The following is a 55,395-nucleotide window of genomic DNA, read 5'->3' as shown; positions in this document are numbered from 1 at the left end:
GGTCGCGGGCGACCGCCACCTGGAGCTGACCGACGAGGGGCGCAAGCTCGCGACGCGCGTGATGCGCAAGCACCGGCTCGCCGAGTGCCTGCTCGTCGACGTGATCGGCCTGGAGTGGGAGCAGGTCCACGCGGAGGCCTGCCGCTGGGAGCACGTGATGAGCGAGGCGGTCGAGCGCCGCGTCCTGGAGCTCCTGCGCCACCCGACCGAGTCTCCGTACGGAAACCCGATCCCGGGCCTCGAGGAGCTGGGCGAGAAGGCCGAGGCGGACGCGTTCCTGGAGGACGGCATCATCAGCCTGGGCGAGCTCGACCCGGGTCCCGAGGGCAAGACGGTGATCGTGCGCCGGATCGGCGAGCCGATCCAGACCGACGCCCAGCTGATGTACACGCTGCGGCGGGCGGGCGTGCAGCCCGGCTCCGTGGTCAGCGTGACGCAGTCGCCCGGCGGGGTCCTGGTGGGCAGCAGCGGTGAGGCCGCCGAGCTCGGTGCGGACGTCGCCTCGCACGTCTTCGTCGCCAAGCGCTGACCGGGTGCTGGGCAGGGCGCGCTGACCCGGGCGTGCCGAGCAGGACCGGATGCGGAGTGCGGAAGCGGCGGTGACGCAACGTCATCGCCCTTCCCCCGGCCGCCCGTTGGGGCCACTTCGTGAAGGCTGCGGGAAGCTTGCGGGGAAGGCCGGTTTCCGGGTGGAATGGCAGCGGCCGGGCGGATCGCGTGCGAGGCTGTGCCTTGAGGCATATGACCGCAGAGGCGTGCGGCAGGGGAGGGGGCGGCAGCATGATGCCGTTCGGACCACTTGCACCACCTTCGGCACCCCGGCCTGCCTGGGCGTCCGTGCCCGTACACCCGCTTCGGGAAGACCAGGGCCCCGGCGCCCCGGGGCGCCGGGGCCTGTCCTCCCCGGTGTCGACCCGGAGCCCCGAGCTCCCAGGGTCGACCCCCGCAGACCGTCTTCCCCGAGCGGCCCGCCTCCCGGAGAAGATCTCCCCTCGGCACGTTCCGTCAATCCTTGAGTGTGGTCACTCGAACGAGGGGTGTTGCGCGAGAGACGCGAGTTTTCGAATAGGGGTTCGATACTCTGCGGGGAACTGACCACTCGGGGGCTGAAGGGGGTGCCAGGGCACATGGTGCGGCGCATCGATGTGACGGGGACCGGCGGGGTTCGTCTCGCCGCCTGGGAGTTCGCGGAGCAGCCCAAGGCCCGCGCGGAGAGCGAGCGCGCTCCTGGGGTCTTACTGCTCCACGGGCTGATGGGCCGGGCCTCGCACTGGGCCTCCACGGCCCGCTGGCTCGCCGAGAAACACCGGGCGGTCGCCATCGACCAGCGCGGCCACGGCCGCAGCGACAAGCCCGCCGACGGCCCCTTCACCCGCGAGGTCTACGTGGCCGACGCCGAGGCCGCCGTCGAACAGCTGGGCCTCGCCCCCGTCACCCTGATTGGCCACTCCATGGGCGCCCTCACCGCCTGGCAGCTCGCCGCCAAGCGCCCCGACCTGGTCCGCGCCCTGGTCATCTGCGACATGCGGGCCTCGGCGCTCGGCGCCGCCTCGCAGCGCGAGTGGGAGGACTGGTTCAAGTCCTGGCCGGTGCCCTTCGCCACGCTCGCCGACGTACGCAAGTGGTTCGGCGAGGACGATCCCTGGGTCGAGCGGCCCAGCCCCGCCCGGGGCGAGTTCTTCGCCGAGGTCATGGCCGAGCGGGCCGACGGCTGGCGCCCGGTCTTCTCCCGCCGCCAGATGCTGACCTCCCGCGAGACCTGGGTGTACGACGCCCACTGGGAGGAGCTCGCCCAGGTCGACTGCCCGGCGCTCGTGGTGCGGGGTCTTGACGGGGAGCTGGGCCGCGCGGAGGCCCAGGAGATGGTCCGGGTTCTGCCGCGCGGCCAGTACGCCGAGGTTTCCGATGCGGGCCACCTCGTCCACTACGACCAGCCCGAGGGCTGGCGCACCGCGATCGAGCCCTTCCTCGACGGGGTGCTCACCCCGTAATCCCGCTTGCGCAGTTCCCCGCGCCCCTGGCGGGACCGGTGCCGGGCCGGGTCGGCATCGGGGCTCAGCCCGTGCTGACCGCCGTCAGGATTTCCGGCAGGCGGTTCGCCGTGCGGGGGGCCGCCACCTTCAGGCCCGCCCAGGCGATCACTGCTCCGTACACCGCGCCCAGTGGCAGCAGCAGCCACAGGGAGCCCTGGTGGCCGGACACGTGCAGCCAGATCGCGAGGGCGATCATCGGCGCGCACAGGACCGCGCTCACCACCATCCCGCCCAGGATCGACAGGAACGCGATGCCGCCCTGCCCGGGTGCCACGTTCTTGCGGCTGTCCTGCGGGATCGAGTACGCCAGCGTCGCCGACGCCACCGAACCCGTCGCCAGCATCGCCCCGAGCAGGGCGAGCGCGAGCCCGACGACCTCGGGCAGCTTCGTCCAGTCGCCGAGCATCCCGGCCGTCACCGCGGTCACGAGCAGCGTGTACGGAAGCGTCACGAGCAGCAGCGCGAACGCCCGGGCGCGCAGCTCCAGATAGGCGTCCCGGGTCGAGGAGATGCTCAGGAGCACCATCCAGAACGCCGAGGTGTCCTGCCCGAACTGGTTGTACATCTGCATGCCGAGCATGCCCGTCGCGAAGCACGCGAAGTAGACGGTGCCGCTGCCCTGGGCGGCGTTGAAGACGGGCACGATCAGGCCGATCGCGAGCGAGGTGATCCACGCCGCCTTGGTCTTGGGGTCCCGCCAGGCGTAGCGCAGCGTCCGCAGCATGACGGTGCCGGTGCGGCCCTCGGGGAGCAGCGAGGTGAGGCCCCTGCCGCCGGACTCCTTGCGGGAGGCGTCGGACGCGGCGAGCGTCGAGCCGTCCGGCGTGGTCATCAGCTTCACCAGCGAGCGCTGCCAGGCGTACAGGAGAAGCCCCAACGCCCCTACGGAGATGAGGAGTTGGATTACCGCCCGGCCGTACGAGCCCTCGCCCGCGGAGTCGACCGCGCCGATCGCGGAGGCCGGCGGAAGCCAGCGCACCACGTCGGCGACCGGGTCGAGCGCGGAGAGGCCGCCCGACCTGCCGAGCCGCTGCGCGCCGAAGTTCACGAACTGGAAGCCCACCGCGATGACCAGGCCGCTCAGCACCGCGAGGTCGCGGCCCTTGCGCGAGGTCAGCAGCCGGGTGTTGGCGGCGGCGACGGCCCGGGCGAGCGCGATGCACACGAGCAGCGCGAGCGGCACGGCGAGGACGGCGACCACGACGGCGCCCGCCCCGTGCGCCACGGCGATCGCCGAGCCGAGGATCAGGCAGAGCGTGAACAGCGGCCCGATGCCCACAAGCGAGGCCGCGAGCAGTGCGCCGACCAGGGGCTGGGGCCGCAGCGGCAGCATGACGAGCCGGGTCGGGTCCAGGGTTTCGTCGCCGCTGGGGAAGAACAGCGGCATCACGGTCCAGCCGACGGCCATCAGCGCCACGAGCAGCAGGGTCACGGTGCCCGCGTGCTCCGTGCCGCGCAGCGCGATCAGGCCGAGCAGCTGGAGCGCCGCGAAGAGCAGGGCGAGGACGGCGGAGGTGATGTAGGCGGCCCGGCGGCCACCGGACTGCCGCAGCCCGTTCTTGATCAGCGACAGCTTCAGTCGTACGAAGACGGGGGCCAGGGCGGAGGCGTTCTGGGAGGACACGGTCACCGGGTACCGCCGCCGAGCCAGTCGAGGGAGTCGCCGGCGTTGCGGCCGTTCGCTCCGACGAGTTCGAGGAAGGCGTTCTGCAGCGAGGTGGCGTCGCCGCGTACCTCGGCCAGGGTCCCCTGGGCGCGGATGCGGCCCGCGGCCATCACGGCGACCCAGTCGCACAGCGACTCGACGAGCTCCATGACGTGGCTGGAGAACACGACGGTGGCGCCGGAGGCGGTGTAGCGCTCCAGGACGCCGCGGATGGTCTGGGCGGACACCGGGTCGACGCCCTCGAACGGCTCGTCCAGGAACAGCACTTCGGGATTGTGCAGCAGAGCGGCCGCGAGCCCGATCTTCTTGCGCATGCCGGTCGAGTAGTCGACGACGAGCTTGTGCTGCGCGCCCGCCAGGTCCAGTACGTCCAGAAGCTGGGCGGCCCGCTTGTCGACCTCGGCGCCGGGCAGTCCGCGCAGCCGGCCCGAGTAGCCGAGGAGCTCGCGCCCCGAGAGCCGCTCGAACAGGCGCAGTCCCTCGGGCAGTACGCCGATGCGGGACTTCACGGCGACCGGGTCGCGCCACACGTCGTGCCCGCCGACCTCGACCCTGCCCTGGTCGGGCCTGAGCAGCCCGGTCACCATGGACAGGGTGGTGGTCTTGCCCGCGCCGTTCGGGCCGACCAGGCCGATGAACTTGCCCGCGGGCAGCTCCAGGTCGATCCCCGCGACCGCGATCTGCTCCCCGAAGCGCTTCCACAGCCCCTGGACGCGGACGGCGGGCGGCGCCGTACGCGCTCCGCCCGCCGTGTCCGCCGCTTTCTCGAATGCCTGGTCCGGCATGGTGGTGCCTTTCGTCCCCGTGATGGTGCCTACCTGGACACCATAGGAGCCGAATGCCCCGGTTGCGCTAGGGGCGTCGGGCCCTTGCGTCGGCGGCTTCGCGGCCGCAGGCGTAGGCGAGGGGGCTGATCAGCTCCTCGGCATCCGGCAGCCATCGGTTCGCGGGGGTGGGGCGCCGTGCCCACTGCACCGCGCCCGAGCCGCCGATGCGGGTCGGCGGCGCCGCCACGTAGTCGCCCTCGCCGCGCGTGATGAGGTCGACCGAGGCGGGCGTCCACCCCAACTTCCGTACCAGGTCGGGGACTTTGGCGCCCGCGCCCGGCAGGACGAAGAACAGCATCCGGCGGTCCGGGGTGCAGGTGACCGGGCCGAGCGTGAGCTCCATCCGCTCCATGCGGGCCAGCGCGAGGAACCCGGCCGACTCCGGTACGTCGATGGCGTCGAAGGTGCGCCCGGTGGGAAGCAGGATCGAGGACCGGGGGCTCTTGGACCACAGGCGGCGGGCGGCGACCGCGCTGCCGGTGGCCTGCGTCGCCCAGTCCGGCCGGGCCGGGTGCGCACCCGGTTTCGGGCACGCCGTGTCACCGCACGAGCAGCGCTCGACGCCCTCGTCGGCCTCCAGGGAGGTGCCGGGGAAGACGTCCCAGTGCCGCTCCTCCGCGTACCGTACGGCGCTGTCGAGGAGCTGTTCGCCGCGCTGCTTGGGGATCTGTGCGGATTCCGTATCCGTGCCCGTGCCTGTGATGGTTTCTTCCACGACGGGCTCAACTCCGGCCGCCACCCAGGGTTACGGGCTCGGCGACCGTGGGATCAGCGGGATCGGTCCTGCAAATGGGGCGCATGGGTGCATGGGTGGGGGCGCGCGTGGGGCTGCGTGTCGGCGACAGGGTAGCCATATGCGGGGGAAGCAGACGGGAATTCTGGCAATGAAGCCATATTCCCGATTCCCCTCGTTTCTCTGCATATTCGCAGGGCAGTGATCACTGTGCTGATCACTGCCGCTCCAGGGGGTTCACATGGCAGCCAGGCCTCTCGTCGCCCGCCAGCCCAACGAACGGCTGCAGGCGCTCATCCAGGAAGCCGGATGTTCCAACGCCGGCCTAGCCCGTCGCGTGAACATGGTCGGCGCGGAGCGGGGTCTCGACCTGCGCTACGACAAGACGTCCGTGGCGCGCTGGCTGCGCGGACAGCAGCCGAGGGGGCGGGCGCCGGGCATCATCGCGGAGGCGCTCGGCCGCAAGCTGGGCCGTACGGTCACGATCGACGAGATCGGCATGGCCAACGGCAAGAACCTCGCCTCGGGGGTGGGGCTCCAGTTCTCGCCCACCGTCCTCGGCGCGATCGAGCAGGTCTGCGAGCTGTGGCGCAGCGACGTGGGGCGCCGCGACTTCCTGTCCGGCTCCACCGTCGCGGCATCGGCGCTCGTCGAGCCGAGCCGGGACTGGCTGATCACCGGGGCGGACGCGCAGGTCGCGCGCACTGCGGGGCAGCGGGTCGGCGCCGCCGACGTCGAGGCCGTCAAGGCGATGACGGACGCCCTGGTGCAGCTGGACCACCGGTTCGGGGCGGGCCATGTGCGGCCGGTCGTCGTGCACTACCTCAACAGCGTCGTGTCCGGGCTGCTCGCCGGGTCCTACCGGGAGTCCGTGGGGCGGCAGTTGTTCGCGGCGGTGGCCAGGCTCACCGAACTCGCCGGGTACATGGCCGTCGACACCGGCCAGCCGGGCCTCGCCCAGCGCTACTACATCCAGGCGCTGCGTCTCGCCCAGGCCGCCGACGACCGGGGGTACGGGGGCTATGTCCTGGCCGCCTCCATGAGCCACCTCGCCGCCCAGCTCGGCAATCCGCGCGAGATCGCCCAACTGGCGCGGGCCGCGCAGGAGGGCGCGCGCGGCCGGGTCACGCCGCGCGCCGAGGCCATGTTCTACGCGGCCGAGGCGCGCGGGCACGCGCTGCTCGGCGACGCCCGCACGTGCCAGGTGGTGGCGGGCCGGGCGCTGTCCGCGCTGGAGGCGGCGGACCCCGAATCCGGCGACGACCCGAGCTGGATCGCGCACTTCGACCACGCCTATCTCGCGGACGAACTCGCGCACTGCCACCGGGACTTGGGCCAGCCGGAGGCGGCGGCCAGGCGGGCCGAGGAGTCACTGGCCGGGCACCCCGAGTCGCGGGCCAGGCGGCGCGCCATCGGGCTCATCCTGCTCGCCACCGCGCAGGTCCAGCAGCGCGAGGTCGAGGAGGCGTGCGCGACGGGCACGCGGGCGGTGGAGCTCCTGTCCACGCTGCGTTCCAACCGGGGCGCGGACTACCTGGAGGACCTCCAGGTGCGTCTGGAGCCGTACGGAGACGACCCGGCGGTGCGGGAGTTCGGCGAGCGCCTGGAGGTCCAGGCGGCCTGAGCGAGGGGCGTTCTGAGGCCCGTGCGGGCCCGAGTGGCCGGGGTTGAGGGAGGGCTTGGCAAGGGCGTGGGGGGACCCGGTAGCGTGAACCGACGATTCCGTAGGTCCACGTACAGGAGTTCCGGTGACGCAGAGCCGACAGGGTGACGAGCCGCAGCTTCCGGCTGTGCGGCCCGCGCACGAGGGTGTCGTGCTGCCCGCCGACGGAAGCGGCCCCCGAGCCGGGGAGCCGCTGCCGGCGCCTCCTGGAGCCCAGCCCTGGGGTCAGCCCTGGGGCCCGCAGGGCCAGGCCTCCCAGCCGCCTCCCGTCGCGCCCCCGCAGGGACCGGCGACCTTCGGGCAGCCGCTGCCGCCCGAGAACGGCGGCGGGGACGCGGAGGCGACCCAGTACATAGCGCACATGCCGGGCAACCCGGGCAACTCCGGCGGTGAGGCCACGCAGTTCCTCGCGCCGGTGCCGGCCGGGAACGGGGACGCGGAAGCCACGCAGTACATAGCCCCCGTGCCGGGGAACTCCGCCGGCGACGCGACGCAGTATCTGGCTCCCGTGCCGGGCGGCCCCGGCAGCTCCGGCGGTGAGGCGACGCAGTACCTGGCCCCCGTGCAGGGGAGCTCCGGCAGCGAGGCCACGCAGTACATCGCCCCGGTGGGGGGCGGGCCCGGCGCGCTGCCGCCGGAGCACTCCGGTGACGCGGCCCGCTTCCCCGGAGCGCAGGCTCCCGGCGCCGACCCGACGCAGGTCCTGCCGCCGGTGCCGCCGGCCCCGCAGGACGCCCCGTACGGGATACGGCCGGGGGCGCCGGGCGACCGGCAGCCGCCCGCCGAGTTCGACAGCCTCTTCCGGGCCGACGGGCCGCCCCAACAGGGCGACGCATCCGCGCAGTTGCCCCGCTTCCAGCCCTCCGTTCCGCTGAATCGGCCCCAGCAGCAGGGCTACCAGCCGCCGCAGGCCCCGTCCTCGCAGTTCCAGCAGCAGCCGCAGTTCGCGGCCCAGCCCCCGTACCAGGAACCCGCCGGGCAGCATTCCGGGTACGAGCCCGAGGCGCCCCGGCGCAAGTCGCCGGTCGGCATCATCGCCGCGGTCGTCGTCGGCTGCGCGGCCATCGGGCTCGGCGCGGGCGCGCTCCTGAGCGGCGGCGGGGACGACAAGAAGGACGACAAGCAGCCCGCGGCCGTCAGCTCGCCCGCCACCGGCGACGGCGGCGGCACCAAGGCCGCCGACGACCCCGCCAAGGCGCAGGCCGAGGCGCTCGACAAGCTGCTCGCCGACAGTGGCAGCAGCCGGGACGCGGTGATCGGCGCGGTCGCCGACATCCGCAAGTGCGACAAGCTCGACCAGGCGTCCGCCTCGCTGCGTTCTGCCGCGCAGCAGCGCGCCGACCTGGTGACGCGGCTGGGCCGGCTCTCCGTCGACAAGCTGCCCGACCACGACAAGCTCTCCGCCGCGCTCACCAAGGCCTGGCAGTCCTCCGCGTCCGCGGACAACCACTACGCGGCGTGGTCCGACGCGGTGGCGGGGGACAAGGGGAAGGGCTGCAAGGACGGGCACGCGAAGCGGACGAAGGACGCCGGTCAGGGGGACAAGGCGTCGGGGGAGGCGACCAAGTCCAAGCAGGAGGCTGCGGGGTTGTGGAACGCCATTGCCACCAAGTGGAACTTGACCAAGCGGGGGGCTACCCAGCTTTGAGGCGCTGGGGACGCCGGGCGCTTCCCCGCGTTCGTGGTCGGGTGCGGGCCGTCCGTGGCTTGTCGCGCAGTTCCCCGCGCCCCTGAACCCGCCTTCGGACTCGGGCCGTGCGTGATTGCTCGCGCAGTTCCCCGCGCCCCTGACGGCATGCCCCCTCGCAGAACTCGTATGTTCAGCCGTTCGCCGCCGAGTTCTCCAGGGTTGAACTCACGTCTGTGAAGCCCCCCTTCAGTGACACCAGGCGGCCGTTCTTCACCACCTGGAACGTCACCTGGCGGTTCACGATCCTCGGGAAGTCCGGGGCCGCCAGCATGTCTTCGAAGCGCCAGCGCAGGTCGGGGGTGAGGCCGCCCGTGCTCACGCTGACGCCCTTGTTGAGCGCGCGCACCACGTCCACCGCGCGCACCGAGTCCTGGCCGAGGGACTCGACGATCTTCTTCAGGACCGTGTACGCGATCCACGTGGTCTGCACCCCCGCGTCCGCCGCGTCGATCGCGTCGTCCCCGAAGGCCTGTTCGCGGACGACCTTCTTCATCGGGTCCCAGCGCGGGTCGTCGGCCTCCGGGTACCAGCCGGTGACGTACGCGCCCTCGAAGGGGCCGTCCTTGCCGCCGGTGCGGTCGACGAGGGGCTGGCCGATCGAGCCGATGACCGAGGCGACGCGCACCTTCTGGTCGTCGCTCTCCACCCGCCGGAAGGAGTCGAAAAACGTCTCCGTGCGGTCGCCGAGCACGGCCGTCACGCAGCCCTTCCTCGCCTTCTGCTCGGCCGCCTTCCTGCCGATCCGGCCCACGAGCGCCGGGTCCGCCCCGGCCTGTGCGAGCGCGCGCTGGGCCTCGGCGGTGTAGTCGCCGGCGTCCTCGGTCGTACGGATGTCGGTGGCGGCCCTGCGATGCCCGGCGAGGAGCCCCGCGTCGAGCAGGGTCGGCAGGAGGTCGCCGGCGATGGTGTCGGGGCGTACCAGCGAGACCTGGTCGCAGTCCGGGGCCAGCTGCCGGCCGCTGCCCGCGATGAGGGCGGCCTGGCCGCCGTTGACGGGGTAGGAGAGCGCGCTGGTGAACTCCTGGTCGGATATGCCGTATCCGCCGAGGTAGGGGATGCCGGCCACCTCCAGCGGGGGCATGAAGGCGCTGCCGTACTGGCTGTAGGAGCCCACGACGGCGACCGCCTTCTCCTTCACCGCGCGGCGTGCGCAGTCCGAGGCGCCGGTCGCGGTGTTGTGCTCGTTGCAGGTGATGACGTTCAGCTCGTGGCCGTCGATGCCGCCGCCTGCGTTGACCCAGCGGGCGAACGCCTTGGCCATGGCGGGCATGCCGGGGGTGTTGGTCGCGGAGGTGCCGTCGGGTGCCCAGGTCATCACGGTGATGGGCTCCCTGGAGCCCCCCGCGACTCCAGGGAGCACACCGCAGCCGGTCAACAGGGAGGCGCCGACCGCCGAACACGCGGCGAACACGGTGGCCGTCGTGCTGATCGAACTGATCGAGCGACGGGGCCTGGTCGAGCCCCGGGGACGCTGCCATCCGTAACCGGTCATGTGCCCACACACTTCCGCCCCATGGGTAACGGCAAAGTGAGCATGCTTCAACGCTGGGTGACGTAAAGGTGAATTGCGGGGGGTGATCGGGCCGCGATTGTGGGGAACGTACGATCGAAAACGTGCAGCAAGGTTCAGCAAGCCCTTCCCGTCGCGGCCGTCGCTCCTCCACCATGGGCGGCATGCCGTTGAATGACATGCCGTGGTGGCGCTGGCGTACGAACGTACGGTCCGCGCTGCACATGCTCTCCGACCCCGTCTTCCACGAGGAGACCTGGCTGGCCGGGCGCGAAGGGTTCGGGGACGTCACCGACGCCGTGTACCGCCTGGTCGAGGACACCTGGCTGGACAACTGGTCCGCCGAGAAGTACGTCGGTACGATCTTCCGGGACTCGGGCGAGGCGGCCCTCGTCGACGTCGCCGTCCTGCGGGTGCTGCGCATCATGCACCAGGTCGGCGCCGACGCGCCCGTCTCCGCCTACCTCGCCCACCACGCCTGGCCCGAGGCCGTGCGGGCGGCGCGTGAGGCGCATGTGCGGCTCGCGGAGAGTGACGGTGAGGACCCCGACGCGCCGCCGCGCTCCCTCGAAGTCCTGAGGATCCTGACCCGCTCGGCCTGAGGTCCGGATCCTGGTCCGCGCACGGCGGGGGTGTCCGGTTGTGGCATCCTGCCTGGATGACTGACCAGTACGTCCTCACGCTCTCCTGTCCGGACAAACAGGGCATCGTGCATGCCGTGTCGAGCTATCTGTTCATCACCGGCTGCAACATCGAGGACAGTCAGCAGTTCGGAGACCGCGACACGGGTCTCTTCTTCATGCGGGTCCACTTCTCGGCCGAGTCCCCGGTGACCGTGGACAAGCTGCGCGCCAGCTTCGCGGCCGTCGGCGACTCCTTCCAGATGGACTGGCAGATCCACCGCCCCGAGGAGCGGATGCGGATCATCCTCATGGTGTCGAAGTTCGGGCACTGCCTGAACGACCTGCTGTTCCGCTCCCAGTCCGGCGCGCTGCCGGTGGAGATCGCGGCGGTCGTCTCCAACCACACCGACTTCGCCGAGCTCGTCGCCTCTTACGACGTGCCCTTCCACCACATTCCGGTCACCAAGGACACCAAGGCCGCGGCCGAGGCGCAGCTGGTGGAGCTGGTGCGCGAGGAGCGGGTCGAGCTGGTCGTGCTCGCGCGGTACATGCAGGTGCTCTCGGACGACCTGTGCAAGCAGCTCAGCGGGCGGATCATCAACATCCACCACTCGTTCCTGCCGAGCTTCAAGGGTGCCAAGCCCTACCACCAGGCGCACGCGCGCGGCGTGAAGCTGATCGGCGCGACCGCCCACTACGTGACGGCCGACCTCGACGAGGGGCCGATCATCGAGCAGGAGGTGGAGCGCGTCGGGCACGAGGTCACTCCGGCCCAGCTCGTCGCGATCGGCCGGGACGTCGAGTGCCAGGCGCTGGCGCGGGCGGTCAAGTGGCACGCCGAGCACCGCATTCTGCTGAACGGGCGCCGTACGGTCGTCTTCACGTGACCCCGTGGCCGGACAGCCCCTGAGGGTTACAGCCGGCTCAGCGACGCGGCCGCGAACAGCACGTCCCTGATGGCCTCGCGGTCGCCGCGCTGGCCCACCGCCGCGTCCTGCGGCTGCACATGGCCCGCGGCCAGCCTGCAGAACTCCACGCCGTCCAGGGCCACATGGGCCACCTCGTGCTCCGGCGAGGCGACGGCCGCCGGGGAGTCCAGCGGGATGTGCCAGTCGCCGCCGCCCACGCCCTCGATCTCCAGGCGCAGCGAACGGCCGGGCGAGCCCGCCGTGACCAGGCCGCGCGCGGGCGCCGCGAGGCCCGCCCGGCGGCGGCCGGCCAGCGTGATGGGCAGGACGCGGGCCGCCAGGTCGATCATGCGGTGCAGATGCGCCCCGGACGGCGGGTCGTACGGATAGTCCACCGCGTCCGCGATGTCACCCGCGTGGATCCAGCACTCGAAGGCCCGGTCGAGCATCGCGTCCTGCAGCGGGAGCGCGAACTCCCCGTAGGGGACGGCCAGTTCGGCCACGCCGCGCCCCGCGAACGACACCGTGCGGATCAGCGTGTGGGACTGCTCGCGCCAGGGCTCGCGGACCGTGCGGGTCAGCGGGTACTGCCCGGCCCGCCACAGCGCCTCGGTGCGCGCGGTCGGCCCGGCCGCCGCGGCCTCGGGGTCCATCGGCACCGGCTCGTCGAGACCGAGCGCGGTCGCCACCAGCGCGTCGACGGCCATCAGGTGTCCGATGACGCCCGCGACCGTCGTCCGGCGGGTCACCCGCCGCTCCTGCTCGAACCACTTCAGCCGCACCGGAGCGTGCCATTCGGCATCCCCGAAGTCGTTGAGCAGCGCGTCGAGCCGGGCGGTCTCCGCGTCGTACGGGGCCGCCCACCCGGGCACCGGGATGCGGGCCGGGCGCCGGCCAGGCAGTTCTCCAGAACACGGGAGCGCAGCAGCGGGTCCAGGTCGAGGCTGCGCTCGGTGTGCAGCAGCCCCACCGCGTCCCGCAGCCGCAGCGCCTCGTCGGCGCAGGGCGCGCACTCGGTGAGGTGCGCCTCGACGGCGTCGGTCTCCTCGGCGGAGCACGCGGCGAGAGCCCACGCACCGAGCAGCGACTTCAGGACGGTGTGCGAGGGCGGGTCGGCGTGGGCTTCGTGCGGGGCGGGTTCGTGCACCGTGGCTTCCGGCTCGGGGACGGCTTGGGGCTCGGGATCCGGCTCCGGTGCGGAGTGCGGCTCCGGGTCCATCGAAGCGTGCGGCTCCGGCTCCGGCGGGGTGAAACGGTTACCCTCGCGCGGCCCGGGCAAGAACGTGCCGGATCCGCCCCGCCCGCCGCCGGTCAGGTCGTCGCCCGCCGCCCGCGGTGACGGTATGCGCGGCGTGTTCTCGTCGTCGGGCGTGGGCTCGCCCTGCTCCATCGGGCCCGTCACAGCGCCCGTCCGTATCCGGGCGGTGCGGCTCCTTCCGGCGGCCGGGAGTTGGCCGAGGAGAGCAGTTGCAGGCCGAGCCGCAGGCGCCGGCGCGCCTCGTCCTCGGTGATGCTGAGGTCGGCGGCGGCCTGCCGGTAGTCGCGGCGCTGGAAGTAGGCGAGCTCCAGGGCGGCACGCAGCGGGGCGGGCATGGAGGTGACGATGTAGTCGGCGCGGGCCGCGGCCGAGGCCCGCCGCACCTTCTGCTCCAGCTCCTCGGTCGAGCATCCGCCGTTCTCCGCGTACGTGGACGCCTCGGACTGGCGCAGGCGCTGCACGGCCTGGCGCTGGGTGAGCTTGGCGACCCAGGAGCGCATCGAGCCCAGCTTGGGGTCGTAGGCGTCCGGGTTCTCCCACACGTAGCCGAAGACCTCGCGGGTGATCTGGTCCGCCGCGTCGTCGTCGCTGAGCACGCGGTGGGCGAGGCTGTGCACCAGGGAAGCGAAGCGGTCGTACAGCTCGCCGAGCGCCGCCGCCTCGCCGCGCGCGAGGCGCTGCTGCATCCGGCGGTCCCACCGAGGTGGTGCGTCCTTCGGCATAGGCTCCCCAACCCTGTTGTTCCCCGCGTGTGCCCCTGTGCGCCCGTCCCTGTGTATCTACGAATGTAATGCGACGGGCTGACAATGCACGGAGGTTTGCACCAAGTACTCCCTCGCAAAGGCATCCGGTGGTAATGGCGTGTTTCACGGGAGCGGGCCGGGGCAGCCGCGCAAGGAGGGGGCAGAGTACAGAGAGGGGCCGGCGACGTGGCGCTGAGAGTGGACGAGTCCGAGCAGGGCACGTGGACGGTGCTGCGGGTGAGCGGTGAGCTGGATCTGGTCACCTCGCCGAGACTGCGCAGGCAGGTGCACGACGCGGTCGCCGAGGGCCGCCGCGATCTGGTCCTGGACCTGTCGGGCGTGCAGTTCTGCGATTCGAGCGGCGTGGGCGTGCTGATAGCGGCCCGCCGCCTGATGCGCTCCTGCCAGGGCCGGCTGCGCCTGATCCTGCCCGCGCGCGGTGCCCTGGACGGCAGCCATGTGAACAAGGTGCTCGCCGCGCTCGGGGTGCGACGCCTCTTCGAGGTGTACGGGGATGTGGGTTCGGCCGCCGACGACTTGGCCGAGCCGCTCTCCGCGTAAAGCCGGGCCACTCTCCGCGTAAAAGAAGTCCCCGCCGAACAGAGGAGCACGCCGCACAGAGGTGCCGCGCCGTAAAGGAGTCTCCGCGAAGACACCCCCTGCGGTACTCCTCCGCGTAACCCTCTCGCCCGGGCGCCGTGCGTCGTACGCTCCGGGCATGGACAGTATGAACAGTCCCGAGAGTGCGGAGTACGAGCGCAGGGTGGCCGCCCGTTTCGCCTCCTTCGACCAGGACGGCAACGGCTGGATCGACCGCGAGGACTTCTCGACGGCGGCGGCGGCGCTGCTCTCCGAGTTCGACACGACCGCCCGCTGCGACAAGGGGCAGGCGCTCTACGGCGGCGCCGAGGCGCTGTGGCAGGGCCTGGCCGGGATCGCGGACGTGGACGGCGACCAGCGGGTGACCCGGCAGGAGTTCGTGGGCGGCGCGATCAAACGGCTGCGGGACCGCACGACCGGGTTCACCGAGATCGCCCGGCCCTTCCTGCACGCCGCGTTCGCGGTGGCCGACACGGCCGGCGTCGGCACGGTGTCCGTGCCCGACGCCGAGCGCGCGCTGCGGGCCCTCGGTGTCTCGCCCGGGGTCGCGGCGGACGTGGCCGTGACCCTGGACGAGGACGCCGACGGCCGCATCACCGAACCGGACGCGGTGACCGCCTTCACGGCCTACTTCACGACGATGCCGTGAGGCGGGAGCCGTAACGGGCTCAGTGCCAGTTCCAGTCGATCAGCGTGCGCAGGGTGTCCGGGTGGAAGTCGGGGAAGTCCATCGGGACGACGCCCAGGTGGGTCTGCTGGCTCAGGCGCGCGGCGAGATAGCTCTGTACGCCGGGCATGATCGCGTCCGCGTTGACCTTGGGCCAGCCGCCGCCCGCGTAACTCGTGAAGTTGATGTAGAGCTGGGCCGAGTCCTGGTCGTTGTAGGCGTTGTCGAACTGCTGGGTCACCTTGGCCGTCTTCTTCGACGGCCAGGACAGGCCCTGGTAGATGTCCTGGAGCTTGATGTACTGGTTGGACAGGAAGTCGTTGTCGCCGCCCGGCCATTGGAGCACCGGCCAGTCGTTGTCGAACTGGGCGAGCAGCACGATCTTCCCGCGCGCCTCGCCGAGCGTGGGAACCCGGTCGCTGATCAGGAACCGGGAGCGCCAGCCCTTCTGGTCGAGGTAGACGTTCAGGACGTTCTTGAAGTTGGCGCCGACGTCGTTGTTGGTCCCGTTCTCCTTCTTGAGCCGCATCAGGAGGACTTCGCCGGGGTGGCTGTCGAGGAAGCCCGCGCTCTGGGTGAGCACGTCGCCGAACGTCATGCCCTGGTAGAAGGCGCCGTGGTAGATCCCGAACGCGTCGTTCAGATGGCCTTCGAGCCCGTTGGCCCGGATGTCGAAGAACCGGATGCCCTGCTGCAACTGCTGAGGCAGCCCCCAGTTCTGGGTGTGCGACCACTCGGTGCCGTTGCCCGGGTTGGTGCAGCAGGAGTCGTGGGTCCCCGGGATCGTCATGCGCAGCAGGGACCGGCTGTCGGGCAGCGCCGCCATCCAGTTGGCGGCGTCCGCGCTCGTACGCGGCCGTACGGCGGCCTGGGCGGCGGCCGGGACGAGCGTGGTCGCGGAGACGGCGGCGGCGCCGAGTATGAGATGTCTGCGGGTGAGTTCCATGCGGTCCGTCCTTGTGGGGGAGTGGCAGGGCGCAGTGCTCATGCCCCGCCGAGGCGCTCCCGCAACTTGTATTTCAGTACCTTCCGCAGCGTCTCGTTCCTCGGAAGTGCCTCCACCACCTCAAGCCGCTCGGGCAACTTGTGCACCGAGAGCCCCTGTCCGCGCAGGTAGGAGGTAACGCCGTCCAGCGTCAAATCGCCTGCCCCCGGCCGCTGTTCGACGACGGCACACACCAACTCGCCCCGCTCGGGGTCCGGGAGACCGACCACGGCGGCGTCGCCCACGGCCGGATGCGTGTGCAGCAGGTCCTCGATCTCCTTCGCGGAGATGTTCTCGCCCTTGCGGATGATGATGTCCTTGATCCGCCCGGTGAGGACAAGGTGCCCGGACGTCCGCACATGCCCCACGTCACCGGTGATCAGAAACCCGTCGGCGTCGAAGACGGCCTTCGACTGGGCCGGGTCGAGATAGCCCCGGCACACCGCCTCGCCGCGCAGCCGCACCTCGCCGTCGACGCCGGGCGGCACCGGCCCGCCCGCCTCGTCGGTGATGCGGATCTCCATGCCGGGCGGCGGGCAGCCCTCGGTGGTGGCCAGGTTCTCGGCGGTGTCGTCGGGAGCGCCCATGGTGATCATCGGGACCTCGGTCATGCCGTATCCGTGGGTGAGCTGGACGCCCATCTCGCGTACGACCGCGTGGTAGACCTCGGGCGGTTTCGGCGCGCCGCCGCCCGCGAGCAGCCGCAGGGTCGGGATCACCTTCTCGCCGGGCCGTTTGCGCTGCTCGGCCAGGAACATCGAGTAGAAGGCGGTCGAGCCGCCGGCCACCGTCACGCCGTGCCGGCGGTACTCGTCAAGCGCGTCCGGCAGCGCGAAGTGCTCGAACATCACGGCGGGGAAGCCGTAGAGCAGCAGCATCACCGTGTAGTCGGGCCCGGCTATGTGTGCGAACGGGAAGGCCATCGAGCCCACGTCGGCCGCCGACAGGTGCAGCGCGTGCGCGAGGCAGGAGCCGCCCGCGATCAGCGAACGGTCGGTGTGCAGCACGCCCTTGGGGTCGGAAGTGGTGCCGGAGGTCCAGTAGATCCAGCGTACGGAGGTGCCGTCGGACGGCGGGGGCGGCAGCAGCCCGGGCTCTGCGTCCGGGAGCCGGCCGTACGCCTCGAAGACTCCCCGCGCGCCGAGCCGCCGGGCCATCGCGGTGTGGTCGAAGCCGCGCCACACCCCCGGCACCGCGAAGAACTCCGCCTTCGACTCGCGCAGCGCGAAGCCCACCTCGCGGTCCCGGTAGAAGGGGATCACCGGGGACTGGACCGCGCCGAGCCGGGCCAGGGCGAACGACAGGACCGCCGTCTCGATCCGGGTCGGCAGCTGCCAGGCGACCACGCTTCCCGGCCGTACGCCCATCCCGTACAGGCCCGCCGCCACCCGCTCGCAGCGCTCGCGCAGCTCGCCGAAGGTCAGGGTGCGGTCGCCCTGGAGGAGGACCGGGCGGTCCGGGGTGAGCTCGGCGCGGCGCTCGACCAGCTCCCAGAGCGTGCGCGAGGAACCGAGTGCGTGTGCGGTGTCGGCCATGCCGATCCCCCCAAACTGCCCGAACTGACGGGCTGTCAGATATGGCGGAGAGCGTAGGCCCCCGCTCCTTGCTGGTCCAGGGGTGCGGGGCTAGCCTGACATCTGACGGGTCATCAGATATGCGGAGGGGACCTCATGACCGAACTGCCGCGGATCGTCAGCGTCGACGACCATGTGATCGAGCCGGCCCATCTCTTCGACGTCTGGCTGCCCGCCAAGTACCGCGACCGGGGACCCAAGCCGCTGACCGCCGGAATCGGTGAACTGGCCTACGTGGCAGGCAAGTACCAGATCACGATGGACCCGGACGGGCCGCCCACCGACTGGTGGATCTACGAGGACCTGAAGTTCCCGTACAAGCGCAACATCGCCGCCGTCGGCTTCGACCGCGACGACATGACCCTCGAAGGCATCACACGGGCCGAGATGCGGCGCGGCTGCTGGGACCCCAAGGCGCGCCTGGCCGACATGGACCTCAACCACGTCGAGGCCTCGCTCTGCTTCCCGACCTTCCCGCGGTTCTGCGGCCAGACCTTCGCCGAGGCTCACGACAAGGAGGTCGCCCTCGCCTGCGTCCGCGCGTACAACGACTGGATGGTCGAGGAGTGGTGCGGCGACAGCGGGGGCCGGCTCGTCCCGCTGTGCATCATCCCGCTGTGGGACATCGGCCTCGCGGTCGCCGAGATCCGGCGCAACGCCGCGCGCGGGGTGCGCGCGGTGACGTTCTCCGAGATCCCCACACACCTCGGCCTGCCGTCCATCCACTCCGGCTACTGGGACCCGTTCTTCGCGGTCTGCCAAGAGACCGGCACGGTGGTCAACATGCACATCGGCAGCAGCTCGCAGATGCCCGCCGCCTCCCCCGACGCACCGCCCGCCGTGCAGGCCTCGCTGAGCTTCAACAACGCGATGGCGTCGATGATGGACTTCCTGTTCAGCGGCGTGCTGGTGAAGTTCCCGAGCCTCAGACTCGCCTACAGCGAAGGGCAGATGGGCTGGATTCCGTACGCCCTGGAGCGCGCTGACGACGTGTGGGAGGAGCACCGCGCGTGGGGCGGAGTGCGCGATCTGATCCCCGAGCCGCCGTCCACGTACTACTACCGGCAGATCTTCTGCTGCTTCTTCCGCGACAAGCACGGGGTGGCGTCCCTGGACGTGGTGGGCCGTGACAACGCGACCTTCGAGACGGACTATCCGCACGTCGACTCGACCTTCCCGCACACCAAGGACGTCGCCCTCGACCACGTCAAGGGCCTCGACGACGAGACCGTCTACAAGCTGATGCGCGGCAACGCGATCCGCATGCTGGGCCTCGATCTCGACCGCGACCGCGCCCGCCGATGAACTCGACGTACGCCGAGGAGCGCCGATGGACCTGACGTACACGGACGAGGAGGAGGCCTTCCGGGCCCGGCTGCGCGAATGGCTGGCGGTCTCGCTGCCCAAACTCCCGCCGAAGCCGGACCCGCTGGACTGGCCGGCGAGACGCTCGTACGACACCGCCTGGCAGCGGATGCTGTACGACGCCGGGTACGCGGGACTCCACTGGCCCGAGGCGGCCGGGGGCCGGGGCGCCACGCCCACCCAGCACCTCATCTACCTGGAGGAGACCGAGAAGGCGGGCGCGCCCTACGTCGGCGCGAACTTCGTCGGGCTGCTGCACGCGGGACCCACCATCGCCGCCGAGGGCACCTCCGAGCAGCGGGCGCGCTGGCTGCCGCCGGTGCTGCGCGGCGACGAGATCTGGTGCCAGGGCTTCAGCGAACCGGACGCCGGCTCCGACCTGGCCTCGCTCCGCACCAAGGCGGTTCGCGACGGCGACGACTACGTGGTGACCGGCTCGAAGATCTGGACCTCGCACGCCGAAGTGGCCGACTGGTGCGAGCTGTTGGTGCGCACGGAGCCCATTTCCGCAGCAGTACCGAAGCACCGGGGCATCACCTGGCTCGCCATGCCGATGGACGCGCCGGGCATCACGGTCCGCCCGCTGCGCACGCTCGCCGGGTCGGCCGAGTTCGCCGAGGTGTTCCTCGACGAGGTGCGGGTGCCGGCCGTGAACCGGGTGGGCGCGGAGAGCGACGGCTGGCGGGTCACGATGGTGACCCTGTCCTTCGAGCGCGGCACGGCCTTCGTGGGCGAAGTGGTGGCCTGCCGCAGGACGCTGAGCGAGCTGGCGGCGACGGCGAAGCGGAACGGGACCTGGGACGACCCGGCGATCAGACGTCAACTCGGTCTGCTGAGCGCGGAGTTCACGGCTCTGTGGCGGCTGACTCAATGGAACGTGAGCGAATCGCAGCGCGTCGGCGGGGTCCCCGGCGTCGGCGGCTCGGTCTTCAAGCTCCGCTACTCGCACGCCCGCCAGGAGCTGTACGACACCGCGGCCCGTATCCTCGGCCCGGACTCCCTCGACCTCGAACGCGAGTGGACGCTGGACCGCCTCTCCTCCCTCTCGTACACCATCGCCGCCGGTACGTCGCAGATCCAGCGGAACATCGTCGCCGAGCGCATCCTCGGCCTGCCCAAGGGGCGCTGATGGACTTCCAACTCACCGAGGACCAGCGGGCCTTGAAGGCGGGCATGCGCGAGCTGCTCGAAGCGCGGTTCGACCGGGACGCCCTGCGGGCGGCCGTGGACCGGCCGGGGCTCGACCGGTCGCTGTGGCGGGCACTGGGCGACGCGGGCTTCTTCTCCCTCCGGCTGCCCGAGCACGAGGGCGGCGTCGGGCTCGGACTCCCGGAGGCGGTCCTGGTGTTCGAGGAGGCGGGCCGGGCGCTGCTGCCGGGCCCGCTGGTGGCGACCCACCTCGCCGCCGGGACGGTGGAGGGCGCGGCGACCGGCGAGCGGGTGGTGACCCGGGTCGACGGCGCTCTGGTCGCCTGGCTGGACGAAGCCGACCACGTGCTGGGGGACGCCTCGGACGCGACCCCGATCCGCTCGCTCGACCCACTGACCCCGCTGCACCGGACACGTGGAACCCGTACGGCCACAGCCGTCGAGGCCGTCCTCCTGAGCGCGGCCGAACAGCTCGGCAGTGCGGCCCGCAGCACGGACCTCGCCGTCCAACACGCGCGGGCGCGCGAGCAGTTCGGGCAGCCGGTCGGCGCGTTCCAGGCCGTGAAACACCTGTGCGCGGAGATGCTCGTACGGACCGAGGTGGCGCGGGCGGCGGTCTACGCGGCGGCCGTGACGGGGGATCGGTACGAGATCGCCGGGGCCAAGCTGCTCGCGGACGAGGCTGCCGTACGCGGGGCGCGGGACTGTCTCCAGGTGCACGGCGGAATGGGGTTCACGTGGGAGGCCGATGTGCATCTGCACCTCAAGCGGGCCTGGGTGCGAGCCGGGCAGTGGCAGTCGGCGGAACAGGCGGCCGAAACACTGGCCTCGGCGCTGTAGGGCGTACGGGGCGGCACGGTGAGCGGTCACGGTGCGTTGACGGCCGGCGGCCCGGCGCACTTGCCCCGGGCCGGAGTCAGGGGCGCTCTCCGGTACTCTCCGTGGGATGCGAGTGGTGGTGTGGCGCGGCTCTCCCGGTGTTGCCAGTGCGGTGACCCCGGGCCCGGGGCCGCACGCCGCCCACACCGCACGGAGGCGTCGTACGCGCTCCCGTTCGGTTTCCCGCAAAGTGAGCCGCACAGTATGCACCACGCATACTCCTTCGCGCTGGAATATGCCCGAAGCGCTTGTTGCGGTGACTGTACGTCAACCATGCTGTCTCCCATGGGAATCACGTTCAGTGACCCCGATGGTGGTCCCTGTGAGGCGCGAGGCGATGTGTCCGCCGGTTCGGATGGTGTGAACGGTGCAGGTGCTTCAGGTGCAGTTGGAGGTCGGGCCGGATCCCGCCGAGGTGGGCCGGGCCCGGAGGTGGGCCCGCTCGCGTTTGGCGGGATCCGGAATAGGGCTCGATGAGCCGTGTGCCGAGACGTTGATCCTGCTGATCTCGGAGCTCGTCACCAACGCCGTGGTGCACACGGGCTGTCCGGCGGTGCTGCGGATGCTGCTCGGCCCGGCCGAGGGGGGCACCGTCCGGGTCGAGGTGGCGGACACCAGCTGTTGTCCGCCCAAGCCGCGCCACGCGCTGGGCGACGACACCAACGGACGCGGCCTCGAACTCGTCGACGGGCTCGCCGACCGCTGGGGCTGGCGGCCCGAGGGCGTGGGCAAGTCGATCTGGTGCGAGGTGGACCGCGACGCGCCCGAGGTGCTGCCGGCACCGGAGCGTTCGGGGCACTCGGGGCTCAAGGAGCTTTCGGGGCGCACGGACGGGGCGTACGGCAGCGGGGCGTACGAACCCCCGTGCGCTGTCACAAATACGGCATAAGTCGCGAACCCTTCAGTGGGTGTTGACGCCTGGTGTCGGCCTGATCACTCTGGGATGAGCGATTCGTCGCGAGGGGACGCCGAGGACTCTGCACGGCCTCGGCGAGTGCGGGTCGTGGCACGGCGTCGGCTCCATCAGGGCGAGGCTCCTCTCAGGGCATGCGAGGAGCAGAGCCGGTACGCCGATGCCTGGGTGGCGGCGACGGTGCCGCGCTCGGGGCGCGCACGTGGCGCCGCCACCCGTGGATCTACAGGATCGCTACCGGGGCGACGGGGGTTCCGGTGGCTCCCACAAAGGGTTCCGGCATGGCGCTCAGCAGGAACGCGTACCGCGATGCCTCGGCGCAGGCGGTCGACAGGTCCTCCAGATTCCAGTTCTGGCCCTGGAGCATGCCCATCTCGACGAGATCCAGGGCGTGCACGGGCAGCCACAGGTCCTCGATCTCGGGCGGGAAGATCTCGAAGGTGAGGGTGTCGTTCGCGACGGCGGCGACGTCCCGCGCGTGGAACCACTCGGGCGTACGCACGGAGAGTCCCGGTGACGGATAGCCGTAGCCGTGCTTGTCTCCGGCCAGGTACACCTGCATCTGCCCGGTGCGTACGAGGACGATGTCCCCGGCGCGCACGGTTACCCCCGCGAACTCCTCCGCCTCGGCCAGGTCCTCGGGCGTGACCGCGTGGCCGCCTTCGAGCCGGTCGAGGCCCTTGGCGCGGGCGATGTCGAGGAGCACCCCGCGCGAGACGACGTGGCCGGGCTTGTCGATGCCGCTGAACTCGGCGCCGCCGTGCGGGGTGATGGTGGCGGCGGGCCGGCCGTTGTAGATCTTCCCCGAGTGCGAGACGTGGGTCAGGGCGTCCCAGTGGGTGGCGGCCTGGAGCCCGAAGGTCACCGCGTCGTCGCTGCACGCGACGGTGCCGGGGCCGAAGATCTCCTGGTTGATCTGGACCATGGTGTGCAGTGGGTTGACCCGCCCGGGGATGACGCCCGTCTGGACGCCGTCCTGCCGGAGGGGGAGGGCGAGGGGGACGCGGCGGCCGGAGCGGATGTGGCCGGCGGCCTGGCGGACCGTCTCGCCGGTGATGTGATTGAGCGTTCCGATTTCGTCGTCGGGCCCCCAACGGCCCCAGTTGTTCACGCGTTTGGCGATTTCGTGGAACTCGGGCGGCAGTGACATACGCGTCCCTCCCGGGGGCTTGTGGTGGAGCATCCGACGGGTCATAGAATCTAACGGTCCGTCAGAAACCGCGGGAAGGGGCCGGACGTGGGGAACTTCTTGGCAGGCAAGGTCATCGCAGTGACGGGGGCCGGCCGGGGTATCGGCCGTGCTGTCGCGCTGGCGGCGGCCGCCGAGGGAGCCAGGGTCGTCGTCAACGACTACGGCGTCTCGATCGAGGGCGCCGAGCCCAGCAGCGAGATCGCCGACGCGGTGGTGAAGGAGATCGTCGCGGCGGGCGGCGAGGCGGTGGCCGTCGCGGACGACATCTCGACGATGGCGGGCGGCCAGCGCATCGTGGACACGGCGCTCGCCCAGTACGGGCGGATCGACGGGGTGGTGTGCGTCGCGGGCATCCTGCGCGAACGCATGCTGTTCAACATGTCCGAGGAGGAGTGGGACCCGGTGGTCGCCACGCACCTGAAGGGCACGTTCACGGTGTTCCGGGCGGCATCGGCGGTGATGCGCAAGCAGGGCTCGGGCACGCTGATCGGCTTCACCAGCGGGAACCACCAGGGGAGCGTGGCGCAGGCGAACTACAGCGCGGCGAAGGGGGGGATCATTTCGCTGGTCAGGAGCGCGGCGCTGGGTCTGCACAAGTACGGGGTAACTGCCAACGCCGTAGCGCCTGTTGCCCGCACCCGGATGTCGGCGAACGTTCCCATGGAGCTGAAGGAGATCGGCTCGCCGGAGGATGTGGCGGCGCTTGTGGTGTACCTGCTGTCCTCGCGGGCCCGGGAGGAGGGGATCACGGGCCAGGTGTACACCATCGCGGGCCCCAAGATCGCGGTGTGGGCACAGCCGCGGGAGCTCCGCGCGGGGTACGCGGAGGGGGCCTGGACCCCGGAACGGATCGCGGACTTCCTGCCGGGGACGGTGGGGGTGGATCCGATGCCGATGCTGGCGCGGCTGGAGGAGATGGCGCGGGCGGCGGCGGGTTCGGAGCGGCCCAATGCGTAGCGCCTCCGGCGGGGGTGGGGGGTGCTGGGCTTGCCGGGGTGNCGCCGGGGGGGGGGGGGGGGGGGGCGGGGCGGGCGGGGGTGCCTGGGGCTCCGCCCCCGACCCCGGGGGTTCGCCCACCCGCCCGCCCGTGCGGGGGGTTGGTTCGGCTGAGCCCTGGGGCGCTGCCCCGGACCCCGGAGGTTTGCCCACCCGCCCGCCCGTGCCTCGGAGTCGGACAGCCAGGCCCTCCCGGGGCTCCGCCCCGGACCCCGTCGCGCCTGAAGGGCGCTCGTCCTCAAACGCCGGACGGGCTGGGAGTGGGCTGAGGTCCGTGATCGCCTGACGGCTGGGAGCGCATGCGTGGGCATCCTGTCCAGGATCAACCCTGCCGGGGGCGCGGGGAACTGCGCGAGCAACCACGCAAGTCCTGCGGCCGAAAGCGGTTCAGGGGCGCGAGGCTGTGAAATGGTGCGGCTCCCGCCGCGTGGGTCGGGCCAGCAACACCCCCCAGGGGCGCGGGGAACTGCGCGAGCAACCAGGCACGGCCCGGGGTCGAAATCGGGTTGGGGGGCGCGGGGAACTGCGCGATCAGCTGTTCGTGGCCCGTGGGTGAACGCCGTCGTTCCCCATCCAGCCCCTCCGGCGATTGAGGAGAGGGGGCCGGAGGGCTCCCTGCACCGGCCGCCCGCCACCGGCCCGCGGTCGACGAAACAACCCCCGGCGGGTCTCGGGAAGGGGCGGGGTGGGGGAACTCTCTCTGACACAGGAGGCGCCATGGACTTCCGCACCACCCCCCAGGACGACGCGTTCCGCGAGGACGCAAGGGCCTGGCTCACCACCCACCTCGCCCGCCAACCACCCGACTGGGAGAGGGAGTTGGGCCAGGGCGGATGGATCGGCATCGGCTGGCCGGACGACGCGACGTACGGCAACAGAACCGCCACCCTCACCCAGCAGGTCGTCTGGGCCGAGGAGTACGCCCGCGCAGAAGCCCCCGCCCGCACCGGCCACATCGGCGAAAACCTCCTCGCCCCCACCCTCATCGCCCACGGCACCCCCGAACAGAAGAACCGCTTCCTGCCCCCCATCGCCCGAGGCGAGGAACTGTGGTGCCAGGGCTACAGCGAACCCGGCGCCGGCTCCGACCTGGCCGGCATCCGCACCACCGCCCGCCGCGCCGGCGACGGCACGTACCGCGTCACGGGACAGAAGAGCTGGACCTCGCTGGCCCACGAGGCCGACTGGTGCTTCGTGCTGGCCCGCACCGAGGAGGGCTCGCGGCGCCACCACGGCCTCTCGTTCCTGCTCGTACCGATGGACCAGCCGGGCAGGATCGAGGTCCGGCCGATCCGGCAGATGACGGGGACGAGCGAGTTCAACGAGGTGTTCTTCGACGGGGCCGAGGCCCGCGCCGAGCACCTCGTGGGCGGCGAGGGCAATGGCTGGCAGGTGGCGATGAGCCTGCTCGCCCTGGAGCGCGGAGTGTCCACCCTGGCCCAACAAGTGGGCTTCACAAGGGAGTTGGAGCACATCATCGCCCTGGCCACGGCCGGCGGCGCACCCGCCGACCCCGCCCTCCGCGCGCAGCTCGTCCAGCAGTGGGCCGAGCTGAAGGTCATGCGGTGGAACGCACTGCGCACGCTGGGGAGCTCGGGGGACGCCGGGGCGCCCAGCGTGGCCAAGCTGCTCTGGGGCGGGTGGCACCGGCGGCTCGGGGAGCTGGCGATGGCGGTGCGGGGCGCGGCAGGCACCGTGGGCCCGGCGGACTGGAGCGAGCCGAGCCCGTACGAACTCGATCCGCTCCAGCACCTGTTCCTGTTCACCAGGGCCGACACGATCTACGGCGGCTCGGACGAGATTCAGCGCACCATCATCGCCGAGCGCGTGCTCGGCCTGCCGAGGGAGGTCAGTGTTCCGTGAGAGGTGTCCTTTTCGACGGGAAGCAGAGCCAGGTCGTCGACGATCTGGAGATACGGGACCCGGGGCCGGGGGAGGTGCTCGTGGCCGTCGCGGCGGCGGGTCTGTGCCACTCGGACCTGTCCGTGATCGACGGGACGATCCCGTTCCCGGTGCCGGTGGTGCTCGGCCATGAGGGCGCGGGCGTGGTGGAGGCGGTGGGCGCGGGGGTCGGCCATGTGGCGCCGGGGGACCACGTCGCACTGTCCACGCTGGCCAACTGCGGGGCGTGCGCGGAGTGCGACCGGGGCCGGCCGACGATGTGCCGCAGGGCGATCGGCATGCCGGGCCGCCCGTTCTCGCGGGACGGGTCCCCGCTGTACCAGTTCGCCTCGAACTCGGCGTTCGCGGAACGCACCCTGGTCAAGGCCGTACAGGCGGTGAAGATCCCCGAGGACGTGCCGCTCACCTCGGCGGCGCTGATCGGCTGCGGGGTGCTGACGGGTGTGGGCGCGGTCCTGAACAGGGCCAGGGTGGACATCGGCGACACCGTCGTGGTCATCGGCACCGGTGGGATCGGCCTCAACGTCATCCAGGGTGCGCGCATCGCGGGCGCCTCGGTGATCGTCGCCGTCGACAACAACCCGGCGAAGGAGGCGCTGGCCCGCCAATTCGGGGCAACCCACTTCCTCGCCTCGTCGGACGGCGTCCGGGACATCCTCCCGAACGGTGCCGACCACGCCTTCGAATGCGTGGGCCACCCGGCTCTGATCCGCGCCGCCGTGGACCTCCTGGACCGCCACGGCCAGGCCGTCCTCCTTGGCATGACCGCCCCCACGGTGGAGGCGTCCTTCCTGCCCGCCGCCCTGTTCCTGGACAAATCCATCCTGGGCTGCCGCTACGGCAGCTCCCGCCCGCAACGCGACATCCCCCGCTACGCCGACCTGTACCGCAAGGGAGCCCTGCTCCTGGACGAACTGGTCACCAGGACGTACCCCGTGGAGGACTTCGCGAAGGCGGCGGACGACCTGCACCACGGGCGGGTGGCCCGGGGGGTGCTGACCTTCTGAGCGGCGGCCCATCTGTGCACGCGGCCCTTCCGGGACGTGGTTCTTCCGGGAGGCGGCTCAGCCCGCAGCCCCCGCCCGGAACGTACGCCGGTAGACCGTCGGGGGGACGCCCAGTGTCGTCTGCAGGTGCTGGCGCAGGGACGTCGCCGTGCCGAAGCCGGCCGCGCGGGCTATCGCGTCCACCGACAGGTCGGTGGATTCCAGGAGGTGGCGGGCGTGTTCCACGCGTTGCTGGGTGAGCCACCGGCCGGGGCTCAGGCCCACCTCCTCGCGGAAGCGGCGGGTGAAGGTGCGGACCGACATGGCCTCCCGTTCGGCCAGGTCGCGCAGCTGGATCGGCTCGTGCAGGCGGCCCAGCGCCCAGGCCCGTGCGGACGCCGTCGTCGCCAACTGCGGTTCTGGGACGGGGCGTTGGATGAACTGGGACTGGCCGCCCGGGCGGTGCGGGGGTACGACCGTGCGGCGGGCCACGTCGTTGGCGATCGCCGAGCCGTGGTCGCGCCGCACGATGTGCAGGCACAGGTCGATCCCGGCGGCCACGCCCGCCGAGGTCAGCACGTCGCCGTCGTCGATGAACAGGACCTCCGGGTCCACGTCCACGGCGGGGAAGAGCCGCTGGAAGTGCTCGGCCGAGGCCCAGTGCGTGGCGGCCGGGCGGCCGTCGAGACAGCCGGCCGCCGCCAGGACGTAACCGCCGGTGCAGATCGACACCATGCGCGTTCCTGGGCGTACGAGGGCGAGGGCGGCGGCCAGTTCCGGGGTGAGCACGCCCTCCTCGAAGACCGGGCCGAGCTCGTAGGAGGCCGGGATCACGACCGTGTCGGCGGTGGCCAGGGCCTCCGGGCCGTTCTCTACGAGGATCGAGAAGTCGGCGTCGGTGCGGACGGGGCCGGGTGGGCGGATCGAGCAGGTCACCACGTCGTACAGCGGTCCGCGTGCGGGGTCGGCCGCGCGGCCGAAGATGCGTTGGGGGATGCCGAGTTCGAAGGGGAGGATGCCGTCCAGGGCGAGGACCACGACGCGGTGGGGTGGTATGCGACCGGCTCCGTTCACGCGTCCTCCTCGACGACGGGGTGATGGTCTGCACCGCTGTCCGATGTGCCCGCGGTCCTGTGACGGACAAGTCCGCGCCCGGCCGGGACATTCCCCACCCCGCCCTTTCCCGCTATGACACTCTGCGGCTCCGCCGCGTGGCCTCCGGGGGTGTGGGTGTGCTGATCCGGACTCCTGGGGCTCCGCCCCAGACCCCGTATCGCGCCCAAGGGGACCCCATGACGGGCTGAAGATACCGGCGTCGGCCACGGTCGATGCCGACAGGGGCACGGGGCTGTGACGCCTTTCGGGAACGGGGGGCCGGGGCAGCGCCCCGGGAACGGACCTCAGTCCGCCCCCCCCTCCCCCCGGAGGCCACGCGGCGGAGCCGCGGAGTGTCACAGCGGGAAGGGGCGGGGTGGGGAAATGCATCCGGCCTCGGCCGCCTCCCCCTGGCCCGATCCCTGCGAAGGGTGGCCTTTCAGCCACTCGTACGACAGGGACCCGTGCCGCGACGCTGTCCGACGTGACCCAGACAACCGACAGCCCCCCGACCACGCCCGCCCCCCGGCGGAAGCCCGGACCCAGGATCCACCGCGCCTGGTACGTGGCGGCCGTCGCCTTCGTCACGATCATCGGAGCCGCCGCCTTCCGCTCGCTGCCCGGACTGCTCATCGACCCGCTGCACAGCGAGTTCCACTGGTCGCGCGGCACGATCGGCGCCGCGGTCTCCGTGAACCTCGCGCTCTACGGCCTGACCGCCCCCTTCGCCGCCGCCCTGATGGACCGCTTCGGCATCCGCAAGGTCGTCGCGGTCGCGCTGACCGTGATCGCGGTCGGTTCGGGGCTCACCGTCTTCATGCAGCATGCCTGGCAACTCATCCTCTGCTGGGGCCTGTTGGTGGGCCTCGGCAGCGGATCGATGGCGCTCGCGTTCGCGGCGACCGTCACCAACCGCTGGTTCACCGAGCGCCGCGGCCTGGTCACCGGCATCCTGACCGCGGCCTCCGCCTCCGGCCAGCTGATCTTCCTGCCGCTGCTCTCCTGGATGGTCGAGGCCCACGGCTGGCGCCCGGCCGCCGTCACCGTGACCCTGGCCGCGCTCGCCGTCGTCCCCTTCGTGTGGCTGCTCCTGCGCGACCACCCCGCGGACGTGGGCCTTCCTCCGTACGGGGCGAGCGAGTACGTCCCCAAGCCCGCCCCCGTCACGGGCGCGGCCCGCCGCACCCTCGGCGTCCTCGCCAAGGCCGCCCGCACCGGGCCCTTCTGGCTGCTCGCGGGCACCTTCGCGATCTGCGGCGCCTCCACCAACGGCCTGGTCCAGACGCACTTCGTGCCGGCCGCCCACGACCACGGCATGCCGGTCACCGCGGCCGCCGGACTGCTCGCCGTCATCGGTGTCTTCGACGTCGCGGGCACCATCTTCTCCGGCTGGCTCACCGACCGCTTCGAGTCGCGTCGGCTGCTCGCCACGTACTACGCCCTGCGCGGCATCTCGCTCCTCTTCCTGCCCATGCTGCTGGCGCCCGCCGTGCACCCGCCGATGGTCTTCTTCATCGTCTTCTACGGGCTCGACTGGGTGGCCACCGTGCCGCCGACCATCGCCCTGTGCCGCCGGCACTACGGTGACGACAGCGCGATCGTGTTCGGCTGGGTGCTCGCATCGCACCAGGTCGGAGCGGCCGTCATCGCCTTCCTGGGTGGGGTGGCCCGCGATGTCTTCGGCAGCTACGACGTCGTCTGGTACGCCTCGGGCGCGCTGTGCGCGGCGGCCGCGCTGATGGCCCTGGTCATCCGCCACCGGGGCCCCGGCACGGAACCGCTCGCCGTGTGATCCCCTCTTCCTGTACGGGAACGTTTCCGTACAGGGGAGCCGGATGTTCCCCGCCGGGGGACCGAGGGGGAACATCATGAAGCCGATCACCACGCGGGGCGTGGCCGTGCTGGCCGCGGCCCTGCTGTGCGCCACCGTGACCGCCTGCGGAACGGCCCGCCCGGGCGACCCGGCGGCCGTTCCCCCGGCTGCCCAGCCGTCCACGCCGGCCGCCACGTCGGCGACCCCCTGCGGGGACGAGACGACGGACACGACGGAGGAGGGGCCCGCTGCGGGTGCCGGTCCTGCCACGGAGGACGAGGCGGGGACGCCCGGTCCGCCCACGGACGAGGACGCCGGCAGCCCCGGCCCGCCGACCGACCAGGACACCGGAAACCCCGGTCCTCCCACCGACGGCGACGGCACCGCGGGCACCCCCGGCCCGCCCACCGACGGCACCGCGGCGCCCTGCCTCCCCGCCGGCTGGTTCGACATGACGCGGGACTTCATCGGCTACTACTCCCAGCACCTCACCAAGGCCGACGACGGGCTGTGGCCGTCGGTGGTGGCGGTCCGCATCCGCAAGCAGGGCGCGGCCGAGGAGGCCGTGGTGACGGTCGGCTTCAGTCCACCGCCGGGCGCCGGCGACTGGGAGGGCCGCAGGGTGGCCGAGGTCTTCGCGGACTGGCGCCACACGGCGTACGACGACAAGGGGAAGCTGCGCGTGGAGACCCGCAGCGGGCGTCTCATCACCGACGCGACCTGGTGAGCAGCGTCGCGGAAGCCCGGCTCAGTCGCTGAAGCGGCCGAACCTGCCCCCGTGGAAGAGGAGCGGGGCGGCGCCGTCCGTGGCGCCCAGCGCCTCGACGCGGCCGACCACGATGAGGTGGTCCCCACCGGTGTGCACGTTCTGGATGCGGCAGTCGATCCACGCCGGTACGCCGTCGAGCCGGGGCGAGCCGGTCACGGGCGCCGCGTCGAAGGAGACCCCGGCGAACTTGTCGGCCCCGCTGACCGCGAACCCCCGGCAGAGTACGGACTGTTCGGCTCCGAGGACGTTCACGCAGAACACCCCGGCGCGGGCGATGCGCGGCCACGTCGTCGACGTGCGGGACACCATGAAGGCGACCAGGGGCGGGTCGAGCGAGAGCGAGGCGAAGGACTGGCAGGCGAAGCCGGTGGGTCCGGCCGCGTCCTCGGCGGTGATGACGGTGACCCCGCTCGCGAACTGCCCGAGCACGCGCCGGAATTCACCGGGATCGACCGGCGCCCGCTCGTCGTCCCGTACGGCCCGGAGGTCCGGCCGGGGCAGGAAGTCGACGGGCTCGGCGGCCGTGGCGGCGCCGACGGACCTGAGGTATCGGACGACGGTGGCCGCCATCCCTGCGTGTCCCATCACATCAGCCATTGAAGCTGACGGTATGTCAGATTGGAAGCCTCAAGGGTGCTGAAATGGCTTACAGGCCCCGGTATTTGGGGGTGCGCCGCTCCACGAAGCTGGCCACTCCCTCGTTCGCGTCCCGGGTCGTCATGTTGATCTCCTGGGCCCAGGCCTCGGCGGCGAGCGCGGTGCTGCGGTCGGCGTCCAGGGAGGCGTTCACCAGGTGCTTGGTGAGGGCGAGCGCGCGGGTCGGCCCGGCGGCGAGCCGCTCGGCCCACTCCTTCGCGGTGGCGGCGAGTTCGGCGTCCGCGACCACGCGGTTGACCAGTCCCATGCGCTCGGCGTCGGCCGCCCGCAGCGCGTCCCCGAAGAACATCAGCTCCTTCGCCCGCTGCGGCCCCACCAGGCGCGCCAGCAGATAGGCACCGCCTCCGTCCGGCACCAGGCCCCGGCGTACGAACACCTCGATGAACTTGGCCGATTCGGCGGCCAGGACCAGATCGCAGGCGAGCGCGAGGTGGGCGCCGATACCGGCGGCGGTGCCGTTGACGGCCGCGATGACCGGCTTCTCGCAGTCGAGTACGGCGGTGATCAGGCGTTGGGCACCCTGGCGGATGGTGCGGGCGACGTCACCGGCGACCCGCTCGCCGCCGGACGCGGTTCCGGTCGCCGGAGCCCCGCGAAGGTCGGCTCCCGCGCAGAACCCCTTGCCGGTGGCGGTGATCACGACCGCTCGTACGGCCGGGTCGGCGGAGGCCGCGCCGAGCAGCGAGATGACCCGTTCGCGCTGGTCCCAGGTGACGGCGTTCATGGCGTCGGGCCGGTTGAGCGTGATCCACGAGACGCCGTTGTCAGTGGCGTGGAGTACCAATGAATCCAGGGAGTCGAGTGAATCCGGGGAGTTGTCGAGCGCATCCATGCGGGGGGCTCCAGGAACGGGGGTGGGGAAGTGGTGGGCGCTGAAGCGGCGAGTGGAGGGAACGGCTCAGCGGCAGATGGCGAGGGCGTCGAGGGCGACCGCGCCCTGGCCGCGCGGGAGCACCATGATCGGGTTGATGTCCAGCTCGGCGAGCTCGCCGCCGAGTTCGAGAGCCATCCGCTGGACGCGCAGGACGACTTCGACGAGCGCATCCACATCCAGCGGGGGCCCGCCGCGTACGCCTTCGAGGAGCGCCCGCCCCCGGAGCTCGCCGAGCATGTCCCGCGCCTGCTGCTCGCCGAACGGGGGGACGCGCACGGCCGAGTCGCCGAGCACCTCCACCAGGACGCCGCCGAGCCCGACGGTCACGGTGGGCCCGAACAGCGAGTCGTGCGAGACGCCGACGACCATCTCGACGCCGCGCTCGACCATCTGGCACACCAGGATGCCGTCGAGGTCGACACCCTCGTACCGGGCGACGTCGGTGAGCTCGCGATAGGCGTCCCGGATCTGGCTGGCCGAGGTCAAACCGACCTTGACCAGGCCGAGTTCGGTCTTGTGGGCGAGCCGCGCTCCGGAGGCCTTCATGACGACGGGGTAGCCGACGAGCCCCGCCGCGCGCACGGCGGCCGCCGCGCTGGTCACGAGCTGCTCGCGCGGCACCCGGATCCCGTACGCCCGCAGAAGCTGCTTCGCCGCGTGCTCGCTGAGCTGCTGGCCCGGGCGCATCAGGGCCTGCGCCTTGCGGAACGAAGGAGAGGGCACGCGGGGCGCCTCGTCGAAGGGGGAGCGGTAGCCGGTGGTGAACCGGTGGTGCGAGAGGTACGCCCGTACGGCGCCGATGCAGTTGGCGAACGTACGGAAGGTGGCGACCCGGTCCGATCCGAGCAGCGTCTCGCGGTAGGCGGCCTCGGTGCCGAGCGGCGAGCCCCACACCACGCACACCAGCTTGTCCGTCTGTTCCGCCGCGTCCACCAGGTCCTGCGCCAGCTTGTCGCTCATGGGCGGGAAGGGCCCGGTGATCGGACAGATGAGCACGCCCACGGAGGGGTCGGCGAGGATCGCGTCAATGATCTTCCGCCCCCGCCAGTCGCCGACGGGGTGCCCGCCGTTGTCGACGGGGTTGGCGACGTTGAGGTAGTCGGGTATCCACTCGTGGAGCTGGTCCTGCTTGGCGGGGGAGAGGGTCGGGAGGTGGAGACCGGCGGCGGTGGCGAGGTCGGAGAAGTGCGCTCCCGTGCCGCCGGAGATCGAATAGACGACGACGCCGTCGGCGAGAGGCTTGCGTGCCCGGGCCAACAGGGCTGCGGTGTCCTGGAGTTGGTCGAGTCCGTCGACGCGGATGACGCCGTACTGACGCATGGCGGCGTCCACGACGTCGTCGGCGCCGGTCAGCTTGCCGGTGTGTGAGGCGGCCATGCGCGCGCCGGCCTCGGTGCGGCCGACCTTGACGGCGACCACGGGCACACCGGCGCGCGCGGCGCGGTCGGCGGCGAGCAGGAAGGAGCGTCCGTCCTTGAGCCCCTCGACGTAGCAGGCGATGGCTCCGACCTCGGGACGTTCGGCGAAGTAGGAGATGAAGTCGGAGGTCTCTAGGTCGGCCTCGTTGCCGGTGGGCGCCCAGTGCGAGAGCCGTACGCCGAGCTCCTGCAGGGTGAACACGGGCCGCCCCTGGTGCCCGGACTGGGTGATGAGCGCGATGGCGGGCCCGTCGAGATCGTCCCGGAACTTCTCGAAGGCGTTGAGGTTGGTGTTGGGCCCGAGGAGGCGGAGTCCGGAGCGCTTGACGGCGGTGGCGAGGCGGTCCTGGGCGGCGGCGCCCTGCTCGCCGGTCTCGGCGAATCCGGAGGCGAAGGCGACGGCGAACTTGACCTTGGCCTCGGCGAGTTCCTCGATGACGGGGAGCGGGTCGCCGACCAGGAGAACGGCCAGATCGACCTGTTCCGGCAGGTCGGAGACGGAGGGGACGCAGGGCAGCCCGAAGACGGATTCCCGGGTGGGGTGGACGGGGTGGATGCGGGCGCCGACCCGCTGGGCCCAGCCGATCAGCTGGCGGGTGATCCCGGTGTTGGGGCGGCCCTCGGCGTCGGAGGCCCCGACGACGGCGACGGACTCCGGCCGGAAGAACCGGTCCAGATCCGGTACGTCGGCGTACAGGGGGCGGCCGCTGACGTCCAGGTCGCCCTCGCCGGCGGCTCTGCCGTGGACGGCGCCGGGGGCGGGCTGCTCGCCGCAGGCGACCACGCGCGCGCGGAAGTCGGTCGTGAGGGTGCCGTGAGTCGATCCAAGCATCGTTCCGCCCGCTCCTGGTCGAGGGCCAACATGGCTGAGCCGTGCCGGTGGTAACTGACGCATAGTCAGATTACAGACCTGACGGTCAGTCAGGAACCGGTGTGCGAGCAAAGCCTCAACCCTGCGGGGCCGCGGGGTCCGCCCCGCCCCCGTTCCCTCCCCGCCCCAACCGTGCGCTGGGCCTGCCCCGAACCCCGGGTCTCCCAAACCCTGTTGGTCGGTTTTTGGCCGGGGGTGGGGGCGCGGCCGGGCGGGGTGCGCTGGGGCGGAGCCCCAGGGGGCCCGGGGTATTCCCCCCGCACGGGTGGGAGGGCGCCCCCCGGGAGGCGCGCGGCGTCACCCTGCCAGGGTTTTGGCGATTCGGGTGGCGTCCAGGGACAGTTCTCGCAGCATTCCGCTGATCGGATTCGTAAATCCCGTGAAGTGCAGCCCGGGAGAGCCCGGCACCGTACGCGCACCGTGTGCGAGGGGGCGGCCCCGCGAGTCGAGGACGCCGAGGTGGCCGACGAGGGCCGAGAGCCCACGCCCGTACCCCGTCGCGCAGATCACCACCTCCGGCGAGATCCGGGCCCCGTCCGCCAGGACGACCTTGCCGCCCTCGAAGGACTCCACCGCCGCGACCGGCGAGACCCGCCCGCCCCGCACCGCGTCGATCAGCCCCACGTCCTGCACCGGGATCGCCCCCTCCCGCACCCGCGAGTACAGCCCCCCGGCCGGCCGGGGCAGCCCGTACGCGGAGAGGTCCGGCACGGAGAGCCGTTCGGTCACCGACGCCGCCCGGTCCACCAGGCGTACCGGAAGCCGGCGCACCAGGATGCCGGTCGCCTGCGCGGGCCACCCCGCCGTGGACCGGCGCAGGATGTGCGGCGGGGTCCGCACCGCGAGCCGCACCCGCCCGGCCCCGCCGTCGGCGAGGTCGGCCGCGATCTCGGCCCCGGTGTTGCCGGCCCCGACGACGAGGACGTCCCGGCCGGCGTAGGGCGCCGGGTTGCGGTACCGGCTCGCGTGCACGAGCTCACCCGTGTACGTCTCGGCCCCGGCCCACTCGGGAACGTACGGCGTGTGGTTGTACCCCGTGGCCACCACCACGCGCGACGTAGAAAGGCGCCGCCCGCCGGTCGCGTACAGCACCCACCCCTCGTCCCCGGGCCCGCGCTCGATCCGCTCGACCTCGACCCCGGTGACGATCTCCAGCTCGTGGAAGTCCGCGTACTTCTCCAGGTATCGCACCACGTCGTCGCGCGACACCCACCGCCCGAACCGGCGCGGAATCCGCAGCCCGGGCAGCGCGGACAGGCGCCGTGTGGTGTGCAGGTGGAGCCGGTCGTAGTGGCGCCGCCAGGAGGCGGCCACGGAGTCGGACTTCTCCAGTACGACGGCCCGCACGCCCCGTGCGCGCAACTCGGCGGCCACGGCGAGCCCGCCGGGCCCGGCGCCGATCACGTAGACGGGGCTCGTCGTGGCGTTGGTGGTATCGGCCATGAACGCTGAGCGTAACGGCGCGAACACTTGATGGGTCTCGGTCAAGACCGGAATCGGTTGCGATCTGATCACGCATGCGCACGCCCTGTGCACATGGGCACCGCACGAGCCCCGCCCGAGCCCCTCGTGCGCGCCGCTCCGCATGCGGGCCCGCGCACGCACATGTGCCCCCTCTCGCCTCCCCACCCCTTGCGCGCACGCCCCGCATCCGCTGAACTGACGTACCGTCAGAAACCAATTCCTGCTGGGCAAGTACCAAGCCTGCTGGAGAAAGGGGCCCCGCGTGGACTCGATCTGGCTCGGCGGCGCCGAATGGCTGGCCGTCCTGCGCATCGGCCTCGGGCTGTGGTGGCTGGAGAGCTGGCGGCACAAGGACAAGAAGGGCTGGTTCGAGCGCGGCACCGGCATCGCCTGGGCGGCCGACGTCGCCGCCAAGCACAAGTGGAACGCCGTCCGCAGCGGCTTCGACGCCGTGGTCAAGCCCCGGCCCAAGACCATGGCGTACGTCGTCGTCTATGCCGAACTCGCCCTGGGACTCGGCCTGGTGACCGGGTTCCTGACTCCGGTCGCCCTCGTGGCCGGGCTCCTCCTCAACCTTCTCTACCTGGTCCTGATGATCCACGACTGGGCCGAGCAGGGCCAGAACGCGATGATGGCGCTCATCTCGCTCGTCGCCCTCGGCGCCATGTCGTGGCAGACCTGGTCCCTGGACGACGCGATAGGACTGTTCCGATGACCGCTGCCACCCCGGAAGCCGACCCCTTCACCCGCCCGTACTGGGACGCGGCCGCCGAGGGCCGGCTCCTCGTCCGGCACTGCACGGCCTGCGACCGCGCGCACCACTACCCGCGCGAGTTCTGCCCGTACTGCTGGAGCGAGGACGTGACCTGGCGGCAGGCGAGCGGCCGGGCCACGCTCTACACCTGGTCCGTCGTGCACCGCAACGACCTGCCGCCGTTCGGCGACCGTGTCCCGTACGTCGCCGCCGTCGTCGACCTGGCCGAGGGCCCCCGGATGATGACCGAGGTCGTCGGATGCCCGGAGGCGGAGCTGCGGATCGGCATGGAGCTGTACGTGACGTTCCGGGCCGGGACCGGGGGCGGCGGGGACGGCGGCGACGGCGGCGACGGCGTGAGTGTGCCGGTGTTCCGGCCCGGCCCGCGCTGATCGGCGACTTCCCGACGGGCCTGTTTCTTCGGCGGCCTGCGCGGCGGGCAGGACGTCGTGGTGCTTCCCCGCCTGGGCGGGCGGCCGCCGAAATTCCCGGCCCGCGCGTACGGATCAGGGATTGAATGGCGGCATGGATCTCCAGCTCATACCCGCCGACCTGCGCGGCCACGGCCTGCGCCTGCGCACCTGGCGCGACGACGACGTCCAGACCCTGCTGCGCGCGGTCACCGACCCCGAGTACCTGCGGTGGAACACGCACAACACCCCCGTCGAGGACGAGGCGGCAGCGGCCGAACTGCTGCGGCTGCGGGCGCTGGGCTGGGCGCGGGGCGAGTTCGCCACGTACTGCGTCACGGACGAGACCGACGGGGCGGTACTGGGCCAGGTTGGGCTCAACTTCATCAACTGGCCCATGCGTTGTGCCCGGGTGGGCTACTGGACGCTCCCCGAGGCGCGGGGCCGCGGTGTGGCGGGCCACGCCCTGGAACTGCTCACCCGCTGGGCCTTCGAGCAGCTCGGCCTGCACCGCATCGAACTGGGCCACGCGGTGGGCCATGCCGCGTCCTGCCGGGTGGCGGAGCGGGGCGGCTACGCGGCGGAGGGAACGCTGCGGGGTGCCATGTTCGAGTCCCAGCGCCGGGACGCGTTCCGCGACCTGCACCTGCACGCGAGACTGGCGACGGACTGAGCGGCTTGTCGCACGTAGGTGCCGGCCGGGGCAGACCTGCGAAGCCGAACTCGGGGGAGCGACCAGCCCCCACCGACCCGCACCCGAATACCCGCACTTCATTCGGGGCGCTCATTCGGCGAAACCCGGCACCACCAAACCCGACTCATAGGCAATGACCACCGCATGCGTCCGGTTCTGCGCCCCCAGCTTCGTCAGCACGTTCCCGACGTGTGTCTTCACCGTCTCCAGGCTCACCGTGAGGGACCTCGCGATCTCCGGGTTGGACAGGCCCGTGGCCATCGATCGCAGGACCTCCTCCTCGCGATCCGTCAGGGCGGCCCTCGGCAGCGCCTCGGCCGAGTCCAGGGGGCGGGCCGCGACCATGCGGCGCAGGGCCGTCGGGAAGAGGATCGCCTCGCCGGCGGCCACCACCCGCACCGCCTCCGCGATCTGCGGGACCGGGCGCCGCTTGAGTACGAACCCGCTGGCCCCGGCGCTGAGCGCGGCCGTGACGTAGCCGTCGTTCTCGAAGGTGGTGATCACCACGACCCTGGGCGTTCCCGTCAACTCGCTTGATTCTGCCAGGAGTTGCCGAGTCGCCTCGATTCCGTTGCGGCGTGGCATCCGTACGTCCATCAGGACCACGTCGGGCCGCAGCAGCCGGGCCTGTTCGACCGCCTCGACGCCGTCGGCGGCCTCCCCGACCACCGTGATCCCCGGCTGGGCCCCGAGCAACAGGCGCAGACCGCTGCGGGTCACCGCGTCGTCGTCCGCGATCAGGAGGGTGACGTCTCCCCGTGGGCTGACGTCTCCGTTCCCGCCGGAGTCGGCGGTGACGGGTTCGACGGGGTCGGTGCCCGCCCTGTCGACGCCCGTGCCGGCCCGGTCGGTGCCGGTCATGCCGACGTCCGTACCGGCAGCCGGACCGCCAGCCGCCAGCGCCGCGGGCCGTCCGGGCCGGACTCGATCTCGCCGTGCAGCAGCCGTACGCGCTCGGTCAGGCCGGGCAGCCCGTGCCCGGACGTCGGGAAGCCGCCCGCCGCCGCGCCCGTCCGGTTGACCACGGCGAGTTCCAGGACGTCCCGCCCGGCCGCCACCCGGACCTCGATCGGGCCGCCCGCCCCGTGCCGCAGGGCGTTCGTCAGGCCCTCCTGCACGATCCGGTACGCGGCCCGCGAAAGCGTGCCCTGCACCTGAGCCAGGTCGCCCGAAAGGTCCGGCTCCACCACCGCGCCCGCGTGCCGCAGCCGGTCGAGCAGTTCGGGGAGGTCGGCCAGGGTGCGGGTCGGCGCCGTCTCCGTCTTCTCCTCGCGCAGCACACCCAGTACGTAGTCGAGGTCCTCAAGCGCGGCCCGGGCCGACTCCTCGATGCTGCGCAGCGCGCCGCGGGCCGCCACCGGGTCGGCGGCGAGGAGTTCGCCCGCCACCGCGGCCTGGATCGTGGTGGCCGTCAGCGTGTGTCCGATGGAGTCGTGCAGCTCGTGGGCGAGCCGGTTGCGCTCGGCGAGCCGCAGCTCCCGCTGGGCCGCCAGCGCGAGCCGCTCGGCCGCCGAGGGGCCGAGCAGCCGGGGTGCCAGCCACCGCAGGGCGTACGTCACCGCCGCGCACACGGCCGCCCCGAGCAGCGCGCAGCCGAGCGCCATCAACCAGCTCGACCAGCCGCCCTCCGCCCGCACCGTCCGGCCGAACAGACTCACCCCCGCCTCGGCGTCGAGCCAGCCTCCGGGGAGGGTGACGGCGGCGATGAAGAGCAGGCCGCCCACCAGGGCTGCCGTCCACCCCAGCGCCACATGCAGCAGCAGCCAGAAGGGAGTCCGCCAACGGTCGGCGCCGGGCGACCGTACGGGTACGGGGTCCGGCAGCGGCACCCTCAGCACCCGCCGGGCGGCCACGACCAGCGCCCGCCGCGTGGTGCGGGCGAGCCCGGCCGCGCCGATCAGCGCCGCCCAGACAAGCAGCCCCAGACCCATCTGTGCGCCGTACGGAGCGGACCGCCACACCAGCCCCGGCAGCATCGCGAACGGCAGCAGCGCAAGGCTCGCCAACGCGCCGCACGATGCGAACAGCCCGCCCGTGTATGTGGAGCCGCGCAGCAGCGGCCGGATTCCCCTGAACATGGTCCGGCCAGTATGACCGGGCCGCTGACCTGCGACCTCCCCCGATCGGGGGAGCGGATTCTCCCGCCTTTCCGCGATGTGCGCCCGCGCCCCCTGACGCCACGATCGAGCCCTGAGCCACTGACGGGAGGACCTCGATGAACACGCGGGAAGTGCAAGAAGCAGCAGTAGCCCAGGGGTTGGGGGCGCCGCCGGACAGGAACGGTCTGGCCGTGGCCGCCCTGATCCTCGGGGCCGTCGGCCTGAGTACCTCGATCTTCTTCGTCGGCGGCCCGCTGGGCATCATCGGCCTGGTCCTGGGCGTCGTCGCCCTGATCACGACGAGGCGGACCGGCACCGGCCGGGGCAAGGCCGTCGCCGCGGTGGTGACGTCGGTCCTGGCGATCGTGGTGTCCGCCCTGGTCGCGGTCCTCATGGTCTGGTACGCGAACCACACGCAGGCCTGCTACCGGCCCGGCAGCTTCCACGAGTACACGCAGTGCGTCCGTGAGCAGCTCACGTGACCTGCGCCGCTGAATTCCCCACGTTTTCACAGGAGTTGACCCATGAGTGAGCAGGCGAGGCGGCGGTTCGGTCCGCGCAATGCTGTGGTGGCCGCGGCCGCGACGGTTGTCGGTGTGATGACGCTGGGTGCCCCGCCCCCGGCATCCGCGTCCGCCCGGCCGGACTCCGTCCAGCAGCGTCTCGACGCGCTGGTGCGGGCCGATGGCCTGCCCGCCGCGCTGGCCGGCGTGAAGGACCGCGAGGGGCACACCCGTCATTACACGTCCGGTGTCGCCGACGTGACGACCGGGGCGAAGGTGCCGGTGGACGGCCAGGTCCGCATCGGCAGCAACACGAAGACGTTCACGGCGGTGGTGGTGCTGCAACTGGTCGGGGAGGGAGAGGTCGGTCTCGATGCCCCGGTGGACACCTACCTCCCCGGACTCGTACGGGGCGACGGCATCGACGGCCGCCGCATCACCGTCCGCCAGTTGCTCCAGCACACGAGCGGGCTGCCGGAGTACGGCGACCACCTCGACGACCATGCCCTTCAGGACCAGTACTACGACCCCCGCGACCTCCTCGACATCGCCCTCCGGCACAAGGCGCACTTCGTCCCGGGCGCGAAGTGGGAGTACAGCAACACGAACTACCTGCTGGCGGGCCTGATCGTGCAGAAGGTCACGGGCCGGCCGCTCGCCGAGGAAATGGACCGGCGCGTCATCAAGCGCATCGGTCTGCGGCACACCTATTTCCCCGTCCCCGGCGACAGGACCATTCGCGAGCCGCAGCCCAAGGGCTACTACCAGGACGAGGCGGGCGCCCCGCTCCGCGATTTCACGGACATCGACCCCTCCTGGGGCTGGGCGGCAGGCCAGTTGATCTCCACGAACTCCGACGTCAACCGGTTCTTCGGCGCGCTGCTCGCCGGCCGCCTGCTCCCGGCGGCCCAGCTGGCCCAGATGCGTACCACCGTCCCCGTCGGGGCCGGTGGCGCGGGCTACGGCCTGGGCCTCATGAGCCGGCCGCTGTCGTGCGGAGGCGTCTACTGGGGCCACGGCGGTGACATCCCGGGGTACGAGACCCGGGGCGGGGTCACCGACGACGGCCGCGCGGTCAGTGTGGCGGTGACCGAGATTCCGCCGGACGCGGAGGTCACGGGGCGGGTGGAGAAGGTCGTGGACGCGGCGCTGTGCGGCCGTTAGCCATGGCCGGGTCGTGCGGCCTTACGGCCAGAGGAGCTCACGGACCCAGCCGGCCCCGTCGCGGCGATACCGCAGCCGTACGTGCCGGCGCCGGGCGTCGCCCTGGAAGAACTCGACCTCGGTGGGCTCCAGCACGTACCGGGTCCAGGTGGGTACGGGAGCCAGCGGATCGGCCTCGGCCTGCCGCCACGCCGCCTCGGAAGCGTCCTCCAACTCCCGGTATTCAGCGAGCACTTCACTCATTCTTCCGACCAGGGCCGCAGCCAGCGCTCCGGTCGAGCGGGCGTGCAGATCGTCCTGCGAGGCGGCCTCTCCGGCCGGGGTGACGGCGCCCCGCACACGGACCTGGCGGCCCACCGCGGGCCAGTAGAAGCCGAGGGCGGCGACGGGACGGGCGGCCAGCTGGCGCCCCTTCGCACTGGTGGAGTGCGAGGCGAAGTGCCAGCCGGCGTCGTCGGCGTCGTGCAGCATGAGGGTGCGGATGTCGGGCCGCCCGGCCTCGTCGACCGTGGCGAGCGACATGGTGTGCGGCTCGGCCTGCCCCGCCCCGGCGGCGTGCACCAGCCAGGCCTGGAAGAGGGGGAGGGGCGCGGCGGGAGCTGCGTCGGGGTCGAAGGAGGGAAGGGCTACGTCCCAGACGCGGAGGGTGTGGAGAAACTCGCGGAATTCCATGCGGCCCATTGTCCGGGCCGCCCGGTCACCGGACCGCCCGTGCCGCGAGCCAGTCCTCGCGCGTCAGCGCGTACTCGACCTCCCCGAGCTCGGTGCCCGGGATGGGGTCCTCGAACTCCTCGAAGTACGTGCGTACGTGGCTGAGCCCTGCCCGCTCCATGACGCTGCGGGACCGGGCGTTGACGTACATGGTGTTCGCGGTGATGCGGGACAGGCCCAGGTCGCCGAACCCCTTCTCGATCAGCGCGAGGGCACCCTCGATGGCGTACCCCTTGCCCCAGGCGGACCGCCGCAGCCGGTAGCCGAGGTCACCCGGGCTGTCGCCCATGGGGCGCAGGCAGTGCCAGCCGATGAACTCGCCCGTGTCGCGCAGATGCGTCGCCCAGAAGCCGCCCGTGGGGTACGGCTGCACCATCCGCTCGAAGGACCCGGCGCGGACCTCGGCGCGGGTCTGGGGGCGGCCGCCGGTGAGGTACCGCATGACCTCCGGGTCGCTGTCGAGCTCCACCACGAGGTCGAGGTCGGCCTCGGTGTCGGTGAATGCGCGGAGCGCGAGGCGAGGGGTGGTGAGGAAATAGTCCATGGGGACGATCGTGGGCGGGCGGGGGTGGGGGCCGCCACACAATTTCGGGTGCGGGGAGGGTGGACCCCCGGGTGGATTCCCCACCCCGCCCCTTCCCGAGACTCTCCGAGGGATGTCGTTCGGCTGCGGACCGTCTGTGGCCGGTCGCGCAGTTCCCCGCGCCCCTGGCAGGGTCAATGCCGGCCCGCACCGGAGCATTTCAGCCCGTCATGGGGCCCCCGGCCCTTCAGGCGCGAACGGGGTCCAGAGCCCCGACGCAATCTGCCCGGCCTGCTCACCCCCGTCCCAGCACCATCGTCCCCGACGAGCAGAACCATCCCCCCGTCCCCGACACCACCCCCACCTCCGGCAGCCGCCCCCCGGGCTTGCGGACCTGGCCCGCACCCCCCTCGCCCCGCAGTTGCCGTACCGCCTCCACCAGCAGGAACAACCCCGGCATCCCCGGATGGCACGCCGAAAGCCCACCCCCGTCCGTGTTCCCCAGCAGCGCTCCGTCCCGCAGCAGCAGCCCCTTCGACACGAACGCCCCGCCCTCCCCCTTCGCGCAGAACCCGAGGTCCTCAAGGGTCACCAGCGTCATGTACGTGAACGCGTCGTAGATCTCGGCCACGTCGACGTCCGCCGGGCGCACCCCGGCCCGTTCGAAGGCGAGCCGGCCCGAGACCGCCGCCGGGGAGACCGTGAAGTCCTCCCACTCCGACATCGTCGTGTGCGAGACCGACATGCCCGAACCCAGCACCCACACCGGCGACTTGGCCGTGTCCGGTACGTACTCCTCCGCCGCGAGCAGCACCGCGCAGCCGCCGTCGGAGCGGATGCAGCAGTGCAGCTTGGTGAAGGGGTCGGCGATCATCGGGCCGCCAAGGACGTCGTCCACCGTGATCGGGTCGCGGAACATCGCGTCGGGGTTGGTGGCCGCGTTCGCCCGCGCCTGCACCGCGACCTCCGCCAACTGCTCCACGGTGGTGCCGTATTGATGCATGTGGCGGCGCGCGGCCATCGCGTACTTGGAGATCAGTGTGTGGCCGTACGGGACCTCGAACTGGAGCGGGCCCCGGGCGCCGAAGGAGAGGTTCGAGGTGCGGCGACCCGCCTTGATGTCGGCGCGTGCGGTCGAGCCGTACACCAGGAGTACGGCGTTGGCATGCCCGGCGGCGATCGCGTCCGCGGCGTGCGCGGCCATGACCTCCCAGGTGGCGCCCCCGACGGCCGTCGAGTCCACCCAGGTGGGCCGGAGCCCGAGATACTCGGCGACCTCCACCGGCGCGAGCGTGCCGAGTCCCGCCGAGCCGAACCCGTCGATGACCTCGCGGTCCAGCCCCGAGTCGGCGAGGGCGCGGCGGGCGGCCTGGGCGTGCAGGGCGTAGGGGGTGGCGTCGTCCACGCGGCCGGTGTCGGAGAGTGCGACGCCTACGACGGCTACCTTGCGGCGCTGGGTGGTTGAGGGCGACATGAATCTGACGGTACATCAGATTCTGGCCCCGGCCCCGCCCCTTCCCGAAACCCGCCGGGGGCTGGAGAGGGGTGAAGCCGGGTTCCCTGGGGCTCCGCCCCAGACCCCGTGTCGCGCCTTAAGGGCTCGTCCTCAAGCTCCCCCAAGGCCTCAAGGGCCAGGGGGCACCCCCGTGACAGGCTGAAATGCCCGATGCGGGCCAGCGTGGACGCCGCTGGGGGGCGCGGGGAGCTGCGCGAGCAGCCACTGCGGCCCGAGGTCGAAAGCGGGGTCCAGGGGCGCGGGGAACTGCGCGATCGGCCGCAGCCGGCCCGCAGCTGAAAAGGGGGCCGCCTTTTAACGGCTCATCCGCCCCGCAGGGTCGATCCACCCTGCCCCACCCCTGTGCATCTCCGCCCCCCGCCCCTAACATGACGGCCCGTCAGATCAGAGGCTTCGCCTCTGGGGGAGGAGCTCGACGATGGACGCCGCCTTCACCGCGGAGCAGGACGAGATCCGCCGCACCCTGCACGAACTGCTCGCCAAGCACTGCGGCCCACAGGACGTGAAGAGCGCCGTGCGCACCCCGGTCGGTCACGACACCGCGCTCTGGGGGCGGCTCGCCGCCGAGCTGGGGCTGCCGGGGCTCGCACTGCCCGAGGAGTACGGCGGAGTCGGCTGCACCACCGCCGAACTCGCCCTCGCCTGCGAGGAGACCGGACGCGCCCTGCTGCCGTCCCCCCTCCTCGCCACCGCCGTCCTCGCCGCCCCGCTCATCGCGGCCCTCGGCACCGACGCGCAGAAGTCCGCCCTGCTCCCGCTCATCGCCCGCGGCGAGCGCACCGCCGCCCTCGCCGTGCCCGGCACCAGCCTCGCCCTCGCGCTCGGGCTCACCGGCGCCAACAGCGACGGCGACTGGGCCGGGGGCGGGCGGGCCGGCGGGGTACAGGCCAGGCGGATGCCGGAAGACGGCACCTGGCGGCTGTACGGGGAGGCCGCCCAGGTCCTCGACGGGCACAGCGCGCAGCTCCTGCTCGTCGCCGCGCACACTGGCGGCTTCGCCCGCAGCCGCACCCTGCTGTTCCTCGTGCACGGTGACTCGGACGGGCTTCGGCGCACCCGGCAGACCACCCTCGACGAGACCCGGTCTCAGGCGCGCATCCAACTGCGTGACACAGAAGGCGAGTTGCTGGGCAGCGACGACTCCCTCGACATTCACGCCGCTCTCGCCGCCACCGGGCTCACCGCCGCCGCCTGTCTCGCCGCCGAGGCCGTCGGGGCCGCGGCCGAGGCGCTGGAGCGGACCGTCGCGTATGTCAAGGAGCGGGAGCAGTTCGGGCGGGCCATCGGGTCCTTCCAGGCGGTCAAGCACCGGCTCGCCGACCTGTACGTCCAGGTGCAGGCGGCCAGGTCGGCGGCGTACTACGCGGCCTGGGACCCCGGCGCGGGCGCCCTCGCGCTCGCCCAGGGCCTCGACGCGCTGCGCTCCGCCGCCGCCGAGGCCGTCCAGCTGCACGGCGGCATCGGCTTCACCTGGGAGCACGAGGCGCATCTGTACTTCAAGCGGGCCGCCGCCGACGAGCTGCTCTTCGGGCCCGTGCACCGGCTGCGCGGCCACGCCGCCGACCGGGCCGGACTGTTCGGCCCCGCCCCGGCCGAGGCAACGGCATGAGCCCCGCCCCCACCCGGACCGCACCCGGGGTGCGGCTCATGCAGAAGGTGTCCTCCACCCGCACCTTCGCGAGGATCGCCCCGCACGTCATCCCCGCGATGGACCGCGCCGTACACCGCCTGACCCGCGGCAGGGTGATCCTCAGCGCGCAGATGCTGCCCGGTGTCATCCTGACCGCGCGCGGCGCCAAGTCCGGGCTCCCGCGCACCACTCCGCTCGCCTGCATGCCCGAGGAGGGCAGCGGTACGTGGATCCTCATCGGGTCCAACTTCGGGCGGGACGGACACCCCGCGTGGACCGGAAACCTGCTCGCCCACCCGGACGCGGAGATCAGCTGGAAGGGCCGGGACATCGCGGTGCGAGCCCGGCTGCTTCGGGGGGAGGAGCGGGCCGTGGCCTGGCGGGCCGCCCTCGACTTCTGGCCTCCGTACGCCACTTACCAGTCACGGATCGAGCGGGAGATCCGGCTCTTCCGTCTGGAGCGAAGGGACTAACGCAGGGCCGGCATACGGGAACGCCGACGGCGGTCGCCCCGCGTGGGGGTGAACCGCCGTCGGCGCGACAGGACTTGGGGTATCTGCCGAGGTGCCTACGGCTACTTCGTGGGCTTCTTGCCCGTAATGCCCAGGTGGACCAACAGCGCCAGGTTGGGCTTGAGTTCGGTCTGCTTGACGCCCCAGGTCTGGAAGCCTTTCTGGTGCGAGGCGACCGACGCCAGCATCGCGACGAGCGAGCCCGCCATCGCCGCGGGGCTCACGTCCTTGTCGACCTTGCCCTTGGACTGGAGCTCGGTGACCGCGTCCGTAAGGGAGTTGGTGACCGAGTTCAGGATCTTCATGCGGATCTTGTAGAAGCGTTTGTCGCCCTCGGCGGCGCCCAGGTCGACGACCCGCAGGATCGCGTCGTTCTTGCGCCAGAAGTCGAGGAAGCCCTCGACGAGCTCCTCCGCGGTCTGCCAGCCGGCCCGCCCGACCCAGGAGCGGCCCTCGACCAGAGTGGTCAACCCGGCGCCCTCCTTGGCCATTTCCTCGGCGATCTCCAGGACGGCGCCCTCGACGTCGGGGAAGTACTGGTAGAAGGTCGCGGGTGAAGTGCCCGCCTTCCGGGCCACGTCGATGACTTTTACGTCCCGGTACGGCGAGGAGCTGAGCATCTCACTGAGGCAGTCGAGCAGCTTCTGCCGTGTCGCCTGGCCGCGTCGGCCGGCCACGCGGCCGTCGACGGTGCGTACTTGTCCTGTCATGCCGTCAGCTTACCGAGGGGTGATCGGAGCGCGATTCGGCCGAGTGCAAATGGGGGCCCGGGGGCGGTGCATCCCGTCGGGCGGGGGGAACCGGCCGCCCCGGTGGCCGTCCGCGGGGGCGGTCCCCGCGCCGCGGGCCGGTGTCGCTGCCGATCGCCGTCCGCCTCACCGGTCGTCGACTTTCGGCCGCCCGCCTTCTCGGCGCCTCCGTCCCGTCGGGCCACTCGAATGGTGTTATCAACACCCTGTGGACAACTTTGGTGGACAAGCCGTGCGGCGCTTGGCCCGCCGCCCCGCCGCGCAGGGAAATCTGGCCATATGTTCGAATTGTGCCAGCGCATCGGACGTGATGGGTCGTTAGTTTGACCCCGATACGGCCCCACGACGGGGGCACCTCAGGAAGGAATCAGGCGCATGGGCGGATATCCGGAAGGCGCGCCGTGCTGGGCCGACGCCTCGCTGTCCGATCTGGCGGCCGGGAAGCGGTTCTACGGGGAGCTCCTCGGGTGGACCTTCGACGAGGACACCGAGGGGGCGGCCGACGTGATGCGGGGCGGTTACGCCGGCGCCTTCAAGGACGGAAAGCGCGTCGCGGCCCTCCGGTCCAAGCGGGACGGCCGTATGCCGACCTCCTGGACCGTCTACCTCGCCAGCCCCGACGTCCACGCGCTCGCCGCCCGCATCCGCGAAGCAGGCGGCCAAATGATCACCGAGCCGCTTCCGGTCCCGCCGCACGGCACGATGGCCCTCGCCGCGGACCCGGGCGGCGCCGTCTTCGGCCTGTGGCAGGGCGACCGGCACACCGGCTTCGAGCTGACCCGCAAGCCCGGCTCGTTCTGCTGGACCGAGGTGTACACCCGCGACAAGGACCAGGCCGACGCGTTCTACGAGTCCGTCTTCGGCTACGAGGGCGGCGACCCGGGCAGCCCCGACGAGATCGGCGCCGACTTCCGCACCTGGTCGCTGCCCGGCGCCGAGCCGGGACCCGACAACGCGATCGGCGGCCGCAGCCTGATGTCCGACGCCTTCCCCGCCGCCCTGCCCGACCACTTCCTCGTCTACTTCAGCGTCGAGGACTGCGACGCGGTCGCCGCCGCCTGCACCCGTCTGGGCGGCCGGGTCACCGCCGAGCCCTTCGACATTCCGTACGGGCGGATGGCGGTCCTCAACGACAACCAGGGCGCCGCCTTCGCCGTTCTGCAGGGCTCAGGCACGTAAAGCACGAGTGGAGCACGCACGCCACGTCCGGGGTGTCCCGGATCGGGGGGAGACATCCCGGTCTCGACCCGGGTTGGCCACCGGCCACCTCCGGCAGGGAGAATCGGGGTGCCGCGTGAGACGCTGCACGGGGCCGAATTCATGCACGGCCCGTACGGGGAGGTGGCAGGCAAGTGGAGCAGCTGACGCAGCACGACCCGAGGCGGATCGGCCCCTTCGAGGTGCTGGGACGGCTCGGTGCCGGCGGCATGGGGCTGGTCTATCTGGCGCGCTCGGCCTCCGGCCGCCGCGTGGCCATCAAAACGGTGCGCACCGAGCTCGCCGAGGACCAGCTCTTCCGGGTCCGCTTCACCCGTGAGGTGGAGGCGGCCCGCGCGGTCAGCGGCTTCTACACCGCCGCCGTCGTCGACGCCGACCCGCGCGCCCCCGTGCCGTGGCTGGCCACCGCCTACGTGCCGGCGCCCTCCCTCGAAGAAATAGTGAATGAGTGCGGGCCGCTCCCGGCCCAGGCGGTGCGCTGGCTCGCGGCCGGCATCGCGGAGGCCCTGCAGTCCATCCACGGTGCGGGCCTGGTCCACCGCGACCTGAAGCCGTCGAACGTCCTGGTCGTCGAGGACGGACCCCGCGTGATCGACTTCGGCATCGCGTCCGGGGTCTCCAACACGCGCCTGACCATGACGAACGTGGCCGTGGGCACGCCCGCCTACATGTCGCCCGAGCAGGCCAAGGACTCCCGCAGCGTCACGGGCGCCTCCGACGTCTTCTCGCTCGGTTCGACCCTCGTCTTCGCGGCGACCGGACATGCGCCCTTCCACGGCGCGAACCCGGTCGAGACCGTGTTCATGCTGCTGCGCGAGGGCCCGGACATCACCGGCCTGCCGGACGAGCTGCGCCCCCTCATCGAGTCCTGCATGCAGATGGAGCACCCGAACCGCCCCTCGCCCGAGGACCTCCAGGCCCAGCTCGCGCCCCACCTCTTCGCCTCGGGCTCGGACGACAGCGGCACGGCGTCGGCCTGGCTGCCGCCCCGCTCCGTCGCCATGATCGAGCAGCGCAGGGGCGGCGGCCGCATGCAGCTCGCCCCGCCCGCCGACCCCTCGCCGAGCTCCGCCGTGCACTCCGGCCGGCCGGCCCCGCCCCGCCCGGTGGAGCCCCCGTACGCGGGCGGGCACGGCGGCTCGGCCGTCACCTACCCGCCCGTCCACGCCGACGACCCGGTCCGCCTGCCCGGCGCCAAGGTGCCGATCGGCCCCGGGCCGCGGGCCGCCGACGCGTCCCGCGTCGCCGTCGACGCGGGGCCCGCCACCGGCTGGGTGCGCAGGCCCGGCGCCAACGGCGCGCAGGCCGGCCCGGTGCCGCCGCCCGCTCATCCTCCCGAGGCCCCCGGGCGCTGGCGCCCCTGGCGTTTTCGCATGTCGAACGATGTGTGGGGCACCCCGGCCGTCGCCGGCGACCTGCTGTACGTGACCTCTTTCGAGGTACACGCCCTGGACGTGGGCACCGGCCGCCGCCAGTTCAAGACGCGCGACGTCGCCTGGGCGATGGCTGTCGAGGCCGGCCGCATCCACGCCTCCGACGGGCCCACCCTGTACGCCCTGGACGCGGCCGACGGCGGCGAGCTGTGGCGCCTTCCGGCGGACGCCTGGGTGTACTCCCTGAAGGCCGACCGCGGCACCGTCGTCACCGGCACCCGCGGCGGCGGCGTACAGGCCTGGGAGGCCGCGAACGGCGAAAAGCTGTGGGAGACCTCCGGTGCCCAGACCGACTTCGAGACCCCCGAGGCCGGGCCCGCCATCCACGACGGCACGGTGTACGTCTGGCAGGACGCCCGGCTGCGCGCCCTGGACGCCCGCACCGGCGTCGAGCGCTGGTCGTATCCGGTGGGCGACGCGGCCTCCTGCGGCGGCGTCCCGGTCCGGGTCGCGCCCGCGCAGGACGGCTACGTCTACGTCTCGGCGGGCACCCGCGTCCTGGCGATCGACATCGCCTCCGGGCACGTCCGCTGGCACTTCGAGGCCCCCGCGGTCTTCCTGTGCCCGCCGACGTTCGCGCCGGGTCCCGCGGTGGCGGGCGGCGGCGTGTACCTCGCCGACTACCTCGGCACCGTGTACGCCCTGGACGCCTCGACCGGCAAGGACCGCTGGCGCATCGCCACCGAGTCCCGCCAGTCCGTCGAGCCGGTCCTGGTCGCCGACGGCAACATCCACGTGGGCAGCGGCAACGCGCTGTACACCCTGGACGCGGTCACCTCGACCCCCAAGTGGCGCTTCGCGGCGGGCGGCGAGGTCGTGGGCACACCCGTGGTGGCCGACGGCCGCATCCACTTCGGCTCGGCCGACCACTGCCTGTACACGCTGGACGCGGCGGGGGGCCAGCTCCGGTGGAAGCTGGCCACGGGTGGGGAGATCACCGGGTCCCCTGTCGTGCGCGGCGGGGTGGTCTACGCGTGCAGCAAGGACAGGTGCGTGTACGCGCTTGACGCGGTGAAGGGGACGGCCACTTCTGGATCCCGCTAGGCGCGGGGGCGCCGCTGATTGTGTCCGCGGGCCCGTCGTCGCTGATCGCGCAGTTCCCCGCGCCCCTCGAAGGGGGCGCCTGGTGCCGTACTCGAAAGGTTCGTCCCCGTATGCCAGTTGAGCCCTTTTCGCCTTCCGAGGTTGTCGGTCGACTTCGTGGCGCCGGGTGCGTATTCGCCGAGGACGAGGCGGAGTTGATACTTGCCGCTGCTGAAGGCCCGGCCGAAGTCGCCGCGATGGTGGAGCGCAGGGTTTCCGGGTTGCCGCTTGAGCATGTGGTGGGGTGGGCCGAGTTCTGTGGGCTCAAGGTGGCTGTCGATACCGGGGTTTTCGTGCCGCGCCGGCGTACGGAATTCCTGGTCCAGCAGGCGCTCGCGGCCGCCGGCACGGCCCGCCCGCTCGTGATCGTGGACCTGTGCTGTGGTTCGGGGGCGCTGGGGGCCGCGCTGGCTTCGGCGCTGCCGGGGGCGGAGTTGCACGCTGCCGACATCGAGCCGGCGGCCGTGGCCTGTGCCCGGCGCAACGTGGCCGCGCTGGGGGGCCGGGTCTACGAGGGCGATCTCTTCGCGCCGCTGCCGCCCGGGCTGCGCGGCCGCGTCGACCTCCTGACGGCGAACGTTCCGTACGTCCCCACGGACGAGGTCGGCCTGCTGCCGCCGGAGGCCCGCGACCACGAGCCGCTGGTGGCCCTGGACGGAGGTTCGGACGGGCTCGACATCATGCGCCGGGTGGCCCTCGCGGCGCCGGACTGGCTGGCCCCGGGAGGAACGCTCTTCGTGGAGACCAGCGAGCGGCAGGCGCCGGGTGCGCTGGCGGCGATGTCGGCGGGGGGCCTGCGGGCCGGGCTCGCCACCTCGGAGGAGCTGTACGCACATGTGGTGACGGGGGTACGTCAGGCGCGGGGCGGGCCGGGTGGGGGCTCGTAGGGCGGCTGCTGGTCCGGGGGCAGCGCGTGCCGGGGCTCGTACGGAGCCTCGTACGGGGTGTCCGGTGCGGGTACGTCGGAGCGGGGCCCCGGCTCCGGCCCGGCCGCGCGGCGCCCCGACATCAGGCCCGCCGCGAGCAGCAGGGCCAGCCCGCCGCCCAGGGCCATCGCGACGCCCTGGCCGAGGCCGTTGCCGGAGGAGTCGACGCTCAGGCTTCCGGTGACCTGCCCCTGCCGCACCATCCACAGGATGGCGAACCCGAGCGTGATCAGCCCGGCGACGGCGACGAGGACGCGGGAGCGCAGCACCAGGCCGACCAGGGTGACGAGTGCCGCGAAGGCGAAGGGGAGCAGGATGGAGCCGGCCACCTGCGCCTTGGTGGCGGAGATGCCCGAGAAGAGGTCGTCGATGCGGTAGGTGCTGCCGTGACGGCCGTCGTACCAGGCACGGAAGGGGCTCCAGACGGCGGCCGTCGCTCCGGCGAGAGCGAGGATCGAGCCGAGGACGTTGCGGACCATCGGCGGCCCTCCCCTCCTTGAGGCGGCTCTCGCTGCCGACGCTACGCCGGGCGAGACCGCGCCGCTACCCGGGAGGTTCGGTGCGGCCTTCCCTCCCGGCGTGGGACGGTGCGCGCCGCCCGCGCAGTTCCCCGCGCCCCTGCAGGGCACCCGGCGACGAGTGCCCTTGAAGCGCGAACGGGGCTGGGGCGGGGTCCAGGAGAACCGGCCTCGCCCTTTCCCCCCACCCCCGGCGGGTGGGGGAGGGGCGCCTCCGGGGGCTGGGGCGGAGACCCAGGGTTCGCGCGATACTGGCCGGCATGACCGAGGCGAGGACAGACACGACGCTCCGCGCCTGGTGGGCGCACCGCCAGGGGCTCGACGGGCCCCTGGAGGGCCACAGCCCCGCCGAGACGCTGACCCGCACCGGCTGGGCCCGCTCGGTAGGCGGCTCGGCCCCCTACCTGGGCCTGTACGCCCGCTGCGGCGCGACCCGCGACACCGTCGACAAGGCAGTCGCCACCCTCGACATCCACGAGCTCCCCTCCGCCCGCGGCTGCACATACGTCCTGCCCGCCCAGGACTTCGCCCTCGGCCTCACGCTCGCGGCCGGCCCCCCGGAGGCCGAGATCCGGGCCGCCGCCAAGCACCTCGGGGTGACCGCCGGGGAGGTCGACGAGCTGTGTGCGGCGGTGACCGGCGCCCTCGGCGACACCCCGCTCGCCCCGGCCGCGATCAAGACCGCCCTCGGCGGCGCCGTACGGAACCTCGGGGACGCGGGCAGGAAGCGCGGCCTCACCACCCCGCTGCCGCTCGCGCTCGGCCGGCTGCAGGCGAGCGGCGCGATCCGGCGGGTGCCGGTCAACGGCCGCCTCGACCAGCAGCGCTACGGCTACGTCCGCTGGGGCCTCGACCTCGGGGAGTGGACCAAGGAGCGCGCCGCCGCCGAGCTCGCCCGGCGCTACTTCGACTGGGCCGCCCCCGCCTCCCTCCAGCACTTCCGCTGGTTCAGCGGCTTCACCGCGGCCGCCGCGAAGGCCGCCGTCGCGGACCTGGACCTCGTGCCGCTCGCCGATGGCAGCGAGCTGCTGCTGCCCGCTGCGCTGCGGGCGGAGTTCGAGGCGTACGAGGCCCCGAAGGAGCCCCGGTACGCGCTGCTCGCCGGGATCGACGGCATGCATCTGCTGCACCGCGACCTGCCCCGCGTGCTCGATGCGGCGGACGGCGAGCGGGTCTTCCTCAAGAAAGCACTGAGCGCACAGCCCGACCTGCCCGCGCACATGATCGTCGACCGGGGCCGGATCGCCGGGCTGTGGGAGTACGACGTGGAGAGCGCGGAGATCGTGTGGCAGGCGTTCGGCAGGCCGGATGCGGCGCTGCGCGCCGAAGTCGACCGGGTCGCGGCATTTGTCCGTGACGAGCTGGGTGATGCGCGGGGATTCAGCCTGGATTCGCCCAAGAGCCGGGCCCCGCGGATCGCCGAACTCCGCGCCGGATAGCGACGCTTGACCGCCCCGGAGGGTTGGTCAACCGCTGTTAAATTGTCGGCCGGTCTTCGGAGGGGGGCGACGGTGGTACGTCGCGGAATGAAATGCGTGGCCATTGCGGCAGGCCTGGGGCTCGCGCTGACCGGGTTCTCCAGCCACGGCAGCCACGGCAAGAGCCACAGCTCCGGTGGCGGCTGCTCCAACTCCCACAAGAGCAACGGGAGTTCGAGCGGTGGGACCTCGGACGACAGCAGTAGCGGTAGCGGCAGTAGCACTAGTGGCGGAGGCGGCAGCTACAACGGCAACCGCTACGACAGCAACAACACCACGGGCAGCACGACCAGTGGCTCGACGTCGAGCGGCAACCGCACGGCCACCGCCACCACGTACGTCGTCACCTGCGCCTCGGCGGCGAAGGGCGAGACCGACTCCACGATCAAGGTCAGCACCGGATCGGGCGGCTCCGGCAGGCGCAGCTACCAGGTGCGGGTCATGTTCTACGACAAGGCCGGCGCCGTCGTCGACCGGGGCACCGCCTCGGTGTCCCTGGGTCCCAACGCCAGCAGCACCGTCACGGTGCCGATGAGCAACCCGGCCTTGCTGGCCCGAGTGGACCTCTGCGGCTCCGAGGCGACGGCCGGCTGAGCCTCGCCCAGGTCGCGGGGCTGTGCCATCGTGCGGCCCCACCGCGATGGCTGTCCCCCCGTTCGAGCGAAGCCGAGAACTTGGGGGAGCGACCGGGCCCCCACCGAATCGCAGGGAACGTACTCCCGCCCCGCGGACCCCGTCACCGCACCCGGAACTCCCCCGACCGCCGAGCGGCAAACAGCTCCGCCTGTCGCGAGGCCGGCGCGTTGCCCAGCGCCACGAACCCCGGGGCCCGGGCATGGGCCGTGGCCAGCGTCGCCTCCTTCGCGGCCCAGAGCGACCGCACCGTCCCCTGCACCGCCTCCGTGGGGAACGAGGCGATCGTCTCGGCGCACCGGGTCGCCGCCCCCAAATCGCCACCCTGCTGGGCCACTTCGCTGACGAAGCCGATCTCGTACGCCCGGCGCGCCGACATCCGCTCGGCCGTCCCCATGAGCGCGAGCCGGGCCGCCTCCCCGTGCGGCATGCGCAGCGCGAGGTACATCGACTCGTACGCGCTGACCATCCCGTACGTCGTGTGCGGGTCGAAGAACGTCGCGTCCTCGGCAGCGATCACGAAGTCCGCCTCGCCGAGCAGGTAGAACGCCCCGCCGCAGGCCATCCCGCGCACGGCGGCGATCACCGGCTTCCACAGGTCGTTCGCCTTCGGGCCGATCGCGATCAGCGGATCGTCGGTCGAGTACGGGGACGAGGGCTGCGGCACCTCGGCCGAGCGGTCGATGCCGGTGCAGAAGGCCCGCTCCCCGGAGCCCGTCAGCACGACCGCCCGCACCGCGTCGTCGAACCTCAACTCCCGCCATGTCGAGCGGAGTTGGCCGACCATCTCCAGATCCACCGCGTTCAGGCGATCCGGCCGGTTCAGGGTGACGACCGCGACGCCCGTCTCCTTGTCGCGGTCCACCAGGACGCTCATGCGCGCTCCAGGAGCCAGCGCGGCACGGTCATCCCGTCGACCTCGGCGAACGCGACCTGCACGCGGGCGCCGATCCTCAGCCGGGCCGGGTCGACCGAGTCGAGCGCGGCGCCCGGCTCGGCGACCACATTGCCGACGAGC

51 protein-coding genes and 1 pseudogene (2 of these 52 running past the window's edge) are annotated in these 55,395 nt (G+C 72.3%); 29 read left to right on the top strand and 23 right to left on the bottom strand.

The window, feature by feature from the left end:
- Together ABD346_RS21775 and ABD346_RS21770 are read left to right on the top strand one after the other, a co-directional pair.
- Nucleotides 1-529, top strand: partial view of an iron-dependent transcriptional repressor DtxR gene (locus ABD346_RS21775; protein WP_189961686.1) — the 3' portion only. Its footprint begins 164 nt before the window's first position; the window shows 529 of its 693 coding nt (coding positions 165-693); its start codon lies beyond the left edge, outside the window; it ends in the stop codon at nucleotides 527-529.
- A gap of 598 nt (nucleotides 530-1,127) precedes the next feature.
- Nucleotides 1,128-1,991 carry an alpha/beta fold hydrolase gene (locus ABD346_RS21770; protein ID WP_344376973.1) on the top strand — a complete coding sequence of 288 codons (864 nt, stop codon included), beginning with the start codon at nucleotides 1,128-1,130 and terminating at the stop codon, nucleotides 1,989-1,991.
- A gap of 64 nt (nucleotides 1,992-2,055) precedes the next feature.
- Here ABD346_RS21770 and ABD346_RS21765 read toward each other — a convergent pair whose 3' ends face one another.
- The 3 genes from ABD346_RS21765 to ABD346_RS21755 form a co-directional block, all read right to left on the bottom strand.
- Entirely contained in the window at nucleotides 2,056-3,657 is a 1,602-nt protein-coding gene (locus tag ABD346_RS21765; protein WP_344376972.1) for a transporter, read from the bottom strand.
- A 2-nt stretch (nucleotides 3,658-3,659) separates the two neighbouring features.
- Nucleotides 3,660-4,484, bottom strand: coding sequence for an ABC transporter ATP-binding protein (locus ABD346_RS21760; protein WP_344376971.1), 825 nt, complete (start codon nucleotides 4,482-4,484; stop codon nucleotides 3,660-3,662).
- Between the two features lie 67 nt (nucleotides 4,485-4,551).
- Complete coding sequence (locus tag ABD346_RS21755; protein ID WP_344376969.1) at nucleotides 4,552-5,241, bottom strand: bifunctional DNA primase/polymerase; 690 nt, start codon at nucleotides 5,239-5,241, stop codon at nucleotides 4,552-4,554.
- A gap of 259 nt (nucleotides 5,242-5,500) precedes the next feature.
- Between ABD346_RS21755 and ABD346_RS21750 the strand changes: the two genes are divergently transcribed.
- Together ABD346_RS21750 and ABD346_RS21745 are read left to right on the top strand one after the other, a co-directional pair.
- Complete coding sequence (locus ABD346_RS21750) at nucleotides 5,501-6,883, top strand: NsdA family TPR-like regulatory protein (RefSeq protein WP_344376968.1); 1,383 nt, start codon at nucleotides 5,501-5,503, stop codon at nucleotides 6,881-6,883.
- A 124-nt stretch (nucleotides 6,884-7,007) separates the two neighbouring features.
- On the top strand, nucleotides 7,008-8,570 hold the full coding sequence (locus tag ABD346_RS21745; protein ID WP_344376967.1) for a hypothetical protein: 1,563 nt from the start codon (nucleotides 7,008-7,010) through the stop codon (nucleotides 8,568-8,570).
- Nucleotides 8,571-8,742: 172 nt separating this feature from the next.
- Here ABD346_RS21745 and ABD346_RS21740 read toward each other — a convergent pair whose 3' ends face one another.
- Nucleotides 8,743-10,104, bottom strand: a complete 1,362-nt coding sequence (locus ABD346_RS21740) for an ABC transporter substrate-binding protein (RefSeq protein WP_344376966.1) — start codon at nucleotides 10,102-10,104, stop codon at nucleotides 8,743-8,745.
- Between the two features lie 173 nt (nucleotides 10,105-10,277).
- Here ABD346_RS21740 and ABD346_RS21735 point away from each other — a divergent pair, with 173 nt between their 5' ends.
- Nucleotides 10,278-10,724 carry an SCO4402 family protein gene (locus tag ABD346_RS21735; RefSeq protein ID WP_344377158.1) on the top strand — a complete coding sequence of 149 codons (447 nt, stop codon included), beginning with the start codon at nucleotides 10,278-10,280 and terminating at the stop codon, nucleotides 10,722-10,724.
- A gap of 56 nt (nucleotides 10,725-10,780) precedes the next feature.
- Complete coding sequence (gene purU, locus ABD346_RS21730; RefSeq protein ID WP_344376965.1) at nucleotides 10,781-11,632, top strand: formyltetrahydrofolate deformylase; 852 nt, start codon at nucleotides 10,781-10,783, stop codon at nucleotides 11,630-11,632.
- Between the two features lie 26 nt (nucleotides 11,633-11,658).
- On the opposite strand, the pseudogene ABD346_RS21725 reads toward purU, so the two are convergent.
- A pseudogene (locus tag ABD346_RS21725) lies at nucleotides 11,659-13,043 on the bottom strand (zf-HC2 domain-containing protein).
- Nucleotides 13,044-13,051: 8 nt separating this feature from the next.
- Entirely contained in the window at nucleotides 13,052-13,633 is a 582-nt protein-coding gene (locus ABD346_RS21720) for a sigma-70 family RNA polymerase sigma factor (RefSeq protein ID WP_344376964.1), read from the bottom strand.
- A gap of 207 nt (nucleotides 13,634-13,840) precedes the next feature.
- Between ABD346_RS21720 and ABD346_RS21715 the strand changes: the two genes are divergently transcribed.
- Nucleotides 13,841-14,215, top strand: coding sequence for an STAS domain-containing protein (locus ABD346_RS21715; RefSeq protein ID WP_344376963.1), 375 nt, complete (start codon nucleotides 13,841-13,843; stop codon nucleotides 14,213-14,215).
- A 157-nt stretch (nucleotides 14,216-14,372) separates the two neighbouring features.
- On the top strand, nucleotides 14,373-14,903 hold the full coding sequence (locus ABD346_RS21710; protein ID WP_344376962.1) for an EF-hand domain-containing protein: 531 nt from the start codon (nucleotides 14,373-14,375) through the stop codon (nucleotides 14,901-14,903).
- A gap of 19 nt (nucleotides 14,904-14,922) precedes the next feature.
- Here the strand turns inward: ABD346_RS21710 and ABD346_RS21705 are convergent, their stop codons facing one another.
- Together ABD346_RS21705 and ABD346_RS21700 are read right to left on the bottom strand one after the other, a co-directional pair.
- Nucleotides 14,923-15,867 carry a phosphatidylinositol-specific phospholipase C gene (locus ABD346_RS21705; protein WP_344376961.1) on the bottom strand — a complete coding sequence of 315 codons (945 nt, stop codon included), beginning with the start codon at nucleotides 15,865-15,867 and terminating at the stop codon, nucleotides 14,923-14,925.
- Nucleotides 15,868-15,905: 38 nt separating this feature from the next.
- A complete protein-coding gene (locus ABD346_RS21700; RefSeq protein ID WP_344376960.1) occupies nucleotides 15,906-17,441 on the bottom strand; it encodes a class I adenylate-forming enzyme family protein in 1,536 nt (511 codons plus the stop codon).
- Nucleotides 17,442-17,576: 135 nt separating this feature from the next.
- On the opposite strand from ABD346_RS21700, the gene ABD346_RS21695 reads away from it, so the two are divergent.
- The 4 genes from ABD346_RS21695 (at nucleotide 17,577) to ABD346_RS21680 (ending at nucleotide 21,762) form a co-directional block, all read left to right on the top strand.
- On the top strand, nucleotides 17,577-18,785 hold the full coding sequence (locus tag ABD346_RS21695) for an amidohydrolase family protein (RefSeq protein ID WP_344376959.1): 1,209 nt from the start codon (nucleotides 17,577-17,579) through the stop codon (nucleotides 18,783-18,785).
- 25 nt (nucleotides 18,786-18,810) lie between these two features.
- Nucleotides 18,811-19,974 carry an acyl-CoA dehydrogenase family protein gene (locus ABD346_RS21690; RefSeq protein ID WP_344376957.1) on the top strand — a complete coding sequence of 388 codons (1,164 nt, stop codon included), beginning with the start codon at nucleotides 18,811-18,813 and terminating at the stop codon, nucleotides 19,972-19,974.
- Nucleotides 19,974-20,834, top strand: a complete 861-nt coding sequence (locus tag ABD346_RS21685; protein WP_344376955.1) for an acyl-CoA dehydrogenase family protein — start codon at nucleotides 19,974-19,976, stop codon at nucleotides 20,832-20,834. The genes ABD346_RS21690 and ABD346_RS21685 overlap by 1 nt, the downstream gene beginning before the upstream one ends.
- A gap of 406 nt (nucleotides 20,835-21,240) precedes the next feature.
- Nucleotides 21,241-21,762 (top strand): ATP-binding protein, encoded by a 522-nt coding sequence (locus ABD346_RS21680; RefSeq protein ID WP_344376953.1) that lies wholly within the window; start codon nucleotides 21,241-21,243, stop codon nucleotides 21,760-21,762.
- 247 nt (nucleotides 21,763-22,009) lie between these two features.
- On the opposite strand, the gene ABD346_RS21675 is transcribed toward ABD346_RS21680, so the two are convergent.
- Nucleotides 22,010-22,936, bottom strand: a complete 927-nt coding sequence (locus tag ABD346_RS21675) for a cyclase family protein (RefSeq protein ID WP_344376952.1) — start codon at nucleotides 22,934-22,936, stop codon at nucleotides 22,010-22,012.
- Nucleotides 22,937-23,023: 87 nt separating this feature from the next.
- Between ABD346_RS21675 and ABD346_RS21670 the strand changes: the two genes are divergently transcribed.
- From ABD346_RS21670 to ABD346_RS21660, 3 genes are all read left to right on the top strand, one after another.
- The gene (locus ABD346_RS21670; protein ID WP_189961669.1) at nucleotides 23,024-23,935 is read left to right on the top strand and encodes an SDR family NAD(P)-dependent oxidoreductase; all 912 of its coding nucleotides are present in this window, start codon (nucleotides 23,024-23,026) and stop codon (nucleotides 23,933-23,935) included.
- Nucleotides 23,936-24,691: 756 nt separating this feature from the next.
- Nucleotides 24,692-25,837 (top strand): acyl-CoA dehydrogenase family protein, encoded by a 1,146-nt coding sequence (locus ABD346_RS21665; RefSeq protein WP_344376951.1) that lies wholly within the window; start codon nucleotides 24,692-24,694, stop codon nucleotides 25,835-25,837.
- The gene (locus tag ABD346_RS21660; protein WP_344376950.1) at nucleotides 25,834-26,883 is read left to right on the top strand and encodes a Zn-dependent alcohol dehydrogenase; all 1,050 of its coding nucleotides are present in this window, start codon (nucleotides 25,834-25,836) and stop codon (nucleotides 26,881-26,883) included. Before ABD346_RS21665 ends, ABD346_RS21660 begins: the two co-directional genes overlap by 4 nt.
- Before the next feature lie 57 nt (nucleotides 26,884-26,940).
- Here the strand turns inward: ABD346_RS21660 and ABD346_RS21655 are convergent, their stop codons facing one another.
- Nucleotides 26,941-27,936 (bottom strand): GlxA family transcriptional regulator, encoded by a 996-nt coding sequence (locus ABD346_RS21655; protein WP_344376949.1) that lies wholly within the window; start codon nucleotides 27,934-27,936, stop codon nucleotides 26,941-26,943.
- Between the two features lie 505 nt (nucleotides 27,937-28,441).
- Between ABD346_RS21655 and ABD346_RS21650 the strand changes: the two genes are divergently transcribed.
- Both ABD346_RS21650 and ABD346_RS21645 read left to right on the top strand, forming a co-directional pair.
- A complete protein-coding gene (locus ABD346_RS21650) occupies nucleotides 28,442-29,749 on the top strand; it encodes an MFS transporter (RefSeq protein ID WP_344376947.1) in 1,308 nt (435 codons plus the stop codon).
- A 76-nt stretch (nucleotides 29,750-29,825) separates the two neighbouring features.
- Entirely contained in the window at nucleotides 29,826-30,497 is a 672-nt protein-coding gene (locus tag ABD346_RS21645) for a hypothetical protein (RefSeq protein WP_344376946.1), read from the top strand.
- Between the two features lie 21 nt (nucleotides 30,498-30,518).
- On the opposite strand, the gene ABD346_RS21640 is transcribed toward ABD346_RS21645, so the two are convergent.
- The 4 genes from ABD346_RS21640 to ABD346_RS21625 all read right to left on the bottom strand — a co-directional run bounded on the left by ABD346_RS21640 (nucleotide 30,519) and on the right by ABD346_RS21625 (nucleotide 35,802).
- On the bottom strand, nucleotides 30,519-31,109 hold the full coding sequence (locus ABD346_RS21640) for a flavin reductase family protein (RefSeq protein ID WP_344377157.1): 591 nt from the start codon (nucleotides 31,107-31,109) through the stop codon (nucleotides 30,519-30,521).
- Between the two features lie 76 nt (nucleotides 31,110-31,185).
- Complete coding sequence (locus tag ABD346_RS21635) at nucleotides 31,186-32,028, bottom strand: enoyl-CoA hydratase/isomerase family protein (protein WP_344376945.1); 843 nt, start codon at nucleotides 32,026-32,028, stop codon at nucleotides 31,186-31,188.
- Between the two features lie 66 nt (nucleotides 32,029-32,094).
- Nucleotides 32,095-34,320, bottom strand: a complete 2,226-nt coding sequence (locus tag ABD346_RS21630; protein ID WP_344376944.1) for an acetate--CoA ligase family protein — start codon at nucleotides 34,318-34,320, stop codon at nucleotides 32,095-32,097.
- A 336-nt stretch (nucleotides 34,321-34,656) separates the two neighbouring features.
- Nucleotides 34,657-35,802, bottom strand: coding sequence for a flavin-containing monooxygenase (locus ABD346_RS21625; protein WP_344376943.1), 1,146 nt, complete (start codon nucleotides 35,800-35,802; stop codon nucleotides 34,657-34,659).
- Nucleotides 35,803-36,085: 283 nt separating this feature from the next.
- Between ABD346_RS21625 and ABD346_RS21620 the strand changes: the two genes are divergently transcribed.
- From ABD346_RS21620 to ABD346_RS21610, 3 genes are all read left to right on the top strand, one after another.
- A complete protein-coding gene (locus tag ABD346_RS21620; RefSeq protein ID WP_344376942.1) occupies nucleotides 36,086-36,538 on the top strand; it encodes a DoxX family protein in 453 nt (150 codons plus the stop codon).
- Entirely contained in the window at nucleotides 36,535-36,969 is a 435-nt protein-coding gene (locus ABD346_RS21615) for a Zn-ribbon domain-containing OB-fold protein (protein WP_344376941.1), read from the top strand. The genes ABD346_RS21620 and ABD346_RS21615 overlap by 4 nt, the downstream gene beginning before the upstream one ends.
- Nucleotides 36,970-37,102: 133 nt before the next feature.
- Nucleotides 37,103-37,660 carry a GNAT family N-acetyltransferase gene (locus ABD346_RS21610; protein WP_344376940.1) on the top strand — a complete coding sequence of 186 codons (558 nt, stop codon included), beginning with the start codon at nucleotides 37,103-37,105 and terminating at the stop codon, nucleotides 37,658-37,660.
- Between the two features lie 111 nt (nucleotides 37,661-37,771).
- Here the strand turns inward: ABD346_RS21610 and ABD346_RS21605 are convergent, their stop codons facing one another.
- Nucleotides 37,772-38,542 carry a response regulator transcription factor gene (locus tag ABD346_RS21605; RefSeq protein ID WP_344376939.1) on the bottom strand — a complete coding sequence of 257 codons (771 nt, stop codon included), beginning with the start codon at nucleotides 38,540-38,542 and terminating at the stop codon, nucleotides 37,772-37,774.
- The gene (locus tag ABD346_RS21600; protein WP_344376937.1) at nucleotides 38,539-39,759 is read right to left on the bottom strand and encodes a sensor histidine kinase; all 1,221 of its coding nucleotides are present in this window, start codon (nucleotides 39,757-39,759) and stop codon (nucleotides 38,539-38,541) included. Before ABD346_RS21600 ends, ABD346_RS21605 begins: the two co-directional genes overlap by 4 nt.
- A gap of 137 nt (nucleotides 39,760-39,896) precedes the next feature.
- On the opposite strand from ABD346_RS21600, the gene ABD346_RS21595 reads away from it, so the two are divergent.
- On the top strand, nucleotides 39,897-40,262 hold the full coding sequence (locus ABD346_RS21595) for a DUF4190 domain-containing protein (RefSeq protein ID WP_344376936.1): 366 nt from the start codon (nucleotides 39,897-39,899) through the stop codon (nucleotides 40,260-40,262).
- A gap of 42 nt (nucleotides 40,263-40,304) precedes the next feature.
- Entirely contained in the window at nucleotides 40,305-41,447 is a 1,143-nt protein-coding gene (locus tag ABD346_RS21590; protein WP_344376935.1) for a serine hydrolase domain-containing protein, read from the top strand.
- A 21-nt stretch (nucleotides 41,448-41,468) separates the two neighbouring features.
- Here ABD346_RS21590 and ABD346_RS21585 read toward each other — a convergent pair whose 3' ends face one another.
- The 3 genes from ABD346_RS21585 to ABD346_RS21575 all read right to left on the bottom strand — a co-directional run bounded on the left by ABD346_RS21585 (nucleotide 41,469) and on the right by ABD346_RS21575 (nucleotide 44,155).
- A complete protein-coding gene (locus ABD346_RS21585) occupies nucleotides 41,469-42,119 on the bottom strand; it encodes a pyridoxine/pyridoxamine 5'-phosphate oxidase (RefSeq protein WP_381227922.1) in 651 nt (216 codons plus the stop codon).
- Between the two features lie 25 nt (nucleotides 42,120-42,144).
- A complete protein-coding gene (locus tag ABD346_RS21580) occupies nucleotides 42,145-42,702 on the bottom strand; it encodes a GNAT family N-acetyltransferase (RefSeq protein WP_344376933.1) in 558 nt (185 codons plus the stop codon).
- A 274-nt stretch (nucleotides 42,703-42,976) separates the two neighbouring features.
- Nucleotides 42,977-44,155: a thiolase C-terminal domain-containing protein gene (locus ABD346_RS21575; protein ID WP_344376932.1), complete on the bottom strand. Its 1,179-nt coding sequence runs from the start codon at nucleotides 44,153-44,155 to the stop codon at nucleotides 42,977-42,979.
- 460 nt (nucleotides 44,156-44,615) lie between these two features.
- On the opposite strand from ABD346_RS21575, the gene ABD346_RS21570 reads away from it, so the two are divergent.
- Both ABD346_RS21570 and ABD346_RS21565 read left to right on the top strand, forming a co-directional pair.
- Entirely contained in the window at nucleotides 44,616-45,806 is a 1,191-nt protein-coding gene (locus ABD346_RS21570) for an acyl-CoA dehydrogenase family protein (RefSeq protein ID WP_344376931.1), read from the top strand.
- On the top strand, nucleotides 45,803-46,300 hold the full coding sequence (locus ABD346_RS21565) for a nitroreductase family deazaflavin-dependent oxidoreductase (protein WP_344376930.1): 498 nt from the start codon (nucleotides 45,803-45,805) through the stop codon (nucleotides 46,298-46,300). Before ABD346_RS21570 ends, ABD346_RS21565 begins: the two co-directional genes overlap by 4 nt.
- Nucleotides 46,301-46,401: 101 nt before the next feature.
- Here ABD346_RS21565 and ABD346_RS21560 read toward each other — a convergent pair whose 3' ends face one another.
- Complete coding sequence (locus ABD346_RS21560) at nucleotides 46,402-47,049, bottom strand: TetR family transcriptional regulator (protein WP_053731157.1); 648 nt, start codon at nucleotides 47,047-47,049, stop codon at nucleotides 46,402-46,404.
- A 414-nt stretch (nucleotides 47,050-47,463) separates the two neighbouring features.
- Here ABD346_RS21560 and kbpA point away from each other — a divergent pair, with 414 nt between their 5' ends.
- The 3 genes from kbpA to ABD346_RS21545 all read left to right on the top strand — a co-directional run bounded on the left by kbpA (nucleotide 47,464) and on the right by ABD346_RS21545 (nucleotide 51,709).
- Nucleotides 47,464-48,267, top strand: a complete 804-nt coding sequence (kbpA, locus tag ABD346_RS21555; RefSeq protein ID WP_344376929.1) for an AfsK-binding protein KbpA — start codon at nucleotides 47,464-47,466, stop codon at nucleotides 48,265-48,267.
- 173 nt (nucleotides 48,268-48,440) lie between these two features.
- Nucleotides 48,441-50,783, top strand: a complete 2,343-nt coding sequence (afsK, locus tag ABD346_RS21550; protein ID WP_344376928.1) for a protein serine/threonine kinase AfsK — start codon at nucleotides 48,441-48,443, stop codon at nucleotides 50,781-50,783.
- Nucleotides 50,784-50,893: 110 nt separating this feature from the next.
- Nucleotides 50,894-51,709, top strand: a complete 816-nt coding sequence (locus tag ABD346_RS21545) for a putative protein N(5)-glutamine methyltransferase (protein WP_344376927.1) — start codon at nucleotides 50,894-50,896, stop codon at nucleotides 51,707-51,709.
- Here the strand turns inward: ABD346_RS21545 and ABD346_RS21540 are convergent.
- A complete protein-coding gene (locus ABD346_RS21540; RefSeq protein WP_344376926.1) occupies nucleotides 51,676-52,227 on the bottom strand; it encodes a hypothetical protein in 552 nt (183 codons plus the stop codon). The two genes, ABD346_RS21545 and ABD346_RS21540, sit on opposite strands and share 34 nt — an antisense overlap.
- 299 nt (nucleotides 52,228-52,526) lie before the next feature.
- On the opposite strand from ABD346_RS21540, the gene ABD346_RS21535 reads away from it, so the two are divergent.
- Together ABD346_RS21535 and ABD346_RS21530 are read left to right on the top strand one after the other, a co-directional pair.
- Nucleotides 52,527-53,705: a DNA glycosylase AlkZ-like family protein gene (locus tag ABD346_RS21535; RefSeq protein ID WP_344376925.1), complete on the top strand. Its 1,179-nt coding sequence runs from the start codon at nucleotides 52,527-52,529 to the stop codon at nucleotides 53,703-53,705.
- Nucleotides 53,706-53,801: 96 nt separating this feature from the next.
- Nucleotides 53,802-54,338 (top strand): hypothetical protein, encoded by a 537-nt coding sequence (locus tag ABD346_RS21530; protein ID WP_344376924.1) that lies wholly within the window; start codon nucleotides 53,802-53,804, stop codon nucleotides 54,336-54,338.
- 142 nt (nucleotides 54,339-54,480) lie between these two features.
- Here ABD346_RS21530 and ABD346_RS21525 read toward each other — a convergent pair whose 3' ends face one another.
- Nucleotides 54,481-55,254: an enoyl-CoA hydratase/isomerase family protein gene (locus ABD346_RS21525; RefSeq protein ID WP_344376923.1), complete on the bottom strand. Its 774-nt coding sequence runs from the start codon at nucleotides 55,252-55,254 to the stop codon at nucleotides 54,481-54,483.
- Nucleotides 55,251-55,395, bottom strand: partial view of a Zn-ribbon domain-containing OB-fold protein gene (locus tag ABD346_RS21520; protein WP_344376922.1) — the 3' end only. 287 nt of this gene lie beyond the right edge of the window; the window shows 145 of its 432 coding nt (coding positions 288-432); the start codon falls outside the window, past its right edge — the gene reads right to left on this strand; its stop codon occupies nucleotides 55,251-55,253. The genes ABD346_RS21525 and ABD346_RS21520 overlap by 4 nt, the downstream gene beginning before the upstream one ends.

Source organism: Streptomyces mauvecolor, assembly GCF_039532965.1.
GTDB lineage: Bacteria > Actinomycetota > Actinomycetes > Streptomycetales > Streptomycetaceae > Streptomyces > Streptomyces violascens.
The sequence above is the reverse complement of the archived record's forward strand: the minus strand, read 5'-3'. Positions and strand labels throughout refer to the sequence as shown.

Bases quoted from the DNA above. Each gene is read 5' to 3' on its own strand.
- ABD346_RS21770 (WP_344376973.1), top strand. From the start codon at position 1,128: ATGGTGCGGCGCATCGATGTGACGGGGACCGGCGGGGTTCGTCTCGCC.
- ABD346_RS21760 (WP_344376971.1), bottom strand. From the start codon at position 4,484: ATGCCGGACCAGGCATTCGAGAAAGCGGCGGACACGGCGGGCGGAGCG.
- ABD346_RS21750 (WP_344376968.1), top strand. From the start codon at position 5,501: ATGGCAGCCAGGCCTCTCGTCGCCCGCCAGCCCAACGAACGGCTGCAG.
- ABD346_RS21740 (WP_344376966.1), bottom strand. From the start codon at position 10,104: ATGACCGGTTACGGATGGCAGCGTCCCCGGGGCTCGACCAGGCCCCGT.
- ABD346_RS21735 (WP_344377158.1), top strand. From the start codon at position 10,278: ATGGGCGGCATGCCGTTGAATGACATGCCGTGGTGGCGCTGGCGTACG.
- purU (WP_344376965.1), top strand. From the start codon at position 10,781: ATGACTGACCAGTACGTCCTCACGCTCTCCTGTCCGGACAAACAGGGC.
- ABD346_RS21720 (WP_344376964.1), bottom strand. From the start codon at position 13,633: ATGCCGAAGGACGCACCACCTCGGTGGGACCGCCGGATGCAGCAGCGC.
- ABD346_RS21710 (WP_344376962.1), top strand. From the start codon at position 14,373: ATGGACAGTATGAACAGTCCCGAGAGTGCGGAGTACGAGCGCAGGGTG.
- ABD346_RS21705 (WP_344376961.1), bottom strand. From the start codon at position 15,867: ATGGAACTCACCCGCAGACATCTCATACTCGGCGCCGCCGCCGTCTCC.
- ABD346_RS21700 (WP_344376960.1), bottom strand. From the start codon at position 17,441: ATGGCCGACACCGCACACGCACTCGGTTCCTCGCGCACGCTCTGGGAG.
- ABD346_RS21695 (WP_344376959.1), top strand. From the start codon at position 17,577: ATGACCGAACTGCCGCGGATCGTCAGCGTCGACGACCATGTGATCGAG.
- ABD346_RS21690 (WP_344376957.1), top strand. From the start codon at position 18,811: ATGGACCTGACGTACACGGACGAGGAGGAGGCCTTCCGGGCCCGGCTG.
- ABD346_RS21685 (WP_344376955.1), top strand. From the start codon at position 19,974: ATGGACTTCCAACTCACCGAGGACCAGCGGGCCTTGAAGGCGGGCATG.
- ABD346_RS21675 (WP_344376952.1), bottom strand. From the start codon at position 22,936: ATGTCACTGCCGCCCGAGTTCCACGAAATCGCCAAACGCGTGAACAAC.
- ABD346_RS21665 (WP_344376951.1), top strand. From the start codon at position 24,692: ATGGACTTCCGCACCACCCCCCAGGACGACGCGTTCCGCGAGGACGCA.
- ABD346_RS21645 (WP_344376946.1), top strand. From the start codon at position 29,826: ATGAAGCCGATCACCACGCGGGGCGTGGCCGTGCTGGCCGCGGCCCTG.
- ABD346_RS21640 (WP_344377157.1), bottom strand. From the start codon at position 31,109: ATGGCGGCCACCGTCGTCCGATACCTCAGGTCCGTCGGCGCCGCCACG.
- ABD346_RS21635 (WP_344376945.1), bottom strand. From the start codon at position 32,028: ATGGATGCGCTCGACAACTCCCCGGATTCACTCGACTCCCTGGATTCA.
- ABD346_RS21630 (WP_344376944.1), bottom strand. From the start codon at position 34,320: ATGCTTGGATCGACTCACGGCACCCTCACGACCGACTTCCGCGCGCGC.
- ABD346_RS21625 (WP_344376943.1), bottom strand. From the start codon at position 35,802: ATGGCCGATACCACCAACGCCACGACGAGCCCCGTCTACGTGATCGGC.
- ABD346_RS21615 (WP_344376941.1), top strand. From the start codon at position 36,535: ATGACCGCTGCCACCCCGGAAGCCGACCCCTTCACCCGCCCGTACTGG.
- ABD346_RS21610 (WP_344376940.1), top strand. From the start codon at position 37,103: ATGGATCTCCAGCTCATACCCGCCGACCTGCGCGGCCACGGCCTGCGC.
- ABD346_RS21605 (WP_344376939.1), bottom strand. From the start codon at position 38,542: ATGACCGGCACCGACCGGGCCGGCACGGGCGTCGACAGGGCGGGCACC.
- ABD346_RS21600 (WP_344376937.1), bottom strand. From the start codon at position 39,759: ATGTTCAGGGGAATCCGGCCGCTGCTGCGCGGCTCCACATACACGGGC.
- ABD346_RS21595 (WP_344376936.1), top strand. From the start codon at position 39,897: ATGAACACGCGGGAAGTGCAAGAAGCAGCAGTAGCCCAGGGGTTGGGG.
- ABD346_RS21590 (WP_344376935.1), top strand. From the start codon at position 40,305: ATGAGTGAGCAGGCGAGGCGGCGGTTCGGTCCGCGCAATGCTGTGGTG.
- ABD346_RS21585 (WP_381227922.1), bottom strand. From the start codon at position 42,119: ATGGAATTCCGCGAGTTTCTCCACACCCTCCGCGTCTGGGACGTAGCC.
- ABD346_RS21580 (WP_344376933.1), bottom strand. From the start codon at position 42,702: ATGGACTATTTCCTCACCACCCCTCGCCTCGCGCTCCGCGCATTCACC.
- ABD346_RS21575 (WP_344376932.1), bottom strand. From the start codon at position 44,155: ATGTCGCCCTCAACCACCCAGCGCCGCAAGGTAGCCGTCGTAGGCGTC.
- ABD346_RS21570 (WP_344376931.1), top strand. From the start codon at position 44,616: ATGGACGCCGCCTTCACCGCGGAGCAGGACGAGATCCGCCGCACCCTG.
- ABD346_RS21565 (WP_344376930.1), top strand. From the start codon at position 45,803: ATGAGCCCCGCCCCCACCCGGACCGCACCCGGGGTGCGGCTCATGCAG.
- ABD346_RS21560 (WP_053731157.1), bottom strand. From the start codon at position 47,049: ATGACAGGACAAGTACGCACCGTCGACGGCCGCGTGGCCGGCCGACGC.
- kbpA (WP_344376929.1), top strand. From the start codon at position 47,464: ATGGGCGGATATCCGGAAGGCGCGCCGTGCTGGGCCGACGCCTCGCTG.
- ABD346_RS21545 (WP_344376927.1), top strand. From the start codon at position 50,894: ATGCCAGTTGAGCCCTTTTCGCCTTCCGAGGTTGTCGGTCGACTTCGT.
- ABD346_RS21540 (WP_344376926.1), bottom strand. From the start codon at position 52,227: ATGGTCCGCAACGTCCTCGGCTCGATCCTCGCTCTCGCCGGAGCGACG.
- ABD346_RS21535 (WP_344376925.1), top strand. From the start codon at position 52,527: ATGACCGAGGCGAGGACAGACACGACGCTCCGCGCCTGGTGGGCGCAC.
- ABD346_RS21525 (WP_344376923.1), bottom strand. From the start codon at position 55,254: ATGAGCGTCCTGGTGGACCGCGACAAGGAGACGGGCGTCGCGGTCGTC.